We start from the raw sequence: 55,339 nt of genomic DNA, 5'->3' as shown, positions 1-55,339 counted from the left end.
CTTTCGGCCAGCGCTTCGAGCAGGATCAGGTGGCCGTTCACGGCCAGAAACGCCATCGTCGCGACCAGCGCCATGAACTGGCTGATGGCCGACGAGCGCCCGCGCGTGCTGGGGTCGAAGAACATCGCGAAGCCCAGGCCCATCGTCTGGCTCGAGACTTCGCCGGCGTACTCGATGGCGGCGAACACGATGCGCATGGCAAAACCCATCGCCAGTCCGATGATCATTTCCTTGGTCAGGATAAGGAGGCCCGCCCACGAGGTCGGGTCGGCTGCCGGCACGGCCGGTACGAGGGGAGCGATGACGATCGCCAGCAGGATGCCCAGCGAAAGCTTGGCACGCACCGGCACGCTGGCATTGCCGAACAGCGGGGCCGCGGCGATCAGGCCGAGAATGCGCGACAGCGGCCACAGCAGGCCGGCGATCCAGGCATTCATTTCCGCCGAGGTCAGCGTCAGCATCGGGCGCTTCCGGGCGTGCGCACGCGGGCCTTAGCCGATCAGGCCGGGAATACCCGTGAACACCTGGCGCATATAGTCCAGCATCACCGACAGCATCCACGGGCCGGCGACCACCAGCGTGACGAACACGCCGACCAGTTTCGGGATGAACGACAGCGTGGCCTCGTTGATCTGGGTCGCGGCCTGGAAAATACTGATGATCAGGCCGACGATCAGCGCCACCAGCAGCAGTGGAGCCGACACCATCAGGGTCACTTCCATGGCCGTGCGGCCCATCGTCATCACGCTCTCGGGAGTCATCGCGCGGCGTCCTCTAGTAGAAGCTCTGGGACAGCGAGCCCAGCAGAAGTTGCCAGCCATCGACCAGCACGAACAGCATCAGCTTGAACGGCAGCGAGATGACGGCAGGCGACATCATCATCATGCCCATGGCCATCAGGACCGACGCGACCACCATGTCGATGATCAAAAACGGGATGAAGATCGCAAAGCCAATCTGGAACGCGGTCTTGAGTTCACTGGTGACGAATGCGGGAATCAGGACCCGCAGCGGAATGTCTTCAGGGCCCTGCAGCGCCGGCGAGCGCGAAATCTTGACGAACAGCGCGAGGTCGGATTCGCGCGTCTGCTTGATCATGAATTCCTTGAGCGGCACAGCGCCCCGGTTCATGGCTTCGGTCATCTGGATCTGGTTGTTCTGCAGCGGCAGATACGCTTCGCTGTAGATGCGGTCAAAAGTCGGCCCCATCACGAAGAACGTCAAGAACAACGCCAGCCCCACCATCACCTGGTTCGGCGGCGCGGTCTGGGTGCCGAGGGCCTGGCGCAGCAGCGAGAGCACGATGATGATGCGCGTGAAACTCGTCATCATCAGGAGGGCGGCGGGAAGGAAGGTAAGCGAGGTCAGCAGCAGCAGCGTCTGGACCGGCAGCGAATACGCGGTGCCGCCGTTGGCTGCCGGGCTGCTCTGGAACGCCGGGATGCCGGGCTGCGCCGCCGCGATCAGCGGCAGCAGGGCCAGGCCAGCGGCCAGCCACAGGTGTTTATGACGCATTGCGTTTGTCCATCGTGTTCTTGAGCCAGTCGGCAAAGCGTGTGGCCGGGATGCCGCCTTGTGCGGCGCCCGTGCCCGCGCCCAGATCGACCTCCTGGCGCGGCATCGTGTGCAGCGCGTTCACGCGGCCCGGTGCGGCGCCGACGACGATCCACTGGTCGCCCACTTCCACCACCATGATGCGCTCGCGCCCTCCGAGATTCAGCGCGCCGACAACGCGCAGATTGGCCAGACCGCCGCCCGGCTTGGGGCCGTAGCGCTTGAGCAGCCAGGCCAGGCCGATCAACAGGCCCAGCACGAGCAGCAGCGCGAAAATCGTTTGCAGCAGGCCGGCCGCGCCGGAGCCGCTGGACGCCGGCAGCGCGACTTGCGGCGGCGGGCGCATCGGCGTGATGGCCGGGGCGGTGGTCGTGGTGGACGGCGCCGTTGTCACTGCCGTGCTGGCCGGGACTGCGGGTTCGGCCGGGACTGCCGGTGCGGCAGCGCCGTCAGCATCGCCCGGCAGGGGGGCAACTGGCGGCGCGGCCGCGGCGGGCACGGTGGCCGGTGCTGGCACAGCGGGGGTCGCCGGCCTGCCGGTAGTGGTATCGCTGACCGGTGCGGCCGGCCGGCTTGTGGTGGTGTCCGTGGCTGGCGCCGCCTGCTGCGCCAGCGCGAGCGGCGCAGCCAGCAGCAGCGCCGCAATGGTCGTTAAATAGCTGGCGGCGCGGCGTGCGGTCATTTATTGAGTTTGCGAATCCGCTCGGATGGCGTGATGATGTCGGTGAGGCGGATGCCGAACTTGTCGTTCACGACCACCACCTCGCCCTGGGCGATCAGGCAACCGTTGACGAGCACGTCCATCGGTTCACCCGCCAGCCCGTCGAGCTCGACGACCGAACCCTGCGCCAGTTGCAGCAGGTTCTTGATGGCGATCTTGGTGCGGCCCAGTTCGACCGTCAGTTGCACCGGGATGTCGAGGATGAAGTCGATATCGTTCGGCGTTTCGTTGCGCGCGCCCTTGTTCGAAAAATCCTTGAACACGGCTGCAGAGGCCACCGGTGGGGCGGCTAAGGGCGACGTCTGGCGTTCGAGTGCTGCCGCTTCGGCCGCGGCCTGTTCGGCAATGGCTGCGCCCCAATCGTCGTCGATGTTTTCCTGGTCTTCCTGATTGTCGGACATGGTGTTCTCCTGTGCGGCGGGCGCTGCGCGCCTCGCCAATATACCGATTACTTGTTGAATGTGTCGCTATTGGCGAGCAGCTTCTCGACCTTCAGCGCATATTGCCCGCTGAAGACGCCGTAGCTGCAGTCCATCACGGGCACGCCGTCGACGGTGGCCTGCACCATCTCGGGCACCACGATCGGGATCACGTCGCCGATTTTCATGTTGAGGATTTCGTCGAAGTTGGCCTTCCCGTGGCCCAGCACCGCAACCAGCTCGACTTCGGCGACCTGGATCTGCTGCGTCATCAGGCGCACCCAGCGCTTGTCGACTTCGAGCGCTTCGCCCTGCAGGCTCGAGGTCAGCGCATCGCGGATCGGCTCGATCATCGAATACGGCATGCAGAAGTGGATCTGGCCCGACACCGAGCCCAGCTCCACCGTGAAGGTGCAAGACACCACCACTTCGTTTGGCGTGGCGATGTTGGCGAACTGCGTGTTCATCTCGGAACGGATGAACTCGAATTCGACCGGGAACACCGGTTCCCACGACTTGGCGTACGCCTCGAAGATGATGTCCAGGATACGCATGATGATGCGCTGCTCGGTCTGGGTAAAATCGCGGCCCTCGACGCGGGTGTGGAAGCGCCCGTCGCCGCCGAACAGGTTGTCCACCAGCAGGAACACAAGGCCCGGATCGAGCACCATCAGCGCCGTGCCGCGCAGCGGCTTCATGTGCACCAGGTTCAGGTTGGTCGGGACCACGAGGTTGCGGATGAACTCGCTGTATTTTGACACCCGCACCGAGCCGACCGACACTTCGGCGCTGCGGCGCAGAAAGTTGAACAACCCAATCCGCAAATACCTGGCGAAGCGCTCGTTGATGATCTCGAGCGTCGGCATGCGGCCGCGCACGATGCGCTCCTGCGTTGCCAGGTTGTAGGTGCGGACCCCCGAGGTGTCTTCAGGCGCCGAGATGTCGTCCTGATCGCCGTTGACCCCTTTTAAGAGGGCATCGACTTCTTCCTGGGAGAGGAAATTATCGGCCATGTTTGTCTGGATTTACTGGATGATGAACGAGGTGAATAATACGTCGGACACTTCCTGTTCGTCGCCATCTTTCTCGAAGGGTTCGGTAATGGCCGTCCGGATCTCGGTGGCGAGCTGCTGCTTGCCCTCGACGGTGCTGATCTCGGATGCCTTTTTGCTCGACAGCAGCAGCAGCATGCGGTTGCGCACGATCGCCATATTGTCCTTGACCAGGGTGGCCTGCTCGGGGCCCGCCACTTGCAGCGTGAACTGTACTTGCAAATACTGTTCGCCATTTTCCGGTTGCAGGTTCACCGTGAACGATTCGATCGGGACGTACTCGGCCTTGGCGTCCGGGTTTTTCTTTTTCTTTTTCTTGTGCTCTTTGGCCGGCGCCTCTTCTTCTTCGCCATGGGCGGCGGCGCCCTGCGTGAAGTACCAGCCCGCACCGGCGCCTGCGCCCAGCACCAGCACGGCGGCGAGGATCATGATGATCAGCTTTTTCTTCGAGCCGGAAGGTGCCGCTGCGGTGTCCGCTTTCGGATCAGCTTTCATTTTCGGATTCGCTTTCAAGGTGTGTCTTTGCCGCTGGTTGGTGAGGGTTCGTCATTATGGCATTGTCGTGGAAAGATGCGTCCCGGCAAGCCTCGAAAAGAGGGGGGAAGCCGTGGTAATCCGTGTGATTGTTGCTGAGGCGCGATGACAGAATAGAAAAGGGCGGCCGCTTGGCCGCCCTCGGGACACCAGTGCGGCATCAGGCAAACAGATCGACCATGCCACGGTCGCCGATCGACACGGTGCGCGTGCGCGGCGCGACCTCGTTCACGGCCGGCGCGCCATCCTGGCCGTCGCCCGTCAGACCACCCGTGCCACTCTGGCCGCCCTGCGCCCGGCGCTCACTGTCCTGTTGCTGCTGGCGCCCGTCGGGCACGTTGGCGTCGACCGTGGCGTTGCCGAGCGCAATGCCGCTTTCGCTCATCATTTCGCGCAGGCGCGGCAGGGCGTTTTCAAGCGCCTGGCGCACGTCCAGCTGGTCGGACGAGAAGGCCACGGTGGCCTGGTCGTTGGTCACGTTCAGCACGATCTGCACCGGGCCCAGGTCGGGCGGATTCAGCGTCAGCGTGGCTGCTTGCTCCTTGCCGACCATGTACACGATGCGCTGGCTGACCTGGTTGTCCCAGGCCTGGGTGCCCAGGCGCGCCGGGATGCGGTCGCCCGGCATCGCCGGATTGCCCGTGGCATCGACCTTGGCCGCCTGGGCCTGCAGTGCGGCCAGCGGGGCCGGGGCTTCTTCGGCCACCGGCAGTTGCTGCTGCTGTTGCTGTGTATCGCGCAGCTGGGCCTGGAACTGGCCGACGTCCTGCTCGCCCTGCGGCAGCGCGGCGCCGGGCGTCTGCGTCGTGCGCAGGTCGGCGGGTGTCTGCTGCACGCCGCTGGCGAGTGCCTGACCCTTGCCGCTGGCAGCGTCCGTATCATCGGTGGCGCCGGTGGCGCCGGTGGCCACGGCTTTCATATTGTCGAGCGCCGTTTCGAGCGCCGTCAGTTGGGCGTCGCCCTCGGTGGCGGCGCCGGCTGCGTCCGTGCTCACGGTGGCGGCGTTGCTGGCCGGCTGGCTCAGGCTGGCCATGAAGGCGAGCATGTCCGTCACCGGCGTGGTGGCTGCCGCGGCTGCCGCGGCCGCTTCTGCGGCGGCCGCATCGTCGGCATCGCTGGCCGCGTCCGCCGTGCTGCTGCTGGCCGCCTGCGTGGACTTGGTGTCACCATCGTGCATTGGCGGGCGGATGGTCGACCGGGTCGGGCCTTCACGCACCGGCTCGCGGTTGGCGGGCTTGTCGGCGCCCGCCGGCTTTGGTCCTTGTGCCGGTTTCGGTTGCGCGGCCGGCTGCGGCGGCGCCGCAGCGGGCTGGCGCGTGGCCATTTCACGGTTCAGCGTGGCACTGAAACCGCCACTGCCGCCGCTGCGCGCCGCGTCGGCCAGGCGATCCGGCGTGGCCGGGCGCTGCGCCGTGGCGTTGGCGCCGGTGATCTGGAACGGGAGGGTATTGGTCTGCATCGTCATGGTGGACTCGACTATCGACGTTGGTTCAGCGTTGTTTGTAACGGGCGCCACGGGCTGCATGGTCATCCATCTGCTTCTGGTCGCGCTTGTTCTCGACCTTGAGTGCTTCGCTTGCTGCGCGTTCGTTCAGCGTGCGATACGACAGGCGCTTGCGTTCGCTTTCCTGCCAGGTCGTGCGCTCGAACGTCGCCTTGTTCTGCGCGTGTTTGAGCACTTCGCGCTGGCCATTCAATGCGTGGTCCAGCTTGCCGATGAAGGCAACGAAGTTGTGGTACGCGAAAGGGGTGATGCCGTCCATCTGGGCGGTGTCGAGCTTGCGCGCGTATTCGTCGCGGTAACCGACCAGCATGGCCAGCTTCTGCTCGGCATCCTCAACCAGTTTCAGGGCCGCACCGAGCCGCTTGGCGGCCGCGTCGGAATCGCGTTGCGCCAGGTCGATCAGTGTTTCGAGAGCGGAAGCTTGTGCCATGGTGAATTACATTCTACCGGCATGACGTTGCCCGCAATCACTAGAATAACGTGGTCAATCGCCCCAAGCTCTCGGGAAGCGAGGCGTTGTCGTGGATTTCCTGGCACAGGAATTCCTCAATCTCGGTATTCTTGGCAATCGCCATGTCGAGCACCGGATCGCTGCCGGCCGCGTACGCGCCCACGCTGATCAGGTCGCGCGAGCGCTGGTAGCGCGAGTACAGCTGCTTGAGCTTGCGCGCCGCCAGCTGGTGCTCGTGCGTGGTAATCGAGTGCATGGCGCGCGAGATCGATTGTTCGATGTCGATCGCCGGATAGTGACCCGCTTCGGCCAGGTGGCGGTTGAGCACGATGTGGCCGTCGAGAATACCGCGCGCCGCATCGGCGATCGGATCCTGCTGGTCGTCGCCCTCGGACAGCACGGTGTAAAAGGCCGTGATCGAGCCGCCGCCTTCCAGGCCGTTACCGGCCCGTTCGACCAGTACCGGCAGCTTGGCGAACACGGATGGCGGATAGCCCTTGGTTGCCGGCGGCTCGCCGATGGCCAGCGCGATCTCGCGCTGCGCCATCGCATAGCGGGTCAGCGAATCCATGATCAGCATGACGTTCTTGCCCTGGTCGCGGAAGTACTCGGCAATGGCGGTGGCGTACGCTGCGCCCTGCAGGCGCAGCAGCGGCGGCGAGTCGGCCGGTGCGGCGACCACGGCCGAGCGCGCGCGGCCTTCCGGGCCCAGGATCTGATCGATGAATTCCTTCACCTCGCGGCCCCGTTCACCGATCAGGCCGACGACGATGATCTCGGCTTCGGTGTAGCGCGCGATCATGCCGAGCAAGACCGATTTACCGACACCGGTACCGGCAAACAGGCCCAGGCGCTGGCCCCGGCCGACCGTCAGCATCGAATTGATGGCGCGCACGCCGACGTCGAGCGTGTCCTTGATCGGCGCGCGGTCGAGCGGATTGACGGGGCGGGCGTTGAGCGGCGCCATGTCGGACGTGCCGAGCGGCCCCAGGCCATCGAGTGGCCGGCCGGCGCCATCGACGACGCGGCCCAGCAGCTGGATGCCTACCGGCAGGTGGCGCGCGCGGTCTTGCGGCCGGCGCCGCCCGTGCGGCACGCTGCCCGGCGGCGGCAGCACGCTCTCGACGGGGAACACGCGCGAGCCGGGTACGACGCCTTCGGTGTCGCTTTGCGGCATCAAAAACAGGCGCTCGCCCTCGAACCCGACCACTTCGGCCTCGATCTGGCCGCTGGCGGTGGGGATCGTGCAGGCCGCGCCCACAGCCAGGCGCAGGCCAACGCATTCCATGACCAGGCCCGCCACGCGCGTGACGCGGCCCGAAATCTGCAGCGGCTCGGCAAAGCTGACGAGCGTGTCGCAATCGCGGATATACGCTTTCCAGCGCGCCGTATGGCGGTCGTGCGAGGACGCCTGGGGCGGGTGCAGGGTGGTGTGGTCGTCCATGTTACGGGCTCAGCCAGTCGACATTGGCGGCCAGTGCGTGCGTCAGGCGTTGCCAGCGCGCCTCGACCTGGGCATCGATCTGGTTGCTGGCCGTTTCAACGCGGCAGCCACCACGCGCGATTGCGGCATTTTCGATGATGCGCCAGCCGCCGGTGGCCAGTTCTTCGGCCATGCCATGGCGTATCAGTTCGGCGTCCTGCGGATTGAGCATGAGAAGGGCGGGCTGCTGCAGGATCGGCAACTGGTTGATGGCGTCGCGCACCACCGACATGATGAGCTCGGGCCGCACGTCCAGACCGGTGCGCACCATGCCGCGCGCCAGGCGCAGCGCCAGGTCGAGCACGTCTTTGGCGATCGTCTCGTCGGCCTGCGACACGGCGTCGCCAAAGCTGGCAGCGACCGTGCGCAATTGCTCCAGTTCTTCTTTGGCCGCTTGCTCGCCTTCAGCGCTGCCGGCGGCGAAGCCTTCGGCATGGCCTGCAGCGTGGCCTTCGGCATGGCCCTGCGTGCGGCCTTCGTCCAGGCCCTGCGCGAAGCCTTCCTGGCGCGCTGCCTCGCGCATCGCTTCGAGTTCTTCGACGCTGGGCAGCATGACGTTCGGCGGCAGGCCGGCACCGATGCTGTTCAGCGACACGCCCGCCGGCACTGCGGGCGGGGATGGCTGCTCAGCAGCGCGCCGGGCAAGCGTGCTGGGGCGCTCGTCGCCAAACGAGGCCATCTCCCAGCGCTGGTAGGCGCTCTGCTGTTCTTTTGAAATTGCCATCAGACGAACGAATCCTCTCCTTTACCACCCAGCACGATCTGGCCTTCATCGGACAGTCGCCGCACGATCTGCAGAATCTGCTTCTGCTGGGATTCCACTTCAGACAAGCGCACGGGACCTTTCGATTCCAGGTCTTCGCGCATCATTTCGCTGGCGCGCTGCGACATATTCTTGAACACCTTCTCGCGCAGATCCTGCGAGGCGCCCTTGAGCGCGATGATCAGCATGTCGGACTGTACTTCACGCAGCAGCAACTGGATACCACGATCGTCGATATCGATAATATTGTCGAACACGAACATCTCGTCCATGATCTTCTGCGCCATGTCGTTGTCGTAGTTCTTGATGTTGTCCATCACGGCCGATTCCTGCTCGCCGCTCATGAAGTTCAAGATCTCGGCCGCAGTACGCACACCGCCCAGCGACGACTTCTTGATGTGCTCATTGCCCGACAACAGCTTGGTCAGCACGTCGTTCAGTTCGCGCAGCGCCGCCGGCTGCACGCCGTCGAGCGTCGCGATACGCAGCACCACGTCGTTGCGCAACCGCTCAGTAAAGTTTGCCAGAATTTCACAGGCCTGGTCGCGCTCGAGGTGGACCAGGATCGTGGCGATGATCTGCGGGTGCTCGTTGCGGATGAGTTCGGCGACCGACACCGAGTCCATCCACTTCAGGCTCTCGATGCCCGACGCGTCCTTGCCGCCGAGAATCCGGTTGAGCAGCACGGCCGCCTTGTCGTCGCCCAGCGCCTTGGTCAGCACCTGGCGGATGTACTCGTCCGAATCCAGGCCCACGGTCGAGTGCAGATTGGTCTCGGTGACAAAGTCTTCGAGCACCGTGACCACCTGATCGTGCTGCACCGCCTTCATCTGCGCCATCGCGGCGCCCAGCTTGAGCACTTCGCGCGGGCCCAGGAACTTCATCACCTCGGCCGCTTCGGCCTCGCCCAGGGCCAGCATCAGGATGGCGGCCTTGTTGGTATTGTCTTTGTCTTTATCACTCATTTGAACCCAACCATCCCTTGATCACGTTGGCGACGATGCGCGGATCCTTGCTTGCCAGCTCTTGCGCCATTTTCAGGTTGGCGCGGTAACCCATGTCCTGGCGTATCTTTTCTTCTTCCTTGATCGCTTCTTCGGCTGGCGTGTCGGCGACTTCTTCTTCGGCGTTCTCGTCCTTTTCTTCTTCCTTCGGCTCTTCCGGCACGGCCGTGGCTTCGTCGAACTTCTTGATGGCCGGGCGCAGCAGCGGACGCAGGAAGCGGAAGTACAGGAAAGCGATCACGGCAGCCACGAAGGCATAGCGGGCCAGGTCCTTGAACAGCGGGAAGTTCGCCGGATCGCTCCACCAGGTCGGTTCTACCACTGCCTCGGCCGGTTTGTCCACGCCGTCGAATGGCGCGTTGGTCACGTTCAGCGTGTCGCCGCGCGCCTGGTTGTAGCCCATCGCCTGCTTGACCAGCTCATTGATCTGGGCCACTTCGGCCGCGGCCAGCGGACGCACGGTGACCTTGCCGGTGGCCGGATCGACGATGCGGCGGTGATTCACGACCACGCCGACCGTCAGGCGCTTGATGCCGCCCATCGGACGCTGCTCGTAGCGGATGGTCTTGTCGACTTCGTAATTCGTGGTCGAGTTCTTGCTGGTCGGGGCGCTTGGCTGCGCGCCTTCGGCTGGCGGTGCGCCGTCGATCGGCGCCGTGTTCACGCCCGGCGGCTGGTTCGACAGCGCGCCCGGCACGCCGGATGCCGCGCCACCTGCGCCGACCACTTCCGAACTTTGCGTGCTGCGGATCGCCTGCGGCTCCGGTGGCGAATTCGGCTTGTACATCTCGGCAGCCGTATCGACCTGGGCGAAGTCCACCTCGGCGGTCGCTTCGGCGCGCACATTGCCTTCGCCGACGAGCGGCTTGATGATCGACTCGACCTGTTTGATGATGTTCTGCTGGACCTGGTCAACGTACTTGAGCTGGGTCGGATCGAGCGACTTGCCGCCCGCGCCCTTGTTGCTGGTATCGGACAGCAGCGCGCCGTTCTGGTCGACGACGGTCACGTTACCTGTGGTCAGTTCCGGCACGCTCGACGCGACCAGGTGGACGATGGCGCTGACCTGGCCCGGATCGAGCGCGCGGCCCGGTTGCAGGTTCAGCAGCACGGACGCGGTCGGCTTTTGCTGGTCGCGCACGAAGACGGATGGTTTCGGCAACGCCAGGTGGACGCGCGCCGCGGCCACCGACCCCAGCGACTGGATCGAACGCGCCAGCTCGCCTTCGAGCGAGCGCTGGTAATTGACCTGTTCCAGAAACTGCGAGACGCCCAGCTTCTGGTTTTCCATCAGCTCGAAGCCGACGTTGCCGCCTTTCGGCAGGCCCTGCGCCGCGAGCTTCAGGCGCAGATCGTGGATATGTTCGGCCGGCACGAGGATCGCGTTGCCGCCTTCCGAAAACTTGTACTGCACACCCATCTGGTCGAGCGACGCGGTAATGGCGCCGCCATCGCGGTCGCTGTAATTGGCGAACAGAATCCGGTACTCCGGCGCCTGGCTCCACATCCAGACCGCAATCATCAACGCCAGAATGAGCGCGACACCACCACCCACGGCAACGCGCTTGCCCATGGTCGTCTGGAAAAACGACGGGGTAGCGGGGGCCGGCGTGCCTGGTGGCGTGTCGATAAGGTTTTCAGCAGTTGCTGCCATGGTGGAGGGGCCTGGTCAAAATGGGTGGGGACAGCACGCATTATGGAGCCACCGGGCAACATTCAAACCCCGAAATAGCGGGCGTTTACGGGCCTGATTCGCAGGTCAAATTCGCTTTTGCGCTGCTATTCTGCTTCCCTGAGTGCATTTGTAGAGTTTTCTGCAAGGCGAACACAAGCGGAGGGCAAGATGAGTATTGGCGGCATCGGCGGGATTGATACAAGCCGGATCCAGGCCATGATGGAACAGCTCAAGGCGGCAGCGACCAAGGCGTCGGCGGCGCCCGAGGTGGCCAATGGCCTGGGCGGCGCGAGCGCGATCGGGGGCAAATCCGCGGTCAAGCTCGATTTTGCAGAAGCACTGCACAGCACGCTGCAGGGCGTGAGCGACCGTTCGGCCGAGGCGCAAGCCCTGAGCAAGCGCTTTACGATGGGTGACGATACAGTCAGCCTGTCGGACACGATGGTGGCGATGCAAAAATCGAGCATTGCGTTCCAGGCGACTGTGCAGGTACGCAACAAAATGATTTCGGCCTATCAGGACATCATGAACATGCAGGTGTAATTGAACCTAGCGATCGAGCGTATCGAGCTTGCGGTCGAGCATATCGCCGCGCGTGCGCATCGTCTGCTCGGCCTGCTGGAGCGTGCGTTCGGTAACGCCGTCAATGGCCGGGCCACTGGACGGCACGATGCGCGGCGTGATGACGACAATTGTTTCAGTGGCCGCACCGCCATCGTCGGTGCTGCCAAAAGCGCCACCAATCACCGGAATATCCGACAGCAACGGAATGCCCAGGCGCCGGTAGGTGCGGCTGCGCTTGATCAGGCCGCCGATCAGCACCGGTTGCCCGTCGCTGGCCACCAGCTGCGTGTTCACTTCAGTCGTCTTCTTCGACGGAATGCCGGCCGATACCGAGCCGGAGCTCACTTCGGGCCGGATCTTCATCATGATGCGTCCATCGGCGTCGACCGACGGCGTCACGCGCAGGATCACGCCGGTGTCGAGGAACTCGATCGATTCGGACGTGACGTTGTTGATTGTCGTCGTCAGGCGATAGCCCAGCTGGTCGCCGACATTCGTGCTCGCTTCCTGGTCCTCGAGGGCGAGCAGGCGCGGCGTCGCCAGCGTGTGCACGCGGCCCTTGTTGCTCAGCGCGCTCAGGTAGGCTTCGATATTGCCATTGACCAGGTTCAGGAAGAAGCGTGGGCCGGCGCGCGTGGCAAAGCCCGTCGCGCCCACCGTGTCGGGCCCATCGCCGCTGAACACGCGTGACCAGTCGACGCCGAAGTTTTCGTTCTGGTCGAGCGTGATTTCCAGGATCTTCGCTTCGATCAGGATCTGCTGCGGCGCGCGGTCGATTTCGCGCAGCACCAGTGCGGCGCGCTCCAGGCCCGCCGCTGTCGCTTCGACCACGAGCGTCTTGGTCTGGTCGAGCACGGTGACCGTGCCTGGTACGCCGATCTGGCGCGCCAGGATGGCGCCCACCTTGGTCACGTCGGCGTAGCGCACCTTCATCGCTTTCACCTGCAGGATGGCGCCGCGCTCGGGCAGCGCGGTCTTCGGGTCCGAAATCAAAAAGCCGCCCGCGCGTTCCGTCACCGCAAAGCCGCCGGCTTCGGCGATCGCCTCGATCGCCTCGCGCACCGTCATGTCGTACAGGTTGATCGAGACGTTGCCGCCGACCCCCTTGCCGAGCACGATATTGATGCGCGCACTGCGCGCAATCATGTTGAACAATTCTTCGATGGGCGTGTCGCGGAACGTGTACGACATCGTCACCGGGGCCAACGGTACTGGTGCGTTGGCCGTGCTCTTCGTCACCACGGCTGGCGCGGCAGTGTTCGCAGCCGCGGGCAGTGCGAGCGACGCCCAGGCTGCGCATAGGGCGACGAGCAGGAAGCGCGGCGTCATTGGGTGTCCTTGTCCTGCATGGTCAGCAGGTGCTGGTTGCCGGCGTGCGCCAGCAGCACGCCGCGCGCATCGATGCGCAGCACGGTATAGCCGGCGACACGCTCGCCGGTGGCCACGACATTGCCGTCGAGATTGGCCAGCGACTGCGCGCCGTTGAGCACCACCGCGCGCAGGCGTGGCGGCGTGGCCGGTGCGGGCGCCGCAGCGGCCAGTGGCGCGCTGGCCGGGAGCCGGCTCACGAACGGATCGCGCACGATGCGGGGCGGCGTGGCCAGCACATTGGCTGCCAGGCCGGCAAGGACCAGCGCCAGCATCGGCATCAAGGTGTGTTTCATGGTGGTGGTGTTCCAGTGTCGTGGATGACAAGCTGCAGGGTGATGGCGCGGTCGTCGGTATCGTCGGCGGCTTCCACGGTCAGTCGGTGGATGCCCACGGTTGGCTGCTGCCGTTCGATGGCGGCAATCCAGTCCAGCAGGGCGGTGTAGCGGGCGCTGGCGACGATCTCGACCGTGAGCAGGCGCACGCCGCCCACGGTGCGCTGCGCGCCTTGCGCTGCCGACAACACGGCCACGTCGGATGCTGCCGCAATGTGGCTGACTGCGGCGATGAGGGCCAGCGGCTCTGGCGGCGTTGGCGCTGGTGTGATGGCGGTGCCGGAGGCCGACGGCGGTGCAGCGCTTGGCGTGGCCGTGCCCGCTGCTTCCAGTGCGGCCAGCGCTGCCTTGTGCTGTCGGTAGGTGGCCAGCGGCGCGCGCAGGGCAAGCGTCCATGCCAGCAGCAGCGCGATGACGATCGCGCCGCCGACGACGAGATTGAGCTGGCGCGCGGGCAGGGCGGCCAGCAGGTCGCGCAGTTTTGGGCTCATGGCGCCTCCGCTGGCGGGACCAGCATGACCACGGCGCGGAAATCGATCGCCGCCGTCGTCGCATTGGCGCTGCTCGAGAGCAGTTCGACGCCATGCATGCCGGGCATGCGTCCCAGGTTCGACAGAAAATCCGTGATGCCGTTGTAATCGGCCGCCTGACCGGCCAGCTCGACGCTGCTGACCATGACCAGCGTGCCGCCATCGGTGTTGCCGGTGGCGAATGTCGTTGCCCGGCTGTCCGGGGCCGGCGCTGGCGTCGTAGCGGTGGCCGGGGGCGCCGTGGCCAGTTGCAGATCACGCTGCAGATTGATGGCGGTCAGCCAGGCATTCGCGGGCAGGGCGCTGTCGATGGCGGCGGCCAGTGCGGCCAGTTCACCTTCGCGCCGCAGCGCGTGCAGCAGCCCCTGTTGCGCCAGCAGGCGCTCGCGCGCCGCGTGCGCGGTGGCCGCCTGCGCCTGGCTGGTCTGCGCTGCGCTGGCCGCTTGCTGCAGCGTGGCCGTGCGGCGCTCCAGTGCGGCGCTCTGCCAGCGCAGCGCCCCGCTGCCGGCTGCCGCGGCCAGGACGATTGCCGTCAGCGCCATGCCGGCACGGCGCAGCGTGCGGCGCACGCGCACGCCATCTCGGTAGCTGCGCGGGATCATGTCGATATCAGCCATCGGCACCTCCGCGCAGCGCCAGGCCGGTGGCCAGTGCGAGCGATGTCGTCGCCTGTTCGCCAGCCGTGTCCCTGGCCGATTCGGGGAAGGCGCCGAACGGATCGAGCAGGTGCACCGGCACGTCGATCAGCTCGGCGATCCGGGACTGGATATCGGGGTAGCGCGCCAGGCTGCCATTGAGGTACAGGCGGCTGATCGAGCTGCCGCGCGTGCGCGAGGCGACGTACACCTGTGTGTGGGCGAGTTCATCGGCCAGTGCCTGGCAGGCCGGGTGCAGGATGGCGCGGATCGCGCGTCGCAGCTCGATGTGCGGGCTATCGACCGCCATGCCGGGGCGCGCGCCGATGCCGTGCTGGCGCAGCAGGCTGGCGGCCGTGTCGGGTTGCAGGTCGAGTGCGCCCGCGACAGCGCCTGCCAGCATGTCTTCGCCAAACGCGATCTCGCGATCGAGCATCAGGCGCCGGCCCCAGATCACGGTCAGGTAGCTTTTGGCCGCGCCGAAATTGAGCAGCGCGACCGACTGGCCGACGTCGCTGCCATGCAGCGTGGCGAGCAGGCGCCCGATGGCAGCCGGGCCGATGTCGAGGGCAACCGGCTCCAGGCGTGCGTGCTCCAGCATCGCCAGATAATCGAGCACCCGGTGCTTGAGCGCGGCAGCAACCAGCACCTGCCGCTCGCCGCCGTCCATGTCGGCGCCGCGCACCTGGTAGTAATCGATGACGTGCTGCCCGGCGCGCTCGCCCAGTTGCTCGCTCACCGCGCGGCCCACCGCCTGCGCCTCGGTCTGGCCACTGGCGACATGCACCGTGAGCGGCAGGATGCGCACGTCGGCCGGGGGCAGCGCGGAAATCACGCGGCGGCCCTGGAACGGCGCCTGCGCCAGCGCAGCATCGACGAATTGCACCAGCGCCTTCGGGGACGCCAGCAGCAAGTCACGCGGCATCGGATAGGGCAGCGAACTGGCGGCACGCAAACGCCAGCCGCCATCGCGCCAGTCGGCCTGCACCAGATTGAGCCGGTTGGCGGCGAAGTCGGCGCCAATGGGCCGCGCTGCCGATGGCTGCAGCCGGTGCTGGATGGTCGTCACGAGTTGGCGCAGTGTCATGATGGGCTCACGTCGATCATCCGCACTCCTTGGCGCGCACGATCTGCAGCAGCGGACGCTGGAAGGCGAAGGGCGCTTCGCGGCTGTAGAAACTGACATTTTTGCCGTCTTCGGGCAAGCGTAGCAGGACGCCATAGGCGAGCAAGCGCCCGCTGACCCAGCTATCGAACAGGCCGGTCAGGTCCCAGTTGACCGCGACGCTGCCGACGTCCGCCGAGGCCAGTACGGCGCTCGTGTAGTCGCCGCCGTTCCAGTTCGACGCCGGGCGCGCCTTGATCCAGGTGGCGCCCTTGTCCCAGGCCGTCGTGACGCGGTGCACGGCAACCTGGCGCACGACGCCGCTGATGGTGGTCGGCACCAGATTCAGCGTGGCCGACACCACCAGCATCTCGTCGTCGTCGATGTCGCTCAGATTCCAGCTCATCAGGATGTGCGACTTGCCGGAAACCAGGCGCAGCGTCTGATCCTTCTCCAGCGGCCCCGCGCTGGGGGTGACGATCGTGGTGTCGATCGTCTCGCTCGAGATGTCGACGCGCTCGGTCTGCTTCAAATCGTACAGGGGCATTTTGGTGCGCGTTACCGTGCGCGTGGCCCCGTTCACGGTTGCCGTGGCGATGACGTCGATGATGTCTTCTTTCTTGATGTCCACGGTTACCGTGCCGGCGCCCAGGGCAATGGGGCCGACCGGCCGGGTGACGCAAGCGCCAACCTGCCCCGACCACCTGGCAGCAGCAACACCCGCTTCGGCCAGATAGGCAGCGGCGCGGCCCTCGTAATCATCATTGATCGAGCGCAGTTCGACACTGCCCGCACGGTTGATGCCGAATGCCAGCGCCGCTAGCGTGGCGAGCAGCAGCGCGACCATCAGCAGCAACGCGCCCTCCTGGCGCCGCGGCATCATGGCGCTGCCCCGAGTCGGACAGTGCGCGCATACGCGACGCTGCAGTCCTGACCGCGGCTGGTGTCGCAATCCGGACGGTCGAGTACGAGGTCGATGCGCAGGACGAGGCGCCCGGCGCCCACATCCGATACGTTCAGATCGAACGCCCGCACGCCGGTGGCGAGCACCGAATTGCGCACCGGCTTGGCGTCTGTATCGGTTTCGACCAGAGCGCCATTGGTGAGTGTGTACTGGAGCGGCATGAGCCAGTAGGCTGCAGGGTTGCCGAGATTCTTGGCATCTTGTTGCCGTGCTTTCGCGGCTTGCGCGACGATGCGGCCGAGGACGAAGCGGGCATCTGCGTTCTGGTCCAGACCGGCGCGCACGAAGCGCGCGCTGTCGGCGCCGGCGCGCAGCATCTCGCTCAGCGGCAGCATCACGAGCGCCGCGATGGTTAGGCCGATCATCAGTTCGAGCAGCGTGTACCCGTGCGCCGGGCGGGGCATTGTCATCGCGCCACCAGCGTGGTCATGGGCCAGCGGCCGGCGGGGGCGGCCAGCGCCGTGGTCACGCGCAGCAGATGCTCGCCAGTGCCGCCCAGGCCGATCCTGCGGGTGCTGTCGACGCCGTAGCGGGTGATGGTGACGGTCAGCGCCGGGCAATGGGCCGGCATCGCCGGTGCGCGGTTGCCACCAGGGGTCGAATAGGCCGACGGCGCGTCGGGCGCACCGGCGGCGCTGAGCAGGTCGGCGTAGTGTTCGGCCAGCACGGTGTCCATCAGCGTGCTGACGCAGTCGAGATCGCGCGCCGCGAGGGCGCTGTCGGCGGGCACGTTGATGGCGCCGCGCAGCGCATTGGCGGCCGGGATCAGGCAGACCGACAGCAGCAGCAGGGCGAATACGGCCTCGAGCAGCGTCATGCCGGCGGCCCTGGTGCGCGATGGGAGAACATGCATGGTCGGCGGGAGGGTCAGGAAACCGTGATGCGACCGGTGGCATCGATGGCGATCGTGCGCTCGACATTGCCGGCGCCCAGCACGACCTGGCCCGCACGCAGCGCACGATCGCGCGCCGGACCGCTGCCTACACCACGCAGCAGCTTGCCGGCTGCATCGAATGCGACGGCAGCAGCGGTCGAGTTGTCTTCGAAGGTAAAGGTGCAGCGCACGAGGGCCATGGTGTTTCCGGCAGGGGCAGCGTTCAGGGTCAGCTGGTATGGTGCGCGGTTGAATGGGTGTTCGACGGGCATGTTCGACGCCGTGGTGGTGGTCCTGGCAGTAACCAGGGCGTACACGGCGATCGCGTTGGCCGGCGCATCGCAGTCAAACAGCCGTTGCTCGCCGCTGTGCTGCGCGTTTTCGCGGGCAAAGCGCAGCGCATTCACCACTTCGCCGGCGGCGGCATCGGCGCGAAACTCCGCCACCGGTTGCGCCGTCGGTATGGCGACGACGGCGGCGATGGCGAGGATGGCGACCACGATTATCAGTTCGGTCAGCGTGTAAGCCGCGCAGCGGCGCGCGTTCATGCTGATAGCCGTCTGATTAATGATCCGAATACGCTTTGCCGGCAGCATCCTTATCGGCACTATTCATGATGAATCGGCCTGTTTTAGTGTCGTACGCCCAGCCTGTACCAGCCGCCGCTGGGGCTGCGATGGTGCCGGTCGTCGTGACAACGATCGTGCCAACGTTATTGATCGGCTCAAGCGGTATGCCCTGACGCAGGTACGGCCCGTATCGATAGGTATTGTCGGCGACCGTGCAGGTTTCGCCCTTTGCATTGGACGCAAACTGCATCTGATCCTTCAAGGCCTGCTCGGTGCCAGCTGCGCCGGTGCCTTTTGCGCCGGTACAATTTTCGCCGGTACTGGATGCATTCGTCCCTGGGTAGGTAAACCCCGAATGTTGCGCGCGATACTGTTCAATCGAATTGCGCATCGTGGCCAAGTTAGCGTCAAGCGCCGACATTTGCGCATCCTTTGTCGCCGAGGAGAATTGCGGAATCGCAATCGCAGAAATAATTGCAAGAATAATCACGACAATCAGCAATTCGATCAGGGTAAAACCGGCGGCGGCAGTGCGCTTGAATGAGCTCGACATGGAAAATTTAAATAGTTGAACAAGCGTCTTTACAGGACGTTGCATGGTTAAAAAAGGTAATGCCGAAGGGTAACATGAGCATGTTTCCATTCGGCACTAACTATTCAATCGTGTGACAAAGTGTGGTTTTTGAGTAACGCTCTAGTGCACAGCACGTGACAATTTAAATATCGGCAAGATGAGCGAACTGACAATCGTGCCGACCAGGATGCCCATCACCAGCAGCATCACCGGCTCGGCCATCTTGGTCAGGCGTGCCAGCAGGCGCGTCAATTCGCGGTCGTACGAGTCGGCCACGCGGGTCATGACGCGGCCCAGCGTGCCGGTCGCCTCGCCGGTGGCGATCATCTGGCGTACCGACAGCGGCACGAAATTGCTGTGCTCGAAGCCGGCGGCAATGCCCTTGCCCTCCGTGACATCGCGTTCGAGATCGAGGATGAAGCGCTGGAAGTCGGCATTGGTCACCACCGCGCGGCAGGCCTCGAGCGTGGCCAGGATCGTCACACCGTGTTCAAGAGAAATGCCCATCACGCGCAGCAGGCGTGTCAGGTAGATCTTGGCGAACACGTCGCGCAAGACCGGCAGGCGCAGCTTGGCGCGGTCGACTGCGACGCGCACCCCGGGCTGGCGCATCAGCACCCAGCCCGCGCCAACAGCGCCGGCCGTGAGCGCCGCGACAATCGCGCCATGGCAGGTCAGTACCTCGCTCACCACCAGCAGTACGCGCGTGGTGATCGGCAACTGGTCATGGATCGACGCGAACATGACGGCAAACTTGGGGAACACGAACGTCAGGATGAACACCACCACTCCGAACGAAAACGTCAGCAGGATCACCGGATACGACAGGGCCGAGACCAGCATCGCGCGCAGGCGATCCTCTTTTTCGTCCAGCTCGACCAGTTGCACCAGCACCTCGGCCATGAAGCCGCCGGCCTCGCTGGCCGCGATCAGGTTGACGTAGCTGCCCGGGAACAGCGCATGGCGCCCGAGCGCGGACGAAAAGCGTTCACCGGCCAGGATGTCGTCGCCAATGGTTCCGATCATCGTGCGCAGCTGGCCCGGTTCGGTCTGGTCATGCAGCGACTGGAGCGCCGTGTGCAGCGGCACGCCGGTCTCGAGCAGCAGCGCCAGGCGCTCGGTAAACAGCGCCCGTTCGCGCATGCCCGGCGGCCGTGCACCCAGCGTCCACCACGAGGCGGCTGACGGGGCGGTCTTGGAGGCCGGGCCGGGGCCGGCGCCGGGAGCGTCGAGTTCGATCGGCATGGCGGTTACAGGGAATGCACGACGCGCGCGATTTCCTCGGGCGTCGTGTGGCCGTCGAAGGCGCGCGCCATGCCGTCGGCGTACAGGTCGTGGTGGCCGGTCGAGGCCACGTGCGCGGCCAGCTGGTCCTTGCTGGCATTGGCCACGATCATGCGCTGCAGGTCGGGCCCGACTTCGAGCAGCTCGTAGATGCCCATGCGGCCCTTGTAGCCCGAGTCATAGCAGGCCGGGCAACCGCGCCCGCGCATCAGGCGCAGGTCGCCCTGGCCGCGCCAGCGGTAGGCAGCGGTCGCTTCAGGCGTGGCCAGATAGCTGGTGCGGCAACCCTGGCACACGCGGCGCACGAGACGCTGGGCCATCACGCCGATCAGGGCCGACGACAGCAGGTACGGCTCCACGCCCATCTCGACCAGGCGCGAGACTGCGCCCAGCGTGTCGTTGGTGTGCAGCGTGGTCAAGACCAGGTGGCCGGTCAGCGCCGCCTGCACCGCGATCTCGGCGGTCTGGCGGTCGCGCACTTCGCCGATCATGATGATGTCCGGATCCTGACGCAGCACGTGTTTCAGGATCTTCGGAAAACTCAGGCCGATGGCGTCATTGACCTGGTTCTGGTTAATGATGTCGAGCTGGTATTCGACCGGGTCCTCGATCGTGACGATGTTCTTTTCGATGCTTTTCAGGTGGCTGATCGCCGCGTACAGGCTGGTGGTCTTGCCGCTGCCGGTCGGGCCGGTGACCAGGATCAGGCCATGGCTGCGGCCCAGCAGGCGCTTGAACGCGCCGACCGCATGCGCATTCATGCCGAGCTTGTCGACATCGAGGATCGACTGGTTCTTGTCGAGCACGCGCAGCACGACCTTTTCGCCGTAGATGCCGGGCAGCGACGAAAAGCGCAGGTCGACGGTGCGGCCCTGGGTCGCCACCTGGATGCGGCCATCCTGCGGCAGGCGGCGCTCGGCGATGTCGAGGTTGGCCATGACCTTCAGGCGCGAGACAATGGCCGGGTGCTGGTCGACGCGCGGCGACATGACTTCGTACAGCACGCCGTCGATGCGCAGCCGTATGCGGGCGCGGTTGCGCGAGATCTCGATGTGGATGTCGCTGGCGCCATCGCGGATCGCGCGCTGGATCACGGCATTGACCATATTGATGACCGGGCTGGCGCCGGCCATTTCGTCGATCTGCGTGTAGTCGTCGGGAATCGTCGACTCGATCAGTTCCAGGTCGCTCGCTTCGGTCTGCACGAAATCGGGCAGGGCGCCGCCATACGCTTCGTCGGCCAGGCGCCGGATATCGGCCGGCGGCGCGACCACGATCCGGATGCGCACGCCGGTGCGGGCGCGCAGTTCGTCGATGCTGTGGATCGCCTGCGGTTCGGCGCTGGCCACGGTCAGCGTGCCCTGCACCTGGAACAGCGGCAGCACGTTCAGGCGCCGCGTGACATCGCGTTCGAGCAGCGCCAGTGCGCCCGGGTCGTACAGGCCGGTGCGCAGCTGCACATACGGCAGGCCCAGCTGGTCGGCCAGCGCCTGGTACAGCGCCGCTTCGGTGATCCACTTGCGCTCGACCATGATGAGGCCCATGCGCTTGCCGGTCTGGTCCTGCAGGCGCGCGGCCTCGGCGACCTGCTCGGCGCTGGCCGCGCCACGCTCGACCAGGATGTCGCCCAGCTTGCTGCCCGGCTCGCGTACGCGGCGCGGCGCGGTGGGCCGCGCATCGAACAGCGGCAGTTGCTCCAGCAGGCCCGTGGCCGCCAGGATGTCCTGCAGCAGGGCATTCGGGTACGCCAGCTTGAGCCAGCCGCCCAGCTCACCGAGGCGCTCGCCCATGTCGGCCATCATGCTTAGCGCCCGCCCGGACAGCAGCGTGACCTTGCCCAGGTCGACCACGATCGACACCTGGTGCTGGGCCACGCACTCGTTCAGCGCCGCCTGCAGCGTCTGGACGGCCTCGTCGGCCACCAGCGCCGTCAGCGGCGCCAGATACGTCATGGCGCCGATGCGGCTGCGGGTGATCCGCTCGGGGGCAGCGGTCTCGCTCATGCGGTGACGGCGGCCTGCGCCGGCGCCACTGCCGGCGCCGGATCGCGGGCGATGCGGAACTCGGCGATCCAGCCCGGTTCGGCGCGGCACACGGTTTCAAACATCGCCACCACGCCCGGGTCGAGCTGGGTGCCGGCGCAGCGCGCGATCTCGGCCATCGCCACTTCGTGGCTGCGCCCGGCGCGGTAGGCGCGCGAGCTGGTGATCGAGTCATAGGTGTCGGCCACCGCGATGATGCGCGCGTTGTACGGAATGTCGTTGCCAGCCAGGCCATGCGGATAGCCGGTGCCGTCGTACTTTTCCTGGTGGTGGCGCGCGCCCGGCACCGCGCCCTTGAGGCGGTCGATGTGGCGCAGGATTTCGTAGCTGCGCTCGGGATGGACCATGATGAAGGTGAATTCATCGCGCGTCAGGCGCCCCGGCTTGCACAGCACCGCGTCAGGGATGCCGATCTTGCCGACGTCGTGCAGCAGCGAGCCCCAGAACAGATTGTCCAGTTCGCGCGGCGGCAGGCGCAGCGCGCGGCCGATCTCCATGGCGATGTGGTGCACGCGCTCGCTGTGGCCGCGCGTGTACGGGTCTTTCGCTTCGACCGCCTCGATCAGCGCGGCCGCCATCTGCTGGTTGAACTTGCTCGTTTCGGCCAGCATGCTGTGCATGCGCGACAGGCTCGACAGGTGATTGGCCAGCACTTCGCCCAGCTTGCGGTCGCTGTTGCTGAAGTCTTCCTTGTGCGCATGGTTGAGCAGCACCAGGATCGCCACGACCGACTTGTCCTGGAACACCGGGCAGCACAGGATCTTGAACGGCATGTCGGTGAAGATGTAGGCGCGGCGCGGATCGTCGGGCTCGTTCATGACGATCGGCTGGCGCGACGAATGCGAGAAGCGGTACAGGTCGCCGCGCATCTCGACCAGCACCAGATCCAGGTTATGGATCGGCGCCGACAGGTTGGTGGCCGAGACGCACAGGTTCTCGCCCGGCTTGATGAAGGCGGCGACGTCGGCGTCCATGTGGCTGGCCCAGCTCTCGAGCAGCTCGCCGAACAGGTCTTCGCCCGTGGTCATGTCCTGCACCTGACGGTCGATCGCATACACCAGGTGCAGTTCTTCGTAGCGGTCCGACAGTTCGCCGGCCATCGCATCGAGCTCGCCCTGCGTGCGGCAGTCGTCGGCGATCGTGCTGGCGATGTCTTCGAGCGCTTCGGCCAGCGCGTCCCACGCGAACGGCACGTCGGTAGCAGTCGTGGCCGCCTTGTCCGCACGGACCGCGAGATAGCCGATCAGGCCACTCTTGGCGATGATCGGCGTGTAGAGCAGCGTGGCGTCGCCGGCATCGTGGCGCTGCATGCCGTCGCCCGTGGATGGCCAGGCAAAGCCGCCGGCATTGAGCGCCGTGATCCACGATGCGAGCGTGCTGTCACCGGGCGCGCTCCAGCAGGGCGCGCCAGCGGCGTCGCAGACGGCCAGTGAATAATCGCTCCCGGTGCTGCGGCGCAGCCAGCGCTCGTGGCGGGTGTAGTCGAGGGTCGGCAGAAGATCAAGGGACATGGGCAGGCTTTGGTGGCTGGCGCGGCGTTACGCCAGGGCCGCAAAATGGCGGGACAACCGCGCCACCAGCTGGCGCGGACTCAGGGGTTTTTCAAGGAATTCGGTATTGGCCAGTTCACGCGCCCAGGCACGCTCGTCGAGCGCGGTCATCGACGTCATGACCAGGATCAGGAACGGGTGGTCCGGATACGTGGCGCGGGCCAGCGGGCACAGCGTGCGCCCGTCCATCCCGTCCATCTGGATATCGCTGATCAGGACGTCGGGCAGCTGCTGCGCCATCGCGGCCAGCGCCGCGTTGCCATCGCTGGCGGTGGCCACGATATAGCCTTCGCGTTCGAGCGACAGGCGCAGCACGCGCAGGACATGGGGCTCGTCGTCGACGAGCAGGATGTGGCGCGCGCTCATAGCACGGCGGCGCCGGCGGGCGCGGAAACGATTTTCAGGTGCACCGAGAAGGTGCTGCCCACGCCCGGTTCGCTTTCGACGACCAGGCGGCCGTGGTGCAGTTCGACGATCTGGGCGGCCAGGTACAGGCCCAGGCCGTGGCCACCGCGCTGGGTGGCGGCGCCCGCTTCGCTGACGCGGTAGAACTTCTCGAAGATGCGGTCCTGGGCTTCCGGCGCGATGCCGATGCCGGTGTCGCGTACGCTGATCACGATTTCATTGTCCTCATTGCGGGCCGCCAGCGTCACGCTGCCGCCCGGGCGGTTGTATTTGATGGCATTGGTCAGCAGGTTGTTCAGCGCAATGCGGAACAGGTCCTTGTCGATGGCCACGGCCTCGAGCTCGCGCGGCAGGTCGAGCAGCACGCGCAGCTGCTTGCCTTCGGCGCGCGGCAGCGCCTGCTCATACGCGTCGCGCAGCATGTCGTCGAGCCGCACGCGGTTGCGTTCGGGGCTCATGCTGCCGGTTTCCAGCTTGCTCACGTTGAGCAGGTTGCCGACCAGCGCATTCATGCGCTCGATCTCGTCCTGGATCACGTTCAGCGATTCGACCCGCATGCTTTCGTCGTCGCTGTCGGCCAGCATCTCGGCGTACATGCCGATGACGTTCAGCGGCGATTTGAGTTCGTGCGAGACGTGGGCGACGAAATCGTTGCCCGCCTGGCGCGCCAGGTATTCGCGGGTCACGTCGCGCAGCACGACCAGCGTGCCGAACGACATCGTGCCGTGGCCACCGCTGAGCGGTTGCGCGGTGGCGCTCAGCTGCCGGCCTTCGACATTCTGCGGCGCGAAGTCGATCTTGTGCGAGCGGGCGTTGTCGCGCAGGTCGCCGCTGTAGCGGCCGAACAGCGTGCGCAGTGCCGGATCGCAGCACCAGGCATCGAGCGGCTGACCCAGGATCTGGTCCATCGGGATGCCCAGCAGGGGCTCGACCTTGCCGGAGGCGAACGTGACGTCGCCGGCCGGATCGAGCATCAACAGGCCGTCCGGCAGCGACTGCAGCGCGGCATTGAGCTTCTTGCTGCCGTATTGCAGCAGGCGGTTGTCGGCGGTGGTGTTGAGCGAACCTTCCTCGAGCTGGACGATGCGGGCGCCGGCCTGGTCGAGGTAGTGCTGCATATTGGTGATCAGTTCGCGCATGTCGTCGGCGCCGGCCTGATCCGGCCTGCCGGGCGCGGCAAGCTGGCGTAGCTGGCCACGCAGTTGCTGGCTGAGCGCCGCCAGCGGCGCCATCTCGCGCTTGATGACGACGTACATGACCGGCACGACCAGAAACATCATCAGCGCCAGCAGCGCAAGGAACGACACATCCTGTGCCAGCACGGTAAAGCCCGGCTGATGGAAACCCACGCGAACGAACGCCTTGCCGCCGCTGGCGTCGGCCAGCGGGCCATAGAATTCACGCAGCGGCGCGCTGCCACCGGTTGCCGGCAGTGTGCGCTCACCGAAGCCCGCCTGCGCATCGGCAGGCAGCGGAGTGGCGGGCGCGATGCTGCCGCTGCCCGCGATTTCGGCCAGCGTGCGGCCGTTTGCATCGCCAATTGTCACATAGGCGAAGTCGCTGCCGTCATGCGAGGCAAGCACCGCCGCGAGCACGCCGCCGCGGCCACTGCTGTCGGCGAGGAGAGTCATCGGGACCGTGCTGAGCGCCTTGACCAGTCCGACACCCTTGTTGCGCACCTGCGCCGCCTGGCTGGCCTGTTGCCGGACCACGAGCAAGGCGACGACGAGGGTAATGGCAGCCAGCGCACAGGCGATGAGGATGATGCCGATGCGATTGAGTTTCATGCGGATGGATTTGGGAAATTGAATCTAACGAACTGTAACGATCAAAACTATAGGTCGGTGGTTGCAAAGAGGCAAATAAAATTCCAATCGTGCGCAATATTTCTTTAAAAAAATAATTGCGTGACAACGGTGATTGTTGTTTTCACGTTGCCTTCACGTCTACCGCCAATCCATTGGACGTGTCATGGCGTCGTCACGATCCGGGCGTACTCTGGCGCCGTCTTGCATCATGTCGGCAAGACAACATAATGCAACATAAATTTCCCGGCTAAAACATTCACGTCTTTGGATACGCCCCTATGACTTCACGACGCAGTTTCCTGCGCAATAGTGCGCGCGCGGGTATCGCCGCCGGCACGTTTGCCGCCTTCCCGCCTGCCATCCAGCGCGCCCTGGCCATCCCGGCCAATAACGCGACCGGCACCATCCGCGACGTCGAGCACGTCGTGATCCTGATGCAGGAAAACCGCGCCTTTGACCATTATTTCGGCACGCTCAAGGGCGTACGTGGCTTCGGTGACCGCTTCACGATCCCGCTGTCCGAAGGACGCAGTGTCTGGCAGCAGCGCCTGGCGGACGGCAACGTGGTCATGCCGTTCCACCTGGACGCCAGCCGCGGCAACGCCCAGCGCGTGAATGGCACGCCACACGATTGGCTCGACAGCCAGCTGGCCTGGGACAACGGCCGCATGGACCAGTGGCCGCGCTACAAGAATCCCATCTCGATGGGCTACTTCAAGGAAAGCGAGATCCCGTTCGCGTTTGCGCTGGCCAATGCATTTACCGTCTGCGACGCCTACCACTGCGCAATGCACACCGGGACCGACGCCAACCGTTCGTTCTTCCTGACCGGCACCAACGGCGCCGGGCCTACCGGCACGGCCTTTGTCTCGAATGAGTGGGATGCGATCGACGGCCTGCCCGGCGGCGTGAACACGGGCTACACCTGGACCACGTATGCGGAGCGCCTCGAGAAGGCGGGCGTGAGCTGGATCAGCTACCAGAACATGCCCGACGAATGGGGCGACAATATGCTGGGCGCCTTCCGCCAGTTCCGGCGCGCCAATATCGCGTCGGGCTATCCGGTGTCCAGCGGCGGCGCGCCCGGTCAGCCATACACCAACACGGGCCAGGCGCTGCCGTATCACGCCTACGATGCGGCTACCGACAACGCGAAGAACCCGCTCTACAAGGGCATCGCCAACACCTTGCCGGGTACCAAGCCCGAGCAATACCTGGATGCCTTCAGGCGCGACATCCGCGAAGGCAAGCTGCCGCAGGTCTCGTGGATCAACGCACCGTCGATCTACTGCGAACACCCGGGCCCATCGAGCCCGGTGCAGGGCGCCTGGTTCCTGCAAGAGGTGCTGGACGCGCTGACGGCCAATCCCGAGGTCTGGAGCAAGACGGTCCTGATCGTCAACTTCGACGAGAACGATGGCTACTTTGACCACGTGCCGTCGCCTTCGGCGCCATCGCCGGACGGCAAGGGCGGCTACGCCGGCAAGACCACGCTGTCTCCTGGCGCGCTGGGGCCGGAATACTACACGCACCCCCGGCCTGCCGGCAGCACCCGCCAACCGGCGGCGGACGGACGCGTCTACGGGCCGGGTCCTCGCGTGCCGATGTACGTGATTTCGCCGTGGAGCCGCGGCGGCTGGGTCAATTCGCAGGTATTCGACCACACGTCGGTGCTGCGCTTCCTGGAAACACGCTTCGGCGTCATCGAGCCGAACATCAGCGCGTACCGCCGCGCTGTCTGCGGCGATCTGACGAGCGCCTTCAACTTCGCGACACCGAACGACGAGGCGCTGCCGGCACTGCAGGGTCGCACCAATCGCAGCCAGGCCGATGCCCTGCGCGCCGCGCAGCAGCGCCTTGCCCAGATCGCGCCACCAGCGTCGCCGCAAATGCCGCTGCAGGCGCCGGGCACGCGGCCATCGCGCGCGCTCCCGTATGAACTGGCCACCACCTGCCAGGTCCAGCCCGGCGCCACGATGGCTGCCGTGCAGGTGACGCTGAACTTCATCAATAGCGGGCGCCAGGGCGCGGTCTTCCACGTCTACGACCGCAAGAACCTGGCCGCCGTGCCGCGCCGCTACACCGTCGAGGCGGGCAAATCGCTGGCCGACAGCTGGACGCCCGCAGTCGGCGGCGCCTACGATCTGTGGGTGCTGGGCCCGAACGGCTATCACCGCCACTTCACAGGCAGCGCACTGCGCGCCGTCGCGGCAGGGCAGGCACGGCCGGACGTCCACGTGCGCTGCGATGCCGCCACGGGCGAGCTGGTGCTGCGCCTGATGAATACCGGCGCGGCGCCGTGCACGTTCAACCTGAATGCGAACGCCTACGCGCAACTGCGCCAGTTGCACACGCTGGCCCCGCGCACCGAACTGCTGGTGCGCATTCCGCTGGCGGCCAATGGCTACTGGTACGACCTGAGCGCCACGGTCTCGGGCCAGCCCGACTACCTGCGCCGCTTTGCCGGGCGCGTCGAAACCGGCCGCCACACGGTCAGCGATCCGGCACTGGGCCTGGTCTGACCATGTTCGCTCCCATCACCCTCAACAGGAATTCCATGCACATCACCCTTCGTAACGCTGCCGCAGCCGCCGCCTTCGCGCTGTGCGCCCCCTTCGCCTCGGCGACCGTGCTCGACTTCGACGATATCGTCGGTCCTGACGGCTACGCCGCCGTCGCCGCCAACTACGGTGGCCTCGACTGGTCGGGCGCCGGCCTGAATGTCTTCACGAGCGAGCAAGCGCCGTTTGCCGCCCGTTCCGGCGCGGGCCGTGTCACCACCGACTGGACCGACGGCGGGCCGGTCGCCAGCACCATCCGCTTCCTGGCGCCCACCGTCTTCGAGGGCGCCTGGTTCTCGGGCTACGAGGACGCCAGCGTGCGCTTCGACCTGTACTTCCAGGGCTTGCTGGTCGCCAGTACGGCAGCGCTGCAACTGTCCGGCGTGGCCGCGTTTCTGGACGCCGGCTGGGATGGCGCGATCGATACGGTGGTCGTCTCCAGTGGCGTGCAGGGCTCGTATGCGATGGATGATTTCAGCTTTGCCGATGCGACCGAGGTGCCGGAACCGGGTTCGCTGGCGCTGCTGCTGGCTGGCCTGGGCATGGCCGGTGCGTTGCGGGTGCGCCGCGCGTCGTTTTAAATCAGTCCCAGTGTCAGCGCGCGCAAGGTCGCTGCGGCGCGGGTCGAGCATCCGAGCTTGCGAAAGATGCTCTCGACATGCGTGCGCACGGTGCTGGGACTGATCCGCATTGCGCGGGCGGCTTCCTTGTTGGTCTCGCCCAGGCTGATACGCTGAAGGACGTCGACCTCGCGCGCCGACAATAACTGGCGCGCCGATGCCGATGCCGGCGCGGTGGCCGATGCCGTGCTGGTGGCCGGCGCGGCGTGGCCAGCGGCGGCGGCCAGCACGGCATCCACGGCGGCCCGATCGAGGCGCCCGCCCGTCACCTGGGCTTCGAGCAGCGTCAGCGTTGCCGCCGGTTCGTACGCGGCGCGCCATGGCCGCGGCGAGCGCAGGGCCACGTAGACTGCCGCTGCGGCCAGCAGGCGCTGCGGCAGGCCGAGCGAGCCGGCATCGAGACTGCGAAAGTAGCCGCTGCCATCGAGCCGTTCATACACGTGCGAGGCCAGTTGCGCGTCGGCCGCCATGCCGTCGATCCGGCTGCCGGCGCGTGCGGTCCAGTAGGGCACGAGGCGAATGGCTTCCCAGTCGATATCGCCCGGTTTTCCCTTGCGTTCCCAGACGGTGTTCGACACGGCAACGCGCCCGATCCCGTGCAGCAGCGCCGCGCGCGCCAGGCTGCGCTGGCCGGCGTCCGGCAGGCCGGCCCCTTGCGCGGCGCCTTGCACCAGCAGCGCCACGCGGCGTGAGTAGCCTGCCAGCCAGGGCAGCTTCAGTTCGATCATGTCGGCCACCAGCGTCAGCGGCACCGACAGCGGCAGGAAGTCGTTCAACGGCGCCGGCTCTTCAGCGCCGTCGAGTGCTTCGAGCCAGGCCTGCGCCTGTGGAAGCACCTGCGCCACCAGGTCCGCCGGATACTTGACGCCGCCCAGGCGGTCGACCATCGCCAGCGCCGCAGTCAATCCATGCACGCGCGTGAAGATCTCGATGTCGCCGGCCAGGGCCACGTGGTACACGACGGCCGGCACCGCGTCGCCTCGCAGGCCGTACGGCAGGCCGCCGCCATCGTTCTGTTCGAACACGTGGCGCAGGCCGTGTTCGACCGGGGCGGGCAAGCCCATCATGGCGGCGATGTCGCCCGCGACTTCGCAGTGGATTTCGGCCAACGGAGTGATGTCTGCCAGGCGCGCAGCCTGCTGCGCCGTGAGCGTGCGGCCCAGCATCGCGTGGCGGCCACCTACGTCGTCGCCCAGCAGCGTGGCAAACCCGGCGGCATTGGCGGTGCAGCCCGACCAGCGCAGCTGGGCCACCATGCGCGCGTGGGCAGCCGCGGTAGCGTCGCAGCCGGCGGCCAGCGCGATGCGTGCGGCGAGCCGCGCGGCGCGCCTTGACGCATCGATGGGCTGGCCCATGCTCAGGTCGCCGACGATCGCGAGCAGTCCCATGGCTTGCGCCAGCGTCACCGTATCGTGGCCGTGCAGGCTGATGCTGGCAGGCGAGAGCGGTGGCGTGGATGCCCGGGTTAGCGTGTCCATGATGCCTTTATGTGGGATGGGCAGGTGACGCACCTGCGTGCTGGATGGCGCCGATAGTATAGCCAGTTCGGCCTGCATCGGTCGATCGACCGATACCGGATTGTCAAGTCGCTTCCTATACTGGGTTCACCGTAGCAACCACCCACCAGGAGAACTTCATGACCACACTCACCACCACGCTTCGCACCATCGCCATCGCAGCTGCCGTCGTCAGCGGCGCGGCATATGCAGCAGCACCGGCAGCAGCACCGGCGGCCGCATCGGCGCCTGCAGTAACGTCCGTCGTCATCGTCCACGGCGCCTTTGCCGACGGGTCCGACTGGGCCAAAGTGATTCCGTTGCTGCAGGCGAAGGGTGTGAAAGTCACCGCGATCCAGAATCCCCTCACGTCGCTGAAGGATGATGTCGCTGTCACCCGGCGCGTGCTCGATGCGCAGACCGGCAAGGTGGTGCTGGTCGGGCACTCATGGGGTGGCACCGTGATCACCGAAGCCGGCGCCCACGACAAGGTCGCGGCGCTGGTGTATGTGGCGGCGTTTGCGCCGGATGCCGGCCAGGCCAGCGCCGAACTGGGTCACGGGTATGCGCCGTCGCCCGGGATCGGCAAGCTGGTGGCCGACAGTGAAGGCTTCGTGACGCTGCCGCCGGAGGCGATGCGTGACGACTTCGCGCAGGACGTGCCGGCCGCGCAAACGGCCGTGATGAGCGCGACCCAGGGGCCGATCAAGGGCAGCGCTTTCGGCGAGAAAGTCAGCAATGCAGCGTGGAAAGTCAAACCGTCGTGGTACATCGTCAGCAGCAAGGACCGCATGATCGATCCGCAACAGCAGCGCGCGATGGCGAAGAAGATTGGCGCCCGCACCACCGTGCTGCCGTCGAGCCACGTGCCGCAGCAATCGCGCCCGGCCGATGTGGCAAAGGTGATCCTGGAAGCAGTGGCGGCCAGCAAGCAAGGCTGACCGCACACTGGTCAAGCCAGCCCGGCCAGCTTCGCGTTGCGCTCGCGTTCGAGCTTGGTGATGTAGCGCTGCACCGCCGCCAGGCCACCACGCGAGATGTCGACGAACTGGCAGCCGATGCGGCGCGTGGTCTTGTGGTTCAGCAGGGTGAGGTCGAGCGAGTTACGGATCTCGAGCGAGGTGGCGATCGGCCCGATCTCGGGCAGTTCGATGCGGCAGTTGGCGATCACGCGCCCGACCGTCGTATCGAGCTGCAGCTTGCTGTCGAGAAGGGCAATGCCGCCGACACTGATGTCATGCAGCGCGAAGACGCTCATGCCGCCCGTGCCGCCATCCATCGGCACCGGAATCAGTGCGCGCACCGGGTTGGTCACGGGCGTGGCCATGCGGTAGTACTCGCGCCGCTGCAGGCGGATCAGGGTCGGGGGAATGTCGGCGCGCAGTGCCGGTTCGCCGCGCCAGACTGTGGGGGCCAGGTTGGCGGCGCCGAACAGGATGCGGATCTTGTCGAGCGTGGTTTCGCACTTCGCGCGCGCCGCGCCCGCCATGCGCTGGTTCTGGGCCGGATCGACCGAGCGATCGAGCACGAGCGTGTTGCTGTCTTCGTCCACTGCCAGGATCGAGGTCACGCAGACATCGGCCTCACCCCTGATCAGCAGACGGATCAGCTGGTTGTGTTCGCCGATCTGGCGCAGCAGCGAGATGATCTCGCGGCGCGATGCGACTTCGTAGTCGTGCCAGTCTTCCAGTTCTGCTTCATCCATTGCTAGGCTTATGTCCTTGACGCTTGTTCCGGGGGGAGGTGAGGCGTCGGATCGGGCGCGGTGGGCATTGACTCACCGTTCTTTTTAGCCGACTCAATATGATATAGCCATGCCAACAGTTCCGCAATTGCTCGATACAGCGTTGGGGGAATTTCGCGGTCCAGATCGACCTGCATGAGCAGCGAGACGAGCTCTTTCGATTCATGCACGAACACGCCCGCATCCTGGGCGCGCTGGATGATCTGTTCGGCGACCATCCCGGAGCCCTTGGCCACGACCGTCGGTGCTTTCTCGCCGGCGCTGTAGGCCATCGCCACTGCGCTCTTGATGCGCTGGTTGGCCAGCTTATTCATGGTCACCATCATCATCGTCCTGCGGCGCCGCCGCAGCCCGCGCGCGCGCATCGAACCCTGCCAGCGGCGTGCCCACCGAATCGAGTGCGCCGGCCAGGTTCGGCACGTGCTGGCGCAGCAGGGCGGCGGTGGCGTCGTCGCCGGTCGCGAGCCCGATCTGCAAGGCGCCGCCCACCATCCGCAGCTGCACATCGAGTTCGCCCAGTTCGGGGAACCGCAGGCGCAGGCGGCTGTTCCAGATGGCCCCGTCATCGTCGCCGCCGCCGCCGTGGGCTTCGCGCTGCACGTCCCATTCCATCGGCTGGCCGGGCCACAGCTGGCCTTTCCATGCCAGTTGCGATTGCTCTTGCGCCGCCAGCTGCATGCTGATGAACTGCGCGGTGGCGGGATCCTGCGGGTTCGGGCGCGCGCCGTTCTGCGCGGCCTGCTGCTGCGGCTCGTTCGCGAGTTCGGCCAGCGCGCGCGAACCCTGCGCCCATTCGGCCACGTGCGATTCGTAGAACAGGCCGCTCCTGCCGAACGCCTGCTTCAGGCCGGCGGCCAGCGCCGCCGGATCGGCGTCCGGCGTGGCCACCAGCGGCGTATTGCCGGTGACGGCGGTGAGCACCGTCTCGGCTTTCTGGGCGGCCGCCAGCACCCCGGCCAGGGCCTGGGCAGTGGGGCTGAGCGTGGTGTTTTTCGCTTCGGTGCCGCCGGCAAAGGCCTGCGCGCCCAGTCCGGCGCTGGAGGCCAGCAGGGCGCCGGCGCGGCCGAGTGCGGCGCCTTCCCGGTAGCCCAGCGGTGCACCCGGGGCGTCGGTGTCGGCTTGCGGTGCGGGGCCAGCTTCGGCAAAACCTGTGGCGGTGGTCTGGGCGCCGACCTGGAAGGTGGGGCGGGGATGCAGGCCGATCAGCGTGAGCGGCACGTCGGCGCCGACCAGCGCGCCGGGCGGCAGCTGCATGCGCGCCTGGGTGTCGGCGAACTTGACGACGAAGGTGCCGTCAGTCAGTTTGGCCTGGATTTCGCCGTGGATCGCCTTGCCCAGCAGCGGCGCGACGGCGCGCGCGAAGGCTTGCTGGCGCGGGTCGACGGCCTGTTCGGCGGCCTGAGCCGGCGTGACGCGCGTGACGCCTGAAACGAGATCGCGGGGCAGCATCAGTCAACCCCCGCCGGGCGCATCAGATACCGTAGGCGCGCGCGACGCGGCGTTCGGTCGACTTGCTGTTGATCAGGGACGACAGGTGCGCCATCCATGGGCTGGTCAGGTCGCGGATGCGACGGTCGGCGTCGAGCATGCGGCGGATTGCATTGACCTTGCGCACGCGTTCCTGGCCGGCCAGCGGGGCCACGCCTTCGTTGGCTTTGAGGCGGCGCGCATGGGCGGCGCATTCCTGCTCGAGTTCGGCCAGGCGATCCCATTCGCTGGCAGTGGCCGCGTCGAGCATGCGCTCGGTGATGCCGACCATCGCTTCGTAGACCGTTACCACTTCTTGTCCATTCATCGTCATCGTCATCGTCAACCTTATGCGCTCATCAGGGTAGGGGCACGCTGGATGGCCGGTACGGCCTGCTCGGCCGTATCGCTCTTTTCGCCGATCGCGACCCAGGCTTCGCGCAGATCGGACATCAGGCCGTGGACTTCTTCGATGATCGCGATATCGTTCTTGATATTGGCCTGCAACAGGCGGCGGCTCATGTAATCGTACAACGCATCGAGATTCTGTGCGATCTCGCCGCCAGCTTTCTGGTCGAGCGAGGCGCGCAGGCCATTGTCGATGATCGTGATGGCCTTCGAGATCGAGGCGCCCTTGGCGGCCACGTTCGACGACTTGATGTGGTTGATTGCGCTGAGCAGGGCTACGATCACGCCGTCATACAGCATGACCACCAGCTTCTGTGGCGACGCGGCAGCGACGCCGGTCTCCAGGCCAACCGTTGCATAGGCGCCAACGCCGCGTTTCGGGGTTCCAAACATATGAGATTCTCCGGTGATGCTGAAATTATGAGTTGGCCGCGATGGACGCCAACTGCTGGGTTAGATAGTCCGAGGTCGACTGCATCGAGCTCATCATGGCGTCGAGCGCGACGAACTGGGCGCGGTAGCGTTTTTCGATGCCTTCGAGGCGGGTTTCGAAGCGCGCAGCCTGGTCGGCGACGGACTTGATCGAGACGTTCAGGCCGTCGGTTTTGCCTTTAATCAGACTATCCTTGCCAACAAAACTAGTGGCCAGATTGTTAAGCTGGAAAGCGAATCCTTGCGAAAACGTTACGGTGCCACGCTCACCGGTTGCGCCGCCGGTGATCGATACCTGAATCCCCGTGGCCGGCGAACCGGCGGCCGCCGTCAGCGACTGGCCGTTGCCCGTAGCAGACACGCCACCAATAGTGCCGACCACGTCGGCACCTTTGCTCGGTTCTACAGTACCGAAGAGGGAATCGAACGAGGTGCCACTCACATTCGAAAAAGCGATATTCGAAGTCGAGCCGTATTTGCTCGATGACATCGTTAGAATGTTTTTGTCGCTGACTTTTGCCTCGATCGTGTCCCCGGCACCGGCGAAGGTCGAATTGCCATTGATAGAAGAACGCAACATTGCAGCCAAGTCATCCCTGCTATAGGTGCCGGCAGGCAGCTTGATTTCCTGCGATTTGCTTTCAGTGACCGGATCGGTCTGGTTCAATGTGACGCGCCACACCGTGTTCGGCGCGATCACCGTAGCGGCACCCAGCGCGGTGTTACTTGTAATCTGGCCTTGCGAAGCCAGGCTAGTAATGTTTATGCCATAGGTGCCGGCCTTGGTGCTGGCACTGGACTTGTCAAATTTTACCAAGCCATCGGATGTCGAACCCATGGCAGCGAACAGGCCGCCAAAATCAGCTGCGTTTTCTGTAATTGCCTTGTTGAGCTTGGACGAGTCGACTTTCAGGCTGCCATCTTGCTGGAAGGTGACGCCAATCTGGCTCAGCGAGTTCAGCTTGCCACCAGTGCCTTCCAAGGTAGAACTGATCTGCTTGCGCAATTGACTTTGGATCGCGCGTACGCCCGAATCACCCTGCAGTACGCCACCTTTCTGGGTGTCTGCGTTGTACTTTGTCAGCCCACCGATTGTCTTGTTCAAATCGTTGTAGGCTTTAACGAAGTCGTTGACTGCGGTGCTGATTGCCGCAGTATTTTTTGACACCGTCAACGTGCTGCTGCCAACTGCGCTGACATCGAGGGTGACTCCTTGGATCGCATCCTTGACACTGGTGTCTTCGCTTTTGATTTCGATGCCGTTCATCGTCAGCAAAGTACTCTGGGCTCCAGTTGTCTGAATCATGCCTTGCGCACCAGCTGGATCGTAGCCGAGCAGGGCGACCAAGGCTGGATCGCCTGCTGCACCGTTTTCATCCGTCACGCCGATTTTCATCGAAGTTGCTTCACCGGTCTTGTTCGACGTTACAACCAAATGGAAAGGCTTGCTGCTGCCGTCGGACACGATAGTGGCAGTCACGCCCATGTCAGCCTTGTTGATGGCATCACGTATGCCTTGCAGCGACTGGTCGCCAGGCGCCAGGGTGATCGTCTTGCTGTTGAGCGCGCCGTTGAGCGCGAAGCCCGAGCCCTCGTGGGCGCCGACGCTGCCCGCAGTAAAACCGGCAGATGCCGGGTTGTTGCCGCCAACCAGGATCTGATTACCATCGTTCGAGCGCAGCGTCACGCCTGCAGTGGCCGTGGTGGTAGCACCAGTGTTGTCAGTGCCGGCTGCGTGCTTGATACCGCCGGTGACAGTGCCAGTGACGGTTTCGGTCACGTCAATCGTACTGCCATCAGCAGCCTTGAATTGCAGCGTGCCGGCAGCAGCCGTACCGCTGACGGTGATGTTGGCCGCCGCCAGGGCGTTGCGAGTACCGGCACTGGCCAGTGCGATATCGAGCTTGGTGCCGGTTAGTTCGGCGCCTTCGGTATTCAGGTTGGCCAACTGGACGCCGCCGACGGACAGCGCATAGCTGGAGTTGGCATCGACACTGACTTTGCCGAAGCCTTCGAACAGATCAACCGCAGTTTCGGTACTGCCAGCAGTGGCAACAACGCCGGTCTTTTCGCTCTGCGCGTTGACGGCTTCGGCCAGTGCACGGGCGCTACGGGTGCTCGAGTTCGTACTGATTGCCACCCCGTTTAAGCTCAGCGAACCGTTGGCAATGCCGCCGGCCGCAGCTGCCAGGCCGAGCGCATTGCCCGTGGCGCCGAAGGTGCCGCCAGTGACCGTGCCGAACTGGAATGTCAGATTGGCCGGATTGCCGGCGCCGATCCTGCTCGTGCTGCTGGCCATGCCGTTGGTCTTGAGACTTTGCGACTGGGCTAGTTGAGTAACGTTAACCTGATACTTGCCGGGCACAGCGCCCGTAGTGGCGGTACCAGTGAAAACATCCTTGTTCGATGGTGTTGCACTCAGGCCCTGGAACGTGTTTGATTGATTCAGCGATGTCAGTGCGGCCTGGAACGAGCCTACGGCAGCACTAACCTGATTCAAAGCACCATTCTTTGCCTGAAGCGCCGCCGTTTTTTTGGCGTAGTTGTTGAGCGGAGCGGATTCCGCCTGCATCAGCTTTGCAACAATGCCTTCGATGTCGAGTGCGGCCACTTGTTTCTCCGGTGAAAGCAATAATGTAAGTTATTATCGGCAGAAACAAACGGTACTTAAGAGCGGTAAAGGGCGCTCTCTTTTTATTTTAGCGAATCACTGCATGATCATGTCGCTGTGTTAAGGAGAAAAAGCGCCGGTCCCATTACGGAGCGGCGCTTCTATCGGGAGAAAGGCTGCATCACGCGGTTTGATCGAACAACCGCCCCACCATCTTGTCGATCGCCTTGGCCATTTCCAGCGCCTCCTTGGTCGGCATCTGGCGTATCAATTCCTTCGTATCGCGGTCGATGATCTTGACCACGACGTCCTTGCTCTCTTCGTCGATCTCGAATTCCAGGCTCTGCGCGGACTGCTGCAGCGATTCGTTGAGTTTCTTGACCGCGGACGTCACCTCGTCACGTCCAGGAGAGGCCGCGACTTGTTCCGGTACCGCCCGAGGTGCCAGGGCGGCATGCCCGCTCACCGTAGCCGGACGTTCCTCCAGCTTCGTGTTGGGCGATGAACTAGTGGATTGGATCTGCATAACGTTTCCTAGCAAAAATTCCCCGACCAAATTGCTTCAGTCGGGGAATCGCTTACCTTGTCGTACTGTTACTACGCGTTAGCGATTAGCCTCGCAGGAGCGACAGGACGCCGTTCGGCAGCGAGTTGGCCTGGGCCAGCATCGATGTACCAGCCTGCTGCAGAATCTGACCGCGGGTCATTTTTGCGGTTTCAGCAGCGAAGTCGGTATCGACGATGCGGCTGCGCGATGCCGACAGGTTCTCGGTCGTAGATTGCAGGTTCGAGATTGCCGATTCAAAGCGCGATTGCAGTGCGCCGTACTGTGCACGCTGGCTGTTGACGCTGGCCAGTGCAGCGTCAGCAATCTTGATCGCTGCCTGAGCACCGTCGAACGACGTGATGTCGAGCGACGCAACTGATTTCAGTTTCGACGCCGACTCGGTGCCTTGGGTCAGGAAGCCTGAGCCACTCGTTGCAGGGGTGCCACTAGCAGCCGCGTCAGTAACCGAGAAACTATTTTCCGAGTCGTACGAAATGCGACCGGTGACCACTGCTGTTGCCTGGGCAGGGACTGTTGGATCCATTGAGAAAGCTGCTGCTGTCTGCACAGCGCCATCAGCTTTGTAGTTTTTTACACTAACCGTGCCAGCACTAGCGCCAAGAGAAATGTTCTCGCCGGTCGAGTTGGACAGCTTGATGCCGCCGTTCTTGCTGTCGTATTGTGCAGTGACGCCGGTGTTGGCCGACTGCGCGTTGACCGCATTGATGGCTGAAGCATAGTCAGTAGCATTGGAACCGCTACCGCCCACCGAGAACGAAACTTTCACAGGCTCAGCATTGTCCGATGCGAGCGTGAACGAATAGGAACCAGCTCCCATCGACAGATTCATGTCGGTTTTGGCACTGGCGGTCACGCCGGTTTTGGCAGTCTTATTATTGATGTCGCTGGCAATCGTCTTGGCAGTCGAACCTTTGACTGCTTCGGTTGCGGGAGGCCCTGCCGTTGCTGCGGCATAGCCAACGGTGTCGATCTTTTCGCTACCCAGCGAACCGTTGATAACGATCGAGCCTGTTGAAGCGGTGCTGGTGGCAGCTGCATCGATACCGTCAGCGGCAATATTATTGTTGCCGTACGTGTTGGTCTGGAAGTTCGCGCCGGTCATCGAAATCAGCTGACCTGCATTTGCGCCGACCTGGAAGTTGGCAGTACCCATGGTACCGTCCAGCAATTTCTGGCCGTTAAATTCAGTGGTGTTCGAGATGCGGTTCAGTTCCGAGCCGAGCTGGGTAACTTCAGTTTGCAGAGCTTGACGGTCACTAGCCGAGTTCGACGAGTTCGACGACTGCACCGCCAGTTCGCGGATACGCTGCAGAATGTCACCCGAGCTCGACAGAGCGCCTTCAGCGGTTTGGGCCATCGAAACGCCATCGTTGGCGTTACGGGTAGCTTGCGTCATACCCTTGATTTGCGAATTCATGCGGTCCGAAATCGCCAGACCAGCAGCATCATCCTTGGCGCTGTTGATGCGCAGACCCGACGACAGACGCTGGATCGAGGTGTTCAGGGACGCTTGCGACGACGACAGGTTACGCTGCGAGTTCAGGGATGCGACGTTGGTGTTGATTACTGATGCCATGGTAATTCTCCAGACTAGGTCTTACTAGGGGTGCAGCGACCGTGCTGCTGTTCACTTTGGTCCGTCGCGTTATTCAGTGACGTTCAAACCGCTGTTGTTGCTGGTAACGGTGCCCTGTGGAAAAAGTTTAGGGCCGGACGCAAAATAAATCGTTTTTTTTACCTGTCTGGAAAAACACCTGTTCAGAAATTGTCATTCCGCCACGACTACCCGATTCTTCCCGCTGCTCTTGGCCTGGTACATCGCTTTATCCGCCCGGGCCATCAGCGACGCCTGCTCCTCGTTCTGCACCCGCAGCGCCACCCCGCACGAGAAGGTGATCAGCATCTTCTCGTTATCGTGCAAGAAGAAGTGCCGGGTCAGCTCGCGCTGCACCCGCACCATGGCTGCCGCTGCCGCGTCGACGGTCGTCTCGGGCAACAGGATCAAAAATTCCTCGCCGCCGAAGCGCGCGATCACGTCCATCGCGCGCAATGTCTCGCGCACGACCTTGACCAGGTGCTTGAGCGCGGCGTCGCCCGCCAGGTGCCCGTAGGTGTCGTTCAGGCGCTTGAAGTTGTCGAGGTCCAGCAGCGCCACGCACAGCGGCGTGTTGCGGCGGTCGGCGCGTGCGCTTTCCCGCTCGAACACGTCGTCCAGGCCGCGGCGGTTCAGGCTGCCGGTCAGCTGGTCTTCGCGCACCAGCTCGCTCATATGCTGCAGCTCGGCTTCCAGTTCGCGGATGCGCTGCTCGGCTTCCTGCACTTCGCGGTGCGCGCCCACCATGCGGTCACGTGAGGCCAGCGCTTCGTCCTGCGCATGGCGCGTCTCGCGCAGCACGTCATCCAGGACGGTATTGAGTTCATTGATGTCGGTCGCGCCGCCGATGCGCTGGGAAAAGTCACCCAGCTTGGCGTGGTAGTCGCCGGTCGCGGCGGCCACCGAGCCAAGGCGGTCGATAAAGGTCATCATCATGTTCTTCATCGTCGCGCGCACGTCGGCGATGCCATGTTTCAGATGACTTTGCTTGATGATCACGTCTTTCAGGCTGCGCGTGGCGTCTTCCAGCGCGCGCGTGTCCACGGGGCCGGCAATCAGTTCCTGCACCGCCACGACCTGGCCGCGCATATAGTTGTCGTCCTCGAGCAAGCCTTCGATATTGTCGAGCAGCAGGCGGAATAGCCGCAGCAGCAGTTCCTGCTGGCCCGCGCTGTCGTCCTTGCGCAGCTCGATCTGGAAGCACAGCTGCTTCAGGCGCGCCTCGATGTCCTGCAGTTCGCTTTCGCCAACCGCCGCCTTGACCAGTGCGCCGAGCGCTTCGGCCTCCTTGACCTGTTCCGGGTTGTCGCTCAACAGCGAGGCGCAGGCAAACGACAGCGTGCGCGCCAGCATGTCGCGCAGCAGACGCGTCTGGGGTTCTTCGTCGCCCATTGCCATCACCGGGGTGTTACGCCGCAGATGCCGCTCGCTCAACTGGCCGAGGGCCTGGGTGTAGCCGCTCCAGTCACCCATTTTGACGGCGCGCGTCATGCGCCGGCCGTAGTCGGCCAGCTCGCCCGGCGTATCGAGCATGCGGCGCGCGAACCCGTTCAGTACCTCGATCGCGCCAGCATCCGGGGCCGGCGCGGGCGGCGGCGGCGGGGTGCCGGCGATCTCGTCATAGATGGCGCGGTAAGCGTCCGGCGTCGGCGCGATACGGCGCGTGGCCAGGCGACGAAACGCCTCGCGTGCGATGTCGGCCGGATTCGCTGCAGGCGCGGCAGTGGGGCCAGGGCCGGCTGCAGCAGTGACGGGTGTGGACGGAGTGGACATGGATTGCAGCGCGGTGCCGAGTTTGCGGGATTGACGACATGATAGGCAGTTTATTTGCCTCGCATCAACAATTATTCAGCGCCAGGGCATGCGATGGGGTATCAGTCGACCAGGCCGTTGCGAATCGCATACGTGGTCAGCTCGGCACTGCTCCGAAGTTTCATCTTTACTAACAGGCGTGCGCGGTATTCGCTGATCGTCTTGACCGACAGCGACAGTTCGCCCGCGATCTGCGTTACCGTCATGCCCGACGCGATCATCGTCAGCGTCTGGTATTCGCGGTCGGACAAGCCTTCGTGGGCGGCGCTTTCATGGTCTTCGCCGATTGCGCTGGCCAGCGTTTGCGCGAGCGCGGCGCTGACATACTTTTGGCCGCCTGCCACCAGCCGGATGGCCGTGACCAGTTCGCGCGGCGCGCTCTGCTTGGTGATGTAGCCGGCGGCGCCGGCCTTCAGCGCGCGGATCGCATACTGGTCTTCGCGGTGCATCGACAGCATCAATACCGACAACTCGGGTTTGTCCTTCTTGATCTGCTTGAGCACATCGATGCCATTGCGGTCGGGCAGCGAGATATCGAGCAGCATCACGTGGCAGCGCGTCTTGCCCGCCAGGCGCACGGCATCGTGGCCATCCTCGGCCTCGCCGGCGACAACGATGTCGCGTTCGTCGGCGAGGATCTGCTTGAGTCCTTCGCGCACGATGGCATGGTCATCAGCGATGCATACCCGGATGGTTACTTTTTCACTCATTCTGCTTCTTGTTCTGTGCCGGGGCCACGGGTGGCGCCAGCCTGGTCTTGACGGTCAACATCGTGCCACCTTCGGGCGCTGGCGACAAGGACAGCACGCCGCCAAGCGCGCTGGCCCGTTCGTGCATGCCGCGCAGGCCGAACGCGTGCGGCCGGGTGCGTGCGGCCGGATCGATGCCGCAGCCGTTGTCGCAGATGGACAGCATGAGTTCGCCGCGATCATGTTCGAGCGTCAGCGTGACCTGCGTCGCGCCTGCATGCTTGGCAACATTGGTCAGTGCTTCCTGGGCGATGTAAAACAGGGCGTCGGCGTGCTCCGGCGCCGGCTCCGGTGCCGGCGTGTCAAGAGAGTGCGTGATCACGACGATGCCGGTCTGGCGGGTGAATTCGTGCGCCTGCCATGCGAGCGCGGTTGCGAGTCCCAGGTCGAGCGCGCTGGCGCGCAGGCCGAACGAGATGCGATGCACCGTGTCGATCGTGCGATCGACGAGCTCGTCGATATATTGCGCCTGGCCGGCCAGGCCGGGCTGGTCGGCCGGCACGCGTGCCGCCAGCCGCGCCAGCGCCATCTTGATGGCGATGAGGTTGCCGCCGAGGTCATCGTGCAGTTCGCGCGCGATGCGGGTGCGCTCGGCCTGGCGGGCGGCGGCGTCGCGGTCGTGCTGGAGCAGGGCGGGTTGGGACATGGTCGAATGATACGACAAGGGCGCGCAAGTCTCGCTACAATGCGTCCATGAACAAGGCATTTGTAAAAGAGTCGGACAACGACGACGATGATGAAGCTCTGGTGCTGGCGCAGGCGATTCCTGACGGCGCCAAGAACTACATCACCCCGGCTGGCTACCAGCGCATCAAGGATGAGCTGCTGCAGCTGATCGACGTCGACCGGCCCGAAGTCGTGCGCATCGTGCACTGGGCCGCGTCCAATGGCGACCGCTCCGAGAACGGCGACTATATCTACGGCAAACGCCGCCTGCGCGAGATCGACCGCCGCATCCGTTTTCTCACCAAGCGCATGGATTCGGCGTTCGTCGTGGACCCGAGCATCCAGCATGGCAACGACCAGGTGTTCTTTGGCGCCACGGTCCGCTATGTCAACGGGGCTGGTGAAGAGCACACCATCACCATCGTCGGCATCGACGAGCTCGATCCGCTGCACGGCAAGATCAGCTGGGTCTCGCCCGTGGCGCGCGCGTTGACCAAGTGCCGCGAAGGCGACGTTGCGCAACTGCACACGCCGCTGGGCATGGATGAGCTCGAAATCATCTCGGTCGACTATCCCGAGCCGGTCGCCGACTGAGCTTGCGGCCCGGTGCTACTATGGGCGCATGAACCGACCTCACGAAGCGGCGCACGAATCGGCCCACACGACGATGCACCAACAGGCAGATCCCCTGGCAGCGCTGCGCGCCGCCACCAACGAACAACACGAACGGCTCGACAGCGGCCTGCCGCTGGCCGGCGCTGCCCCCGATCTCCACGATTATGCGGCGCACCTGACGATGGTGCGCGACTGGCTCGCGTCGCTGCTGCCCTGGCTTGAATCATTCCCGGACGGGCCGCAGCTGGTCTTGCCGCCGGTGGAACGCCTGGCGCTGATCGAAGCCGACCTGAACGAGCCGGGCATGCCCCCGCTGCGTGACCCTTCGCTCGCAGACACGTGGCCGCGCGACGCCAGCGCGGCGTACCGCTGGGGCGTGTGCTATGTGATCGAAGGCTCGCAGCTGGGCGGCAAGGTGCTGTACGGGAAACTGGCCGGTACGCTGGCGCCGCATCCGCTGCGCTATCTGAAGGGGAGTGACGCCGGGCCGGGTCCGCGCTGGCGCGCGTTCATGCTGGCGCTGAAAGAGCACGTGAGGTCGCCGGATGAGATTGCCGATGCCTGCGCGGGTGCCTGCGCGGCGTTCGACAGTATATTGAAGCTGAGCCTGGACAAGTAGGGTGGGCGGGTTTCCCGCCCACGCGTTCAACCCGCCTCCGTTTATCACGAAGCAACGTTGGTTTGAACGCGTGGACGGCATAGCCGTCCACCCTACCGGCAAACGCCGGCCACGGGGCGCAGCTTGCGATAAAACGGTAGGGTGGGCGGGTTTCCCGCCCACGCGTTCAACCGGCCTCCGTTTACCACGAAGCAACATTGGTTTGAACGCGTGGACGGCATAACCGTCCACCACCGGCAAACGGGGCTTACGTCCGCTCGCGCTCCACCCGATTCACCCCGGCCACGCGGCGCAGATTGCGAATCAGTTGCGCCAGGTGCACCCGGTCGGCGATCTGGATCGTGAAGCGCAGCTGCGTCATCATGTTTTCGTCGTCCTCGTCCATGCCCACATACGTGATGTTGGCGTCGGACTCGCCGATCTCGGCAGCCACGCGGGCGAGGATGCCTTTTTCATTGTTGATCAGCAGACGGATACGGCAGTCGAAGCGGCGGTTGAGGTCGTCGCCCCACTTCACGGCGATCCAGCGGTCGGGTTCTTTCGCCAGCAGGCGCTTGGCCGTCTGGCAATCGCAGGTGTGCACCACCAGCGCCTGGTCGCGGCGCAGCTGGCCCGTGATCTGGTCGCCCGGGATCGGCATGCAGCACGGCGCCAGCTGGACCGCCACGCCTTCGCTGCCGTAGATCGTCACCGGCGCAATGTCGCTGGCCGGCAGCGGTTTACTCGACGGCAGCAGATCGGGGTCGCCTTCCATCAGGCCGAAAATCTGGCGCGCCACCAGCGTCGGCATACGCTTGCCGATGCCGATATCGGCATACACTTCTTCCATCGAATTGGCCGACGACTCGCCCAGCAGCCGCTCGACGACACTGGCCGGCAAATCGGGCTTGATGTTGCGCACGGCCAGCGCCTGGGTCAGCAGTTCGAGACCCAGCTCGGCCGACTCGTTGACATCGACCAGGCGCAGGTGATGGCGAATCGCCGAGCGCGCCTTGCCGGTACGGACAAACGTCAGCCAGGTGGGGCTCGGGCGCGAATCGGGTTGCGTGATGATCTCGACGATGTCGCCGTTGTGCAGCTCGGTGCGCAGCGGTTGCTCTTCGTGGTTGATCTTGACGCCCACCGTATGGTCGCCGATGCCGGTGTGGATCGAGTAGGCGAAGTCGAGCGCCGTCGCGCCGCGGGGCAGGGCGATGATCTTCGACTTGGGCGTAAACACATACACCGAATCGGGGAACAGGTCGACCTTGACGTGTTCAAGGAACTCGGCCGAGTCGCCCGTCTGCTGCTGGATGTCGAGCAGCGACTGCAGCCACGCATGGGTGCGCTGCTGCAGGTCGGACATATTCGATTCGCCCGTCTTGTACAGCCAGTGCGCGGCCACGCCGCTCTCGGCGGTGCGGTGCATGTCCTGCGTGCGGATCTGGAATTCGACGGGCGTGCCGTACGGGCCGATCAGCGTCGTGTGCAGCGACTGGTAGCCGTTGATCTTGCCGATGGCGATGTAGTCCTTGAACTTGCCCGGCATCGGCTTGTACAGCGCGTGCAGGGTGCCCAGCGCAACATAGCAATTGGGCACGCTGTCGACGACGACGCGGAATCCATACACGTCGAGCACCTGCGAGAACGACAGGTGCTTGTTGCGCATCTTTTTATAGATGCCGTACAGGGTCTTTTCGCGGCCGTGCACTTCGGCTTTCAGGCCGCTGGCCTCGAGCTGGTTCTTGACCGCTTCGAGGATTTTCTTGACCACTTCGCGCCGGTTGCCGCGCGCCGACTTGATCGCCTTGGACAGCGTCTGGTAGCGCACCGGATACAGATGCGAGAACGACAGGTCCTGCAACTCGCGGTAGATATTGTTCAGGCCAAGGCGGTGCGCGATCGGCACGTAGACTTCCATCGTCTCGCCGGCGATGCGGCGCTTCTTGGCCGGAATCATGAAGCCGAGCGTGCGCATATTGTGCAGGCGGTCGGCCAGTTTGATCAGGATGACGCGCACGTCGGACGCCATCGCCAGCAGCATCTTGCGGAAGTTTTCCGCCTGCGCTTCGAGCTGGCTCTGGAATTCGATTTTCTCGAGCTTGGACAGGCCGTCGACGAGGTTGGCGACCTGGGCGCCGAAGCGCTCGATCAGCTCATCCTTCTTGACGTCCTGGTCTTCGATCACGTCGTGCAGCAGCGCGGCCATGATGGCTTGCGCATCGAGTTTCCACTCGGCGCAGATCTCGGCAACGGCAATCGGATGGGAGATATAGGGCTCGCCCGACTTGCGGACCTGGCCCAGGTGCATCTCGTCAGAGAAGCGATAGGCTTCCTTGACTTTTTTAAGCTCGGCGGGAGTGAGGTATTCGGACAGCTTGGTGATCAGCTGCGTCACCGAGGCCACGCCGGGCACGATGGGGCCGGCGGGCTCGATGAAATCGGGCGGACGATTGTCTGCCCGCCGCTCGCGCGGAGCGGGGTTGCGTGAAGCGGGTGAATCTGGAGGTAACAGGTTCATTACGTTAATCGTCTGGCTGCGGTGAGATCAGAATAACAGAAGACGGGATAACGCAAATTCAGGCAACCCCGAATGGAATTACATCGGGACTTTTTTCAGCATTTCGATGCCGACTTTACCAGCGGCGATCTCGCGCAGGGCCACCACGGTTGGCTTGTCCTTGGCTTCGACTTTCGGGGTGTGGCCTTGCAGCAGCTGGCGCGCACGATACGTTGCTGCCAGGGTCAGCTGGAAACGGTTCGGGATGTTCTTGAGGCAGTCTTCGATGGTAATGCGGGCCATGTGTGCTCCTGGGTTGCTGAATGTAAGGTGACAATGAGAGGAAACAACGCGTGCGGCGCGCCTGCAACGGCGCGCTCGTCAAGATTGTGGTTGATTCGCGTGGATTCCCAGCTGGGCAAACAGCGTAGCGTTGCGGGCAGCTTGTTGGGCAAATCGGCAACGTGTCGCTTTGACAATCGCCTGCAGCTCAGCCAGGGCGACGTTAAACTCTTCGTTGATGATAGCATATTCGAAGTCGGGTGCGTGAGCGATCTCGCCGCCCGCCGCCAGCAGGCGCCGGGTGATGATGTGCGGCTCGTCGGTGCCACGTTTGTGCAGGCGTTCTTCCAGCGCTTCGATCGATGGCGGCAGAATGAAAATGCCGGCCGCGTCCGGGAACAGCTTGCGCACCTGACGCGCGCCTTGCCAGTCGATTTCGAGCAGGATATCCGTGCCGTTTTTCATCTCCTGCTCGACCGACAGGCGGCTCGTGCCGTAGTAATTGCCGTGCACTTCGGCCCACTCGAGAAACTCGCCCCGGTCGGCGCGCGTGACGAAATCGTCGGCGGTCGTGAAGTGGTATTCGCGGCCATCCACTTCGCCCGGGCGCGGTGCGCGGGTGGTGGTGGAGATAGACAGCTTGATGCCCGGTTCGTTCGCCAGCAAGGCGTTGACCAGGGTCGATTTGCCGGCGCCGGATGGCGCGGCGACGACGAACAGGCTGCCGGAAAAGGCTTGTGGGAGCATGGCGGGGGTCCTTTGTCAGTACGGGTATGTGCGCGGGCATGGTGCCGCGGGTGGTCATGTTAACGTTGAACGCGTGGACGGGAAACCCGTCCACCCTACGTATCGTATCCATCGTAGGGTGGACGGCTCTGCCGTCCACGCGTTCAACTTATTCCAGGTTCTGCACCTGTTCACGCATCTGCTCGATGAGCAGCTTGAGCTCCATCGACGCATCGGCCAGTTCCTTCACCGACGCCTTGGCGCCCAGCGTGTTGGCTTCGCGATTGAGCTCCTGCATCATGAAGTCGAGGCGCTTGCCAACCTGGCCACCCTTTTTGAGGATGTGACGCGTTTCGTTCAGGTGCGCCGACAGGCGCGACAATTCTTCGGACACGTCAATGCGGATGCCGTACAGGGTCACTTCCTGGCGAATCCGCTCCAGCACTTCCTGGCGCGTGAGCGTCGACGGATTGCCGTGACCCGCCAGGCCCAGCGCGTCCTGCATGCGATCGATGGCCTTGTTCTGGAATTGCGAAATGACTTGCGGGATCAGCGGCGTGATGCGTTTGACGATCGCTTCCATCGATTCGATGCGCGATTGCAGCATCGTTTCGAGTGCGGCGCCTTCGCGCCGGCGGCTGTCGACGAACGCGGCGATGGTGGTGACCGTGAGCGCGGCGACGTCGGCCTGGAGCGACTCCTGGCCGATGGTGGATTCTTCGATAACGCCAGGCCAGCGCAGCAGCTCGGCCACGGTCATTGGTGCGGCTTCGGCGAAGTGACGCGACACTTCGCCTTGCAGGCGGGCCAGGTCGGCCAGCAACGTTTGATTGAGCGCCGCGGCGCCGCCACTGACCTTGCGGCCAAACGAGACGCGTACTTCGACTTTGCCACGCTGAATCGCGGCCATGATGGCCGTTCGCAGATCGGGTTCCAGCGCGCGCAAATCGTCATTGATGCGGAACTGCAAATCGAGGAAGCGTGAGTTGACGCTCTTGATTTCGATCGTGAGGGTTCCGGCAGCGCCTTCGCTGGTGGCGACCGCATAACCTGTCATGCTTGAAATGCTCAATGGGATCCCCGGTTTTTATTCTTTACAAAGCCGACATTTATCCACACAATCGCGCTGTTTAGCAAGGAAACCCAATTGGATGGCTGCACAGAATAACGCTCCTCTGCCCGCAGGACTCGAAATTGCCGGATACCGCATTGTAAAGAAAATTGCGTCCGGCGGGTTCAGTATTGTTTATCTTGCCTATGACAGCGAGGGCAATGCAGTAGCCATCAAGGAGTACCTGCCGAGCGCGCTGGCGCTGCGCCAGCCTGGTCAATTGATCCCCGTGGTGGCCAAGCCGCACCTGGCCGTATTTCGCATCGGCCTGAAGTGTTTTTTCGAAGAAGGCCGCGCCCTGGCGCGCATCGTGCACCCGAACGTGGTGCGCGTACTCAATTTCTTCCGCGCCCATGAGACTGTATACATGGTCATGGCCTACGAGTCCGGGCACTCGCTGCAGGAACACATCGCGCGCGCTGCCGCCAAAGGCAATGGCTTGAGCGAAAACTTCGTGCGCCAGGTGTTCCATGGCGTCTGCAGCGGCCTGCGCGAAGTGCACGCCAACAAGCTGCTGCACCTCGACCTCAAGCCCGCTAACATCTACCTGCGTACCGACGGCTCGCCGCTGCTGCTCGACTTCGGCGCCGCGCGCCAGACGCTGCACACCGACGCTCCGATGCTCGCGCCAATGTACACGCCGGGCTTCGCTGCGCCCGATCTGTATACACGCGGCGCAGCGCTCGGCCCCTGGACCGATATCTACAGCCTGGGCGCGGCCATGCTTGCCTGCATGAGCCGCTCGACGCCGCCGCCGGTCGATGCGCGCCGCATGGACGATCACGTGCCGCGCCACCTGGCGCGCCTGGCAGGCTATTATTCACCGGAGCTGGTCAAGCTGGTGGCCGGGTGCCTGGCGCTCGATCCCCTGATGCGGCCGCAAAGCGTGTTCGAGATCCAGAAGGTGCTGCAGGCAGTGCCGGCCGCGCCGCTGCCGTCGCGGGCCACGGCCCCATCGGCAGCCGAGGCCGCGGATGCGGCTGCGGACGCACATGAGGCACGCGGCGGCTGGCGCGGCCTGGTCGGCCGTCTCGGCGCATTCCGGCGCGATTAAAGGAAGTCATGCAATTCTCGGTCTATCAACAAAGCCATATTGGCGGACGCAAGGTCAACCAGGACCGGATGGGCTACTGCTACACCCGCGACGCCTTGCTGCTGTTGCTGGCCGATGGCATGGGTGGGCACCTGGGCGGCGAGATCGCCGCGACCATCGCGCTGCAGACGGTGTCGGCGATGTTCCGCCTGCAGGCGCGCCCGTACGTGAAAAAGCCCGAGCGCTTCCTCGAGGAAGCGCTGCTGCAGGCGCACCACGATATCCAGGCCTACGCCGCTACCCACGGCCTGCCCGAGATTCCGCGCACCACCGTCGTCGCCTGCCTGATCCAGCATAACTGCGCCGTGTGGGCGCACGTCGGCGACTCGCGCCTGTACTGGGTGCGCCGCAAGCAGGTGCTGGCCTGCACGCGCGACCATTCGCATTTCGAGTACCTGCTCGAGCGCGGCCGGGCCGATCCGTCCGAGCGCAACACGCACCCCGACCGCAACAAGCTCTATAACTGCCTGGGCGCGTCCAGCCCGCCGAAGATCGCGCTGTCGCAGCAGCACAGCCTGCAGCATGGCGACATGCTGCTGCTATGCTCGGACGGTTTGTGGTCCGTGCTGCCCGAAACCGAGATCGTGCACCGCCTTGCCACGAGCGGCGTCGTGCAGGCGGTGCCGGAACTGGTGCAGATGGCCGCCGCCATCGGCGGCGCGCAGGCCGACAACACGACCGCGCTGGCGATCGCCTGGCAAGGCGCGGCCGGCACCATCGATGCCGACGCGCTCAACGTGATCTCGACCCAGATGCTGGCCGAGGATGCCGTGAGTTCCACCATCGTCGCGGGCGACCCGCTGCCTGAAGGCAGCGACGCGTTCGACGAAGACGATATCGAAAAAGCCATCGCCGAGATCCGCGAAGCGATCGAAAAATCCTCCCAGCTGCTCAAGTAAGGACCGACCCCATGACCTACCCACCGCGCCCGAGCGGCCGCGCGCCAGACCAGCTGCGCCCGATCGTCATCACCCGCAACTACACGCGGCACGCCGAAGGCTCGGTGCTGATCGAGTTCGGCGACACCAGGGTGATCTGCACGGCCAGCATCGAGGACAAGGTGCCGGCATTTTTAAAAGGGAAGGGCCAGGGCTGGCTGACCGCTGAATACGGGATGCTGCCGCGCTCGACCCACAAGCGCATGGACCGCGAAGCCGCGCGCGGCAAGCAGAGCGGGCGCACGCAGGAAATCCAGCGCCTGATCGGCCGCTCGCTGCGCGCCGCGTTCGACCTGCATGCGTTTGGCGAGCGCACGCTGCATCTGGATTGCGACGTGATCCAGGCCGATGGCGGCACCCGCACCGCCGCCATCACGGGCGCGATGGTGGCCGCGCACGACGCCTTCAGCACGCTGCTGTCGTCGTGCGCGATCACGGCGCTGCCGGTACGGCACTTCGTCGCGGCCGTGTCGGTCGGCATGGTGAACGGCATGCCGCTGCTCGACCTGGACTATCCGGAAGATTCGGACTGCGACACCGACATGAACGTGGTGATGAACGAGCAGGGCCACTTCATCGAAGTGCAGGGCACGGCCGAAGGCGCTGCATTCGACCGCGCCGCCATGGACCGCCTGCTCGACCTGGCGCAGGCAGGCATCGCTGACCTGATCCATTTGCAGAAGCAGGCGCTGCGCGTGGACTGACTGCGGTTGCCCGGTTCCTGCGCGGTGGGCGCGCGAAGCCGGTAAAATGACCGGTTTCCTCACCAGCACCGTGACCACCATGACCCAGCGCCTGATCCTCGCCTCCAACAACGCCGGCAAACTCAAGGAATTCGCCCAGCTGCTCGGGCCCATCGGCCTCGACCTGCATCCGCAGGGCGAATTCGACGTCCCGGAAGCAGAAGAGCCGTTCGGCACCTTCGTTGAAAACGCGCTGGCCAAGGCACGCCACGCGTCGCGCCTGACCGGCCTGCCGGCGCTGGCCGACGATTCCGGCGTCTGCGTCAATGCCCTTGGCGGCGCGCCGGGCGTGTATTCGGCCCGCTATGCCGGCGAGCCGAAATCCGACGCCAGCAACAGCCGCAAGCTCGTTGCCGATCTGTCCACGCTCAGCGACAAGTCGGCTTATTACTATTGCGTGCTGGTCTACGTGCGCCACCCGGAAGACCCGCAGCCGATCATCGCCGACGGCCGGTGGAATGGCGAAATCATCGCCACGCCGCGCGGCGAGAATGGCTTCGGCTACGATCCGCACTTTTTGATCCCGTCGCTGGGCAAGACCACGGCCGAACTGGCGCCGGACGAGAAAAATGCGCTGTCGCACCGGGGCCAGGCGCTGCGCGCACTGGTCGAGAAACTGAAAAACACCTGACATGATCCCCATTAAATTCGTCGGCGAGAACGTACCGCAACCGTTGGCCGGCGAGCCCCGTTCGCCCGCCACGGCCGCGCTGCAATACCTGCAGCCGGGCGCGCTGAACCTGACGGCGCTGCCGCCGCTGTCGCTGTACGTGCACTGGCCATGGTGCGTGCGCAAATGTCCGTACTGCGATTTCAATTCGCACGAAGGCAAGGGCGAACTGCCTGAAAAGGATTACCTCGACGCGCTGCGCCTCGACCTGGAACAGTCGCTGCCGCTGATCTGGGGCCGCAAGATCCATACCGTCTTCATCGGCGGCGGTACGCCGAGCCTGATGTCGGCGGCCGGCCTGGACCGCCTGATGTCCGACCTGCGCACGCTGCTGCCGCTGGAACTCGACGCCGAGATCACGATGGAGGCCAACCCCGGCACCTTCGAGGCCGAGCGCTTCAAGAGTTATCGCGAAAGCGGCATCAACCGCCTGTCGATCGGCATCCAGAGTTTCAACCCGGCGCACCTGAAGGCGCTGGGGCGCATCCACGACGGCGACGAAGCGCTGCGTGCGGTCGAGATCGCAAAAAACACGTTCGACAACTTCAATCTCGACCTGATGTACGCGCTGCCGTCGCAGACGCTGGCCGAGGCGCGCCACGACCTGGAAACGGCGCTTGCGTTCGCGCCGCCGCACCTGTCGCTGTACCACCTGACGATGGAGCCGAACACGGTCTTCGCGAAATACCCGCCAGCGCTGCCGGACGACGACCTGAGCGCCGACATGCAGGACATGATTGCCGAGGTGACGGGCGCCGCGGGCTACGATCACTACGAAGTCTCGGCCTACGCGCGGGCGGGACGGCGCGCGCGCCACAACCTGAATTACTGGCAGTTCGGCGACTACCTGGGCATTGGCGCCGGCGCGCATTCGAAGATCTCGTTCCCGCACCGCATCCTGCGCCAGGCCCGCTACAAGCAGCCGGCATCGTTCATCGAGGCGGCAAAGCGCGGCAACCCGGTGCAGGAAGAGCACGAAATCGGCCGCAACGACATGGGCTTTGAGTTCATGCTCAACACGCTGCGCCTGACGGGTGGTTTCGATCCGAACCTGTTCGGCGAGCGCACCGGGATGAGCATCAACACGATCACCAAGTCGCTCAACGAGGCCGAGGCCAAGGGACTGATCTACCGCGATCACAAGCTGATCAAGCCGACGGAACTGGGCCAGCGGTTTTTGAACGATTTGCAGGAAATGTTCTTGGCCGAGTAAGCGTCTCGGTTTTTCAGGCCTGCACGACGCCTGCCATCGCGGTGAGCGTGCGTGTCAGGCCGACCAGGACGCGCGCCAGGCCGTCGAATTCGCCCGGCTGCTGCATCTCTGCATTCTCATCGGCGGGCGATAGCGTGGTGTAGAAATAGGGGTAGCCGAGAAAGTCGCTGCCGGTGATCAAAAGGGTCGTCGTGGCGGGGCTGCCATCACTGCCTCGGTTGGATAGTGTCAAGCCCATCACGTGGGCCGAGGTCGCCAGCCCGTGGTGCATCAGCTGCCGGTCGCTGCGCAGTGCTGCAAATGCCTGGCGCACACGCTGCGCGCCATCAGGCGTGCCGGTGAACGCGATGAAGTTGCCGGCGCCCGTCTCCTCCGCGCCTGACTCCCCAGCCTCCATGAAGAACACGAAGCGGATCTCTGTCCCGGGTGCGGGCCGCAGATCCTTGACGGCGCGCGCCAGTTCCAGCACGGCCGCTGCGCCGACATCGCCGCCTGGCCCGACGCGGGCGCCGATCACGAATGTGCGTTCTGGCATGGCGCCGGGCATCACGTTTGCAAGCGCTGTTTCGATGCTGCGGGCGGCGTGGCTGGTGCTGCCGATCCGCTCCCGGCCCAGCGCATAGCCATAGCGCTGCAGCGATGTGCCGACATGCTGCATCGGGCTGCTTGGCGCGTCCGGCGCCAGAGCCCGGGCATGGGCTTGCAGGCGCGCCGCCAAAGGCGCGGCGTCGGATTGGGTATCGACGGTCAGGGTCGCCAGCACGATCGCGAGCAGGATCGCGATGATGACTTTCCAGTGCGAATTGAAGAAATTTCTCATGGCGTCACACAGCGCCTTGCGGCGCGTCGTCGGCAATCGATGCACCCAGTGTAGCCAATCCCGCCAATATCTGCGGCGCCAGGGGAGGGCAATGCCGCGCTACAACGTACTGCGGCGTGAATGCCACAGCGGGAACGATGACCGTCGGCACACGAAAAAAAACCGGGCCACGCAGGCCCGGTTCTCATTTGCGTCAGCAGCGTCGCAACTTACCTCGCCGCCACCGGCGTCCCTTCAGCTTGCGCCGCCGGTTCCACCCAGCCGCCGCCCAGCACGCGATACAACGCGACCTGGTTCTGCAGACGCAGCAGGTTTGCCTGCACCGACAATTGCTGCGACTGGAACAGCGAACGCTGTGCGTCGAGCAGGTCGAGCTGGCTGGCGGCGCCGCTGCGGAAGCGCAGGTCGGACAGGTTGAAGCGGTCGGCTTCGGCTTCGGTCACGGCCGCTTGCGCGCGCAGCTGTTCGCTGTACGTCGCCTGGCCGGCCAGGGCGTCCGCCACTTCGCGGAATGCGGTCTGGATCGATTGCTCGTAGCGCGCCACGGCGATGTCGCGCTGGGCACGGGCGGCGCCCAGCGTCGCGGTGTTGCGGCCGTAGTCGAAGATCGGCAGGATCGCCTGCGGTGCGAACGACCAGCCCCAGGTGCCGCTCTCGAACAGGCCCGACAGCTCGGTGCTGGCGCTGCCGGCGCTGCCCGTCAGCGAGATGCGCGGGAAGAAGTTCGCGCGCGCCGCGCCGATGTTGGCGTTGGCTGCGATCAGCTCTTGCTCGGCCGCACGGATGTCCGGGCGGTTGGCCAGCAGGTCCGATGGCAGGCCGGCCGGCAGGTCGGGCAGCTCGGTCTTGGCCAGCGTGGCGCCGGTCGAGACGTCCGCTGGCAGCGGCTGGCCGACCAGCAGCGTCAGCAGGTTGATGTCCTGGGCGCGGAAGCGCTGTTGCTGCGCGAGCGTGGCCAGGGCCGTCTCAACGAGCGAACGCGATTGCTGGATGTCCAGGCGCGATGCGACACCGTTCTCGAAACGCAGCTGCGTCAGGCGATCCGAATCCTGGCGCGTCTTGAGCGTATCTTGCGTGATGCGCAGCAGTTCTTCGTCGGCCAGCAACTGCAGGTAAGCGTTGGCAACCGACGCGATCAGGCTGATCTGCGTGGTCTTGCGCGCTTCTTCGGTGGCCAGGTATTGCGCCAGCGCGGCTTCGCTCAGGTTGCGCACCCGGCCGAACAGGTCGAGCTCGAACGACGTGACTTGCAGGCCCGCCTGGTACTGGCTGTTGATCGGCTGGTCTTCACCGACGGTCTGGCGGTTGCCGCTGACACCCAGGCCCACCGACGGCAGGCGATCGGCGCGCGTGATGCGGTATTGCGCACGCGCCTGCTCGATGTTGGCAATCGCGATGCGCAGGTCACGGTTGTTCACCAGTGCCTGGTCAATCAGCTGACGCAGGCGTGGATCGGCAAAGAACTGCTGCCAGGCGACCGCCGCCGGCGCCTGGGTGATCACCGGGCTGGTCGATGCCGTGGCGGCCTGTGGCAC

Annotated in this window: 57 protein-coding genes (2 of these 57 cut by a window edge); 11 read left to right on the top strand and 46 right to left on the bottom strand. The window is 64.8% G+C overall.

What is annotated here, in order from left to right; genetic code table 11:
* From fliR to fliF, 13 genes are all read right to left on the bottom strand, one after another.
* Positions 1-461: the 5' portion of a flagellar biosynthetic protein FliR gene (gene fliR / locus AC56LV_RS11920; protein WP_499557857.1), read on the bottom strand. It extends 382 nt beyond the left edge of the window; only the first 461 of its 843 coding nucleotides appear in the window; the start codon lies at positions 459-461; its stop codon lies off the left edge, out of view.
* 30 nt (positions 462-491) lie between these two features.
* Positions 492-761 (bottom strand): flagellar biosynthesis protein FliQ, encoded by a 270-nt coding sequence (fliQ, locus tag AC56LV_RS11915; protein ID WP_183555720.1) that lies wholly within the window; start codon positions 759-761, stop codon positions 492-494.
* Between the two features lie 13 nt (positions 762-774).
* Positions 775-1,515: a flagellar type III secretion system pore protein FliP gene (gene fliP / locus AC56LV_RS11910; RefSeq protein ID WP_499557855.1), complete on the bottom strand. Its 741-nt coding sequence runs from the start codon at positions 1,513-1,515 to the stop codon at positions 775-777.
* The gene (fliO, locus tag AC56LV_RS11905) at positions 1,505-2,236 is read right to left on the bottom strand and encodes a flagellar biosynthetic protein FliO (RefSeq protein WP_499557853.1); all 732 of its coding nucleotides are present in this window, start codon (positions 2,234-2,236) and stop codon (positions 1,505-1,507) included. Before fliO ends, fliP begins: the two co-directional genes overlap by 11 nt.
* Positions 2,233-2,676, bottom strand: a complete 444-nt coding sequence (fliN, locus tag AC56LV_RS11900; protein WP_499557851.1) for a flagellar motor switch protein FliN — start codon at positions 2,674-2,676, stop codon at positions 2,233-2,235. The genes fliO and fliN overlap by 4 nt, the downstream gene beginning before the upstream one ends.
* A gap of 47 nt (positions 2,677-2,723) precedes the next feature.
* Positions 2,724-3,707, bottom strand: a complete 984-nt coding sequence (fliM, locus tag AC56LV_RS11895) for a flagellar motor switch protein FliM (protein WP_183555716.1) — start codon at positions 3,705-3,707, stop codon at positions 2,724-2,726.
* 12 nt (positions 3,708-3,719) lie between these two features.
* The gene (fliL, locus tag AC56LV_RS11890; RefSeq protein WP_499557849.1) at positions 3,720-4,241 is read right to left on the bottom strand and encodes a flagellar basal body-associated protein FliL; all 522 of its coding nucleotides are present in this window, start codon (positions 4,239-4,241) and stop codon (positions 3,720-3,722) included.
* A gap of 199 nt (positions 4,242-4,440) precedes the next feature.
* Complete coding sequence (locus AC56LV_RS11885; RefSeq protein ID WP_499557847.1) at positions 4,441-5,745, bottom strand: flagellar hook-length control protein FliK; 1,305 nt, start codon at positions 5,743-5,745, stop codon at positions 4,441-4,443.
* Between the two features lie 25 nt (positions 5,746-5,770).
* Positions 5,771-6,214, bottom strand: a complete 444-nt coding sequence (fliJ, locus tag AC56LV_RS11880) for a flagellar export protein FliJ (RefSeq protein WP_332532379.1) — start codon at positions 6,212-6,214, stop codon at positions 5,771-5,773.
* Positions 6,215-6,254: 40 nt separating this feature from the next.
* Complete coding sequence (fliI, locus tag AC56LV_RS11875) at positions 6,255-7,679, bottom strand: flagellar protein export ATPase FliI (RefSeq protein ID WP_499503426.1); 1,425 nt, start codon at positions 7,677-7,679, stop codon at positions 6,255-6,257.
* A gap of 1 nt (position 7,680) precedes the next feature.
* Positions 7,681-8,442: a flagellar assembly protein FliH gene (fliH, locus tag AC56LV_RS11870; protein WP_499503425.1), complete on the bottom strand. Its 762-nt coding sequence runs from the start codon at positions 8,440-8,442 to the stop codon at positions 7,681-7,683.
* Entirely contained in the window at positions 8,442-9,446 is a 1,005-nt protein-coding gene (fliG, locus tag AC56LV_RS11865; protein ID WP_482899802.1) for a flagellar motor switch protein FliG, read from the bottom strand. The genes fliH and fliG overlap by 1 nt, the downstream gene beginning before the upstream one ends.
* Entirely contained in the window at positions 9,439-11,139 is a 1,701-nt protein-coding gene (gene fliF / locus AC56LV_RS11860; RefSeq protein ID WP_499557845.1) for a flagellar basal-body MS-ring/collar protein FliF, read from the bottom strand. Before fliF ends, fliG begins: the two co-directional genes overlap by 8 nt.
* Positions 11,140-11,328: 189 nt before the next feature.
* Between fliF and fliE the strand changes: the two genes are divergently transcribed.
* Positions 11,329-11,703: a flagellar hook-basal body complex protein FliE gene (fliE, locus tag AC56LV_RS11855; RefSeq protein ID WP_258835315.1), complete on the top strand. Its 375-nt coding sequence runs from the start codon at positions 11,329-11,331 to the stop codon at positions 11,701-11,703.
* A 6-nt stretch (positions 11,704-11,709) separates the two neighbouring features.
* Here fliE and AC56LV_RS11850 read toward each other — a convergent pair whose 3' ends face one another.
* From AC56LV_RS11850 to AC56LV_RS11780, 15 genes are all read right to left on the bottom strand, one after another.
* Positions 11,710-13,053: a type II secretion system protein GspD gene (locus tag AC56LV_RS11850; protein WP_499557843.1), complete on the bottom strand. Its 1,344-nt coding sequence runs from the start codon at positions 13,051-13,053 to the stop codon at positions 11,710-11,712.
* Entirely contained in the window at positions 13,050-13,388 is a 339-nt protein-coding gene (locus AC56LV_RS11845) for a hypothetical protein (RefSeq protein ID WP_499557841.1), read from the bottom strand. The genes AC56LV_RS11850 and AC56LV_RS11845 overlap by 4 nt, the downstream gene beginning before the upstream one ends.
* Positions 13,385-13,918 carry a GspMb/PilO family protein gene (locus AC56LV_RS11840; RefSeq protein ID WP_499557839.1) on the bottom strand — a complete coding sequence of 178 codons (534 nt, stop codon included), beginning with the start codon at positions 13,916-13,918 and terminating at the stop codon, positions 13,385-13,387. Before AC56LV_RS11840 ends, AC56LV_RS11845 begins: the two co-directional genes overlap by 4 nt.
* Positions 13,915-14,574, bottom strand: coding sequence for a PilN domain-containing protein (locus AC56LV_RS11835; RefSeq protein WP_499557837.1), 660 nt, complete (start codon positions 14,572-14,574; stop codon positions 13,915-13,917). The genes AC56LV_RS11840 and AC56LV_RS11835 overlap by 4 nt, the downstream gene beginning before the upstream one ends.
* Positions 14,567-15,679: a pilus assembly protein PilM gene (gene pilM / locus AC56LV_RS11830; RefSeq protein WP_499557835.1), complete on the bottom strand. Its 1,113-nt coding sequence runs from the start codon at positions 15,677-15,679 to the stop codon at positions 14,567-14,569. The genes AC56LV_RS11835 and pilM overlap by 8 nt, the downstream gene beginning before the upstream one ends.
* Before the next feature lie 16 nt (positions 15,680-15,695).
* Positions 15,696-16,580 (bottom strand): DNRLRE domain-containing protein, encoded by an 885-nt coding sequence (locus tag AC56LV_RS11825; RefSeq protein ID WP_499557833.1) that lies wholly within the window; start codon positions 16,578-16,580, stop codon positions 15,696-15,698.
* Complete coding sequence (locus tag AC56LV_RS11820) at positions 16,577-17,071, bottom strand: PilW family protein (protein ID WP_499557831.1); 495 nt, start codon at positions 17,069-17,071, stop codon at positions 16,577-16,579. The genes AC56LV_RS11825 and AC56LV_RS11820 overlap by 4 nt, the downstream gene beginning before the upstream one ends.
* Positions 17,068-17,514, bottom strand: coding sequence for a type II secretion system protein (locus AC56LV_RS11815; RefSeq protein ID WP_499557830.1), 447 nt, complete (start codon positions 17,512-17,514; stop codon positions 17,068-17,070). Before AC56LV_RS11815 ends, AC56LV_RS11820 begins: the two co-directional genes overlap by 4 nt.
* A 14-nt stretch (positions 17,515-17,528) precedes the next feature.
* Positions 17,529-18,083 carry a prepilin-type N-terminal cleavage/methylation domain-containing protein gene (locus AC56LV_RS11810; RefSeq protein ID WP_499557828.1) on the bottom strand — a complete coding sequence of 185 codons (555 nt, stop codon included), beginning with the start codon at positions 18,081-18,083 and terminating at the stop codon, positions 17,529-17,531.
* 16 nt (positions 18,084-18,099) lie between these two features.
* Positions 18,100-18,657: a type II secretion system protein gene (locus tag AC56LV_RS11805; protein ID WP_499557826.1), complete on the bottom strand. Its 558-nt coding sequence runs from the start codon at positions 18,655-18,657 to the stop codon at positions 18,100-18,102.
* A 141-nt stretch (positions 18,658-18,798) separates the two neighbouring features.
* Positions 18,799-19,923 (bottom strand): type II secretion system F family protein, encoded by a 1,125-nt coding sequence (locus AC56LV_RS11800; RefSeq protein ID WP_499557824.1) that lies wholly within the window; start codon positions 19,921-19,923, stop codon positions 18,799-18,801.
* 5 nt (positions 19,924-19,928) lie between these two features.
* On the bottom strand, positions 19,929-21,965 hold the full coding sequence (locus AC56LV_RS11795) for an ATPase, T2SS/T4P/T4SS family (protein WP_499557822.1): 2,037 nt from the start codon (positions 21,963-21,965) through the stop codon (positions 19,929-19,931).
* Positions 21,962-23,515 carry an HD domain-containing phosphohydrolase gene (locus AC56LV_RS11790; protein WP_499557820.1) on the bottom strand — a complete coding sequence of 518 codons (1,554 nt, stop codon included), beginning with the start codon at positions 23,513-23,515 and terminating at the stop codon, positions 21,962-21,964. Before AC56LV_RS11790 ends, AC56LV_RS11795 begins: the two co-directional genes overlap by 4 nt.
* Positions 23,516-23,542: 27 nt before the next feature.
* Positions 23,543-23,920 (bottom strand): response regulator, encoded by a 378-nt coding sequence (locus tag AC56LV_RS11785; protein WP_183555695.1) that lies wholly within the window; start codon positions 23,918-23,920, stop codon positions 23,543-23,545.
* Entirely contained in the window at positions 23,917-25,746 is a 1,830-nt protein-coding gene (locus AC56LV_RS11780) for an ATP-binding protein (RefSeq protein ID WP_499557818.1), read from the bottom strand. Before AC56LV_RS11780 ends, AC56LV_RS11785 begins: the two co-directional genes overlap by 4 nt.
* Before the next feature lie 299 nt (positions 25,747-26,045).
* Here AC56LV_RS11780 and AC56LV_RS11775 point away from each other — a divergent pair, with 299 nt between their 5' ends.
* Together AC56LV_RS11775 and AC56LV_RS11770 are read left to right on the top strand one after the other, a co-directional pair.
* Entirely contained in the window at positions 26,046-28,289 is a 2,244-nt protein-coding gene (locus AC56LV_RS11775; RefSeq protein ID WP_499557816.1) for a phosphocholine-specific phospholipase C, read from the top strand.
* Between the two features lie 35 nt (positions 28,290-28,324).
* On the top strand, positions 28,325-28,909 hold the full coding sequence (locus AC56LV_RS11770) for a PEP-CTERM sorting domain-containing protein (protein WP_499557814.1): 585 nt from the start codon (positions 28,325-28,327) through the stop codon (positions 28,907-28,909).
* Here the strand turns inward: AC56LV_RS11770 and AC56LV_RS11765 are convergent.
* Positions 28,906-30,426, bottom strand: a complete 1,521-nt coding sequence (locus AC56LV_RS11765) for an HD domain-containing phosphohydrolase (RefSeq protein ID WP_499557813.1) — start codon at positions 30,424-30,426, stop codon at positions 28,906-28,908. The genes AC56LV_RS11770 and AC56LV_RS11765 overlap by 4 nt on opposite strands.
* Positions 30,427-30,584: 158 nt before the next feature.
* On the opposite strand from AC56LV_RS11765, the gene AC56LV_RS11760 reads away from it, so the two are divergent.
* A complete protein-coding gene (locus AC56LV_RS11760; protein WP_499557811.1) occupies positions 30,585-31,385 on the top strand; it encodes an alpha/beta fold hydrolase in 801 nt (266 codons plus the stop codon).
* Positions 31,386-31,396: 11 nt separating this feature from the next.
* Here AC56LV_RS11760 and AC56LV_RS11755 read toward each other — a convergent pair whose 3' ends face one another.
* The 11 genes from AC56LV_RS11755 to AC56LV_RS11705 all read right to left on the bottom strand — a co-directional run bounded on the left by AC56LV_RS11755 (position 31,397) and on the right by AC56LV_RS11705 (position 42,475).
* Entirely contained in the window at positions 31,397-32,149 is a 753-nt protein-coding gene (locus AC56LV_RS11755; RefSeq protein WP_499557810.1) for a flagellar brake protein, read from the bottom strand.
* An 8-nt stretch (positions 32,150-32,157) separates the two neighbouring features.
* Complete coding sequence (locus tag AC56LV_RS11750; RefSeq protein ID WP_258835295.1) at positions 32,158-32,502, bottom strand: EscU/YscU/HrcU family type III secretion system export apparatus switch protein; 345 nt, start codon at positions 32,500-32,502, stop codon at positions 32,158-32,160.
* Positions 32,495-33,637, bottom strand: coding sequence for a flagellar hook-length control protein FliK (fliK, locus tag AC56LV_RS11745; RefSeq protein ID WP_499557808.1), 1,143 nt, complete (start codon positions 33,635-33,637; stop codon positions 32,495-32,497). Before fliK ends, AC56LV_RS11750 begins: the two co-directional genes overlap by 8 nt.
* A 22-nt stretch (positions 33,638-33,659) precedes the next feature.
* On the bottom strand, positions 33,660-33,983 hold the full coding sequence (locus AC56LV_RS11740) for a flagellar protein FliT (protein WP_499557806.1): 324 nt from the start codon (positions 33,981-33,983) through the stop codon (positions 33,660-33,662).
* A 20-nt stretch (positions 33,984-34,003) separates the two neighbouring features.
* Positions 34,004-34,456 (bottom strand): flagellar export chaperone FliS, encoded by a 453-nt coding sequence (gene fliS / locus AC56LV_RS11735; protein ID WP_499557804.1) that lies wholly within the window; start codon positions 34,454-34,456, stop codon positions 34,004-34,006.
* Between the two features lie 25 nt (positions 34,457-34,481).
* Positions 34,482-37,106 carry a flagellar filament capping protein FliD gene (gene fliD / locus AC56LV_RS11730; protein WP_499557802.1) on the bottom strand — a complete coding sequence of 875 codons (2,625 nt, stop codon included), beginning with the start codon at positions 37,104-37,106 and terminating at the stop codon, positions 34,482-34,484.
* A gap of 181 nt (positions 37,107-37,287) precedes the next feature.
* On the bottom strand, positions 37,288-37,632 hold the full coding sequence (locus tag AC56LV_RS11725; protein WP_499557800.1) for a flagellar protein FlaG: 345 nt from the start codon (positions 37,630-37,632) through the stop codon (positions 37,288-37,290).
* Between the two features lie 85 nt (positions 37,633-37,717).
* Positions 37,718-39,250 carry a flagellin N-terminal helical domain-containing protein gene (locus AC56LV_RS11720; RefSeq protein WP_499557798.1) on the bottom strand — a complete coding sequence of 511 codons (1,533 nt, stop codon included), beginning with the start codon at positions 39,248-39,250 and terminating at the stop codon, positions 37,718-37,720.
* Between the two features lie 192 nt (positions 39,251-39,442).
* Complete coding sequence (locus AC56LV_RS11715) at positions 39,443-41,041, bottom strand: GGDEF domain-containing protein (protein ID WP_499557796.1); 1,599 nt, start codon at positions 41,039-41,041, stop codon at positions 39,443-39,445.
* Between the two features lie 101 nt (positions 41,042-41,142).
* On the bottom strand, positions 41,143-41,790 hold the full coding sequence (locus AC56LV_RS11710) for a response regulator (protein WP_183555683.1): 648 nt from the start codon (positions 41,788-41,790) through the stop codon (positions 41,143-41,145).
* On the bottom strand, positions 41,783-42,475 hold the full coding sequence (locus AC56LV_RS11705) for a sensor histidine kinase (protein WP_499557794.1): 693 nt from the start codon (positions 42,473-42,475) through the stop codon (positions 41,783-41,785). Before AC56LV_RS11705 ends, AC56LV_RS11710 begins: the two co-directional genes overlap by 8 nt.
* Positions 42,476-42,522: 47 nt before the next feature.
* Between AC56LV_RS11705 and greB the strand changes: the two genes are divergently transcribed.
* Positions 42,523-43,089: a transcription elongation factor GreB gene (gene greB, locus AC56LV_RS11700; protein WP_183555681.1), complete on the top strand. Its 567-nt coding sequence runs from the start codon at positions 42,523-42,525 to the stop codon at positions 43,087-43,089.
* A gap of 28 nt (positions 43,090-43,117) precedes the next feature.
* Positions 43,118-43,729: a biliverdin-producing heme oxygenase gene (locus AC56LV_RS11695; protein ID WP_499557792.1), complete on the top strand. Its 612-nt coding sequence runs from the start codon at positions 43,118-43,120 to the stop codon at positions 43,727-43,729.
* Positions 43,730-43,976: 247 nt separating this feature from the next.
* On the opposite strand, the gene AC56LV_RS11690 is transcribed toward AC56LV_RS11695, so the two are convergent.
* From AC56LV_RS11690 to AC56LV_RS11675, 4 genes are all read right to left on the bottom strand, one after another.
* Positions 43,977-46,229, bottom strand: coding sequence for a RelA/SpoT family protein (locus tag AC56LV_RS11690; RefSeq protein ID WP_499557790.1), 2,253 nt, complete (start codon positions 46,227-46,229; stop codon positions 43,977-43,979).
* A 78-nt stretch (positions 46,230-46,307) separates the two neighbouring features.
* A complete protein-coding gene (rpoZ, locus tag AC56LV_RS11685; RefSeq protein WP_019922806.1) occupies positions 46,308-46,511 on the bottom strand; it encodes a DNA-directed RNA polymerase subunit omega in 204 nt (67 codons plus the stop codon).
* 78 nt (positions 46,512-46,589) lie between these two features.
* A complete protein-coding gene (gmk, locus tag AC56LV_RS11680) occupies positions 46,590-47,237 on the bottom strand; it encodes a guanylate kinase (RefSeq protein ID WP_499557788.1) in 648 nt (215 codons plus the stop codon).
* 148 nt (positions 47,238-47,385) lie between these two features.
* Entirely contained in the window at positions 47,386-48,273 is an 888-nt protein-coding gene (locus tag AC56LV_RS11675; RefSeq protein WP_499557786.1) for a YicC/YloC family endoribonuclease, read from the bottom strand.
* Between the two features lie 94 nt (positions 48,274-48,367).
* On the opposite strand from AC56LV_RS11675, the gene AC56LV_RS11670 reads away from it, so the two are divergent.
* The 5 genes from AC56LV_RS11670 (at position 48,368) to hemW (ending at position 52,984) form a co-directional block, all read left to right on the top strand.
* Complete coding sequence (locus AC56LV_RS11670) at positions 48,368-49,381, top strand: serine/threonine-protein kinase (RefSeq protein ID WP_499557784.1); 1,014 nt, start codon at positions 48,368-48,370, stop codon at positions 49,379-49,381.
* Positions 49,382-49,389: 8 nt separating this feature from the next.
* Complete coding sequence (locus AC56LV_RS11665) at positions 49,390-50,319, top strand: PP2C family protein-serine/threonine phosphatase (RefSeq protein ID WP_499557782.1); 930 nt, start codon at positions 49,390-49,392, stop codon at positions 50,317-50,319.
* Positions 50,320-50,330: 11 nt separating this feature from the next.
* The gene (rph, locus tag AC56LV_RS11660) at positions 50,331-51,062 is read left to right on the top strand and encodes a ribonuclease PH (RefSeq protein ID WP_499557780.1); all 732 of its coding nucleotides are present in this window, start codon (positions 50,331-50,333) and stop codon (positions 51,060-51,062) included.
* Between the two features lie 79 nt (positions 51,063-51,141).
* Positions 51,142-51,732, top strand: a complete 591-nt coding sequence (gene rdgB, locus AC56LV_RS11655) for an RdgB/HAM1 family non-canonical purine NTP pyrophosphatase (RefSeq protein WP_499558004.1) — start codon at positions 51,142-51,144, stop codon at positions 51,730-51,732.
* 1 nt (position 51,733) lies between these two features.
* Positions 51,734-52,984 (top strand): radical SAM family heme chaperone HemW, encoded by a 1,251-nt coding sequence (gene hemW, locus AC56LV_RS11650; protein WP_499557779.1) that lies wholly within the window; start codon positions 51,734-51,736, stop codon positions 52,982-52,984.
* Positions 52,985-52,997: 13 nt separating this feature from the next.
* On the opposite strand, the gene AC56LV_RS11645 is transcribed toward hemW, so the two are convergent.
* Both AC56LV_RS11645 and AC56LV_RS11640 read right to left on the bottom strand, forming a co-directional pair.
* Positions 52,998-53,804 (bottom strand): zinc-binding metallopeptidase family protein, encoded by an 807-nt coding sequence (locus AC56LV_RS11645; protein WP_499557777.1) that lies wholly within the window; start codon positions 53,802-53,804, stop codon positions 52,998-53,000.
* Between the two features lie 209 nt (positions 53,805-54,013).
* Positions 54,014-55,339, bottom strand: partial view of an efflux transporter outer membrane subunit gene (locus tag AC56LV_RS11640; RefSeq protein WP_499557775.1) — the 3' portion only. Its footprint extends 123 nt past the window's final position; only the last 1,326 of its 1,449 coding nucleotides appear in the window; its start codon lies off the right edge, out of view — the gene reads right to left on this strand; the stop codon is at positions 54,014-54,016.

Source organism: Telluria sp. RB2R28 (assembly GCF_059685835.1).
The sequence above is the reverse complement of the archived record's forward strand: the minus strand, read 5'-3'. Positions and strand labels throughout refer to the sequence as shown.

Excerpts from the sequence above, each read along its gene's own strand:
- AC56LV_RS11695 (WP_499557792.1), top strand. The coding sequence starts at position 43,118 with ATGAACCGACCTCACGAAGCGGCGCACGAATCGGCCCACACGACGATG.
- AC56LV_RS11820 (WP_499557831.1), bottom strand. The coding sequence starts at position 17,071 with ATGACAATGCCCCGCCCGGCGCACGGGTACACGCTGCTCGAACTGATG.
- fliE (WP_258835315.1), top strand. The coding sequence starts at position 11,329 with ATGAGTATTGGCGGCATCGGCGGGATTGATACAAGCCGGATCCAGGCC.
- AC56LV_RS11825 (WP_499557833.1), bottom strand. The coding sequence starts at position 16,580 with ATGATGCCGCGGCGCCAGGAGGGCGCGTTGCTGCTGATGGTCGCGCTG.
- AC56LV_RS11785 (WP_183555695.1), bottom strand. The coding sequence starts at position 23,920 with ATGAGCGCGCGCCACATCCTGCTCGTCGACGACGAGCCCCATGTCCTG.
- AC56LV_RS11755 (WP_499557810.1), bottom strand. The coding sequence starts at position 32,149 with ATGGATGAAGCAGAACTGGAAGACTGGCACGACTACGAAGTCGCATCG.
- AC56LV_RS11690 (WP_499557790.1), bottom strand. The coding sequence starts at position 46,229 with ATGAACCTGTTACCTCCAGATTCACCCGCTTCACGCAACCCCGCTCCG.
- fliQ (WP_183555720.1), bottom strand. The coding sequence starts at position 761 with ATGACTCCCGAGAGCGTGATGACGATGGGCCGCACGGCCATGGAAGTG.
- fliI (WP_499503426.1), bottom strand. The coding sequence starts at position 7,679 with ATGGACGACCACACCACCCTGCACCCGCCCCAGGCGTCCTCGCACGAC.
- AC56LV_RS11675 (WP_499557786.1), bottom strand. The coding sequence starts at position 48,273 with ATGACAGGTTATGCGGTCGCCACCAGCGAAGGCGCTGCCGGAACCCTC.
- AC56LV_RS11815 (WP_499557830.1), bottom strand. The coding sequence starts at position 17,514 with ATGCATGTTCTCCCATCGCGCACCAGGGCCGCCGGCATGACGCTGCTC.
- AC56LV_RS11790 (WP_499557820.1), bottom strand. The coding sequence starts at position 23,515 with ATGTCCCTTGATCTTCTGCCGACCCTCGACTACACCCGCCACGAGCGC.
- rpoZ (WP_019922806.1), bottom strand. The coding sequence starts at position 46,511 with ATGGCCCGCATTACCATCGAAGACTGCCTCAAGAACATCCCGAACCGT.
- AC56LV_RS11670 (WP_499557784.1), top strand. The coding sequence starts at position 48,368 with ATGGCTGCACAGAATAACGCTCCTCTGCCCGCAGGACTCGAAATTGCC.
- AC56LV_RS11750 (WP_258835295.1), bottom strand. The coding sequence starts at position 32,502 with ATGAATAAGCTGGCCAACCAGCGCATCAAGAGCGCAGTGGCGATGGCC.
- AC56LV_RS11780 (WP_499557818.1), bottom strand. The coding sequence starts at position 25,746 with ATGAAACTCAATCGCATCGGCATCATCCTCATCGCCTGTGCGCTGGCT.
- fliS (WP_499557804.1), bottom strand. The coding sequence starts at position 34,456 with ATGTTTGGAACCCCGAAACGCGGCGTTGGCGCCTATGCAACGGTTGGC.
- AC56LV_RS11885 (WP_499557847.1), bottom strand. The coding sequence starts at position 5,745 with ATGACGATGCAGACCAATACCCTCCCGTTCCAGATCACCGGCGCCAAC.
- AC56LV_RS11705 (WP_499557794.1), bottom strand. The coding sequence starts at position 42,475 with ATGTCCCAACCCGCCCTGCTCCAGCACGACCGCGACGCCGCCGCCCGC.
- AC56LV_RS11725 (WP_499557800.1), bottom strand. The coding sequence starts at position 37,632 with ATGCAGATCCAATCCACTAGTTCATCGCCCAACACGAAGCTGGAGGAA.
- AC56LV_RS11775 (WP_499557816.1), top strand. The coding sequence starts at position 26,046 with ATGACTTCACGACGCAGTTTCCTGCGCAATAGTGCGCGCGCGGGTATC.
- AC56LV_RS11715 (WP_499557796.1), bottom strand. The coding sequence starts at position 41,041 with ATGTCCACTCCGTCCACACCCGTCACTGCTGCAGCCGGCCCTGGCCCC.
- pilM (WP_499557835.1), bottom strand. The coding sequence starts at position 15,679 with ATGACACTGCGCCAACTCGTGACGACCATCCAGCACCGGCTGCAGCCA.
- hemW (WP_499557779.1), top strand. The coding sequence starts at position 51,734 with ATGATCCCCATTAAATTCGTCGGCGAGAACGTACCGCAACCGTTGGCC.
- fliO (WP_499557853.1), bottom strand. The coding sequence starts at position 2,236 with ATGACCGCACGCCGCGCCGCCAGCTATTTAACGACCATTGCGGCGCTG.
- fliF (WP_499557845.1), bottom strand. The coding sequence starts at position 11,139 with ATGGCAGCAACTGCTGAAAACCTTATCGACACGCCACCAGGCACGCCG.
- AC56LV_RS11765 (WP_499557813.1), bottom strand. The coding sequence starts at position 30,426 with ATGGACACGCTAACCCGGGCATCCACGCCACCGCTCTCGCCTGCCAGC.
- fliJ (WP_332532379.1), bottom strand. The coding sequence starts at position 6,214 with ATGGCACAAGCTTCCGCTCTCGAAACACTGATCGACCTGGCGCAACGC.
- AC56LV_RS11710 (WP_183555683.1), bottom strand. The coding sequence starts at position 41,790 with ATGAGTGAAAAAGTAACCATCCGGGTATGCATCGCTGATGACCATGCC.
- AC56LV_RS11720 (WP_499557798.1), bottom strand. The coding sequence starts at position 39,250 with ATGGCATCAGTAATCAACACCAACGTCGCATCCCTGAACTCGCAGCGT.
- AC56LV_RS11835 (WP_499557837.1), bottom strand. The coding sequence starts at position 14,574 with ATGGCTGATATCGACATGATCCCGCGCAGCTACCGAGATGGCGTGCGC.
- AC56LV_RS11760 (WP_499557811.1), top strand. The coding sequence starts at position 30,585 with ATGACCACACTCACCACCACGCTTCGCACCATCGCCATCGCAGCTGCC.
- AC56LV_RS11805 (WP_499557826.1), bottom strand. The coding sequence starts at position 18,657 with ATGTCGAGCTCATTCAAGCGCACTGCCGCCGCCGGTTTTACCCTGATC.
- fliP (WP_499557855.1), bottom strand. The coding sequence starts at position 1,515 with ATGCGTCATAAACACCTGTGGCTGGCCGCTGGCCTGGCCCTGCTGCCG.
- AC56LV_RS11795 (WP_499557822.1), bottom strand. The coding sequence starts at position 21,965 with ATGAGCGAGACCGCTGCCCCCGAGCGGATCACCCGCAGCCGCATCGGC.
- AC56LV_RS11645 (WP_499557777.1), bottom strand. The coding sequence starts at position 53,804 with ATGAGAAATTTCTTCAATTCGCACTGGAAAGTCATCATCGCGATCCTG.
- fliM (WP_183555716.1), bottom strand. The coding sequence starts at position 3,707 with ATGGCCGATAATTTCCTCTCCCAGGAAGAAGTCGATGCCCTCTTAAAA.
- AC56LV_RS11800 (WP_499557824.1), bottom strand. The coding sequence starts at position 19,923 with ATGCCGATCGAACTCGACGCTCCCGGCGCCGGCCCCGGCCCGGCCTCC.
- AC56LV_RS11850 (WP_499557843.1), bottom strand. The coding sequence starts at position 13,053 with ATGACGCCGCGCTTCCTGCTCGTCGCCCTATGCGCAGCCTGGGCGTCG.
- AC56LV_RS11810 (WP_499557828.1), bottom strand. The coding sequence starts at position 18,083 with ATGAACGCGCGCCGCTGCGCGGCTTACACGCTGACCGAACTGATAATC.
- fliG (WP_482899802.1), bottom strand. The coding sequence starts at position 9,446 with ATGAGTGATAAAGACAAAGACAATACCAACAAGGCCGCCATCCTGATG.
- fliK (WP_499557808.1), bottom strand. The coding sequence starts at position 33,637 with ATGCTGCCCCGCGATCTCGTTTCAGGCGTCACGCGCGTCACGCCGGCT.
- rdgB (WP_499558004.1), top strand. The coding sequence starts at position 51,142 with ATGACCCAGCGCCTGATCCTCGCCTCCAACAACGCCGGCAAACTCAAG.
- fliH (WP_499503425.1), bottom strand. The coding sequence starts at position 8,442 with ATGGCAATTTCAAAAGAACAGCAGAGCGCCTACCAGCGCTGGGAGATG.
- fliL (WP_499557849.1), bottom strand. The coding sequence starts at position 4,241 with ATGAAAGCTGATCCGAAAGCGGACACCGCAGCGGCACCTTCCGGCTCG.
- AC56LV_RS11665 (WP_499557782.1), top strand. The coding sequence starts at position 49,390 with ATGCAATTCTCGGTCTATCAACAAAGCCATATTGGCGGACGCAAGGTC.
- AC56LV_RS11840 (WP_499557839.1), bottom strand. The coding sequence starts at position 13,918 with ATGAGCCCAAAACTGCGCGACCTGCTGGCCGCCCTGCCCGCGCGCCAG.
- gmk (WP_499557788.1), bottom strand. The coding sequence starts at position 47,237 with ATGCTCCCACAAGCCTTTTCCGGCAGCCTGTTCGTCGTCGCCGCGCCA.
- greB (WP_183555681.1), top strand. The coding sequence starts at position 42,523 with ATGAACAAGGCATTTGTAAAAGAGTCGGACAACGACGACGATGATGAA.
- AC56LV_RS11845 (WP_499557841.1), bottom strand. The coding sequence starts at position 13,388 with ATGAAACACACCTTGATGCCGATGCTGGCGCTGGTCCTTGCCGGCCTG.
- fliN (WP_499557851.1), bottom strand. The coding sequence starts at position 2,676 with ATGTCCGACAATCAGGAAGACCAGGAAAACATCGACGACGATTGGGGC.
- AC56LV_RS11770 (WP_499557814.1), top strand. The coding sequence starts at position 28,325 with ATGCACATCACCCTTCGTAACGCTGCCGCAGCCGCCGCCTTCGCGCTG.
- AC56LV_RS11740 (WP_499557806.1), bottom strand. The coding sequence starts at position 33,983 with ATGAATGGACAAGAAGTGGTAACGGTCTACGAAGCGATGGTCGGCATC.
- rph (WP_499557780.1), top strand. The coding sequence starts at position 50,331 with ATGACCTACCCACCGCGCCCGAGCGGCCGCGCGCCAGACCAGCTGCGC.